The following is a 55,080-nucleotide window of genomic DNA, read 5'->3' as shown; positions in this document are numbered from 1 at the left end:
CCGGCGACACCAGATGGGTGCGGCCCTTGAAGCCTTGCCGGCCCTCGAAATTGCGGTTCGAAGTCGAGGCGCAGCGTTCATGCGGCTTCAGCCGGTCGTCGTTCATGGCCAGGCACATCGAGCAGCCCGGCTCGCGCCAATCGAAACCGGCGGCGACAAAGATCTTGTCGAGGCCTTCGGCTTCCGCCTGTTCCTTGACCAGGCCGGAGCCCGGCACGATCATCGCATCGACATGCGGGCTGACCGTCTTGCCTTCGACCACCTTGGCGACGGCGCGCAGATCCTCGATGCGGCCATTGGTGCAGGAACCGATGAAGACGCGGTCGAGCGTGATGTCGGTGATCCTGGTGCCCGGCGTCAGACCCATATAGTCGAGCGCGCGCTGCTTGGAGGTGCGCTTGTTCTCATCGGTGATGTCGTCCGGGTTCGGCACGATGCCTTGCACCGACACGACGTCCTCGGGCGAGGAGCCCCAGGAGACGATCGGCGGCAGCTTGGCCGCGTCTAGCACGATCACCTTGTCGAAATGCGCGCCCTCGTCGGACTGTAGCGTCTTCCAGTATTCGAGTGCCGCATCCCAGGCCGCGCCCTTCGGCGCGCGCGGCTTGTCCTTGACATAGGCGAAGGTCGTCTCGTCCGCGGCGATCAGGCCGGCGCGCGCGCCGCCTTCGATCGACATGTTGCAGATCGTCATGCGGCCCTCCATCGACAGCGCACGGATCGCCTCGCCGGCATATTCGATGACATAGCCGGTGCCACCGGCAGTGCCGATCTCGCCGATGATGGCCAGGATGATGTCCTTGGCGGTGACACCTTCCGGCAATTGGCCGTCGACACGCACCAGCATGTTCTTGGCCTTGCGCTGGATCAGCGTCTGCGTCGCCAGAACATGCTCGACCTCGGATGTGCCGATGCCATGCGCCAGCGCGCCGAAAGCGCCGTGCGTCGAGGTGTGGCTGTCGCCGCAGACGATGGTCATGCCGGGCAGTGTAAAGCCCTGCTCCGGACCGATGATGTGGACGATGCCCTGGCGGATATCGTTCTCGGAATAATATTCGACGCCGAAATCCTTGGCGTTCTTGGCCAGCGCCTCGACCTGGATGCGGCTTTCCTCGTTCTTGATGCCGAACTTGCGCTCGGGCGAAGTCGAGACATTGTGATCGACCACGGCCAGCGTCTTTTCCGGATGCCGGACTTTACGGCCGGTCATGCGCAGGCCTTCGAAGGCCTGCGGACTGGTCACTTCATGGACCAGGTGGCGGTCGATGTAGAGCAGGCAGGTGCCGTCTTCCTGGCGATCGACGACATGGTCGTCGAAAATCTTGTCGTAGAGGGTGCGCGGTGCGCTCATGTGCGTAAATCCGTCGATATGAGAATGGGAAAGAGCAGGTGCCGGACCTCCGGCCCGGCGAAACGACCCCGATGGGTCGGCCTAGGGTAGTCGGCTGGTCAGCGCCCCGGACACGCGCGCGGAGAAGCGCGACGGCAGGCGTTTTCTGTCCTGCAGCACGAACCCCTTGTAGGCCGGATCGCCAAAAAGCTCTTCCATGGCGTGGCTCATATCAATGTTTTGGGTTTTCGGCAATTGGAAGCTGCCTTCGCAGAACTCGGGTTCCTCGTCCTCACTTCCACACCTTCAGGGGGAGAGGAAGGGAGCCGACCTTACTTAAGCTAGCGCCTTCCTCTACCCCGTCGATCGGGGGAGAGGAAGGAAGCCAAGATCGGAGAACGCGCCGCTCAGATCACTTCAAACACAAACGTCTTCACCAGCGCATCCGGCTCGGCGATCGCATAGCAGCGGAACCACGGGCTTTCCTCGACCGGCCGCCATTTCCCAGTCTGCTCCAACTCATCGAACACCGCCTGGAAGCCGCCGCTCTCGAACACCCGGTCGCGCACGGTAAAGATCGCATGGCCGCCCTTGCGGGTGATGCGCACCAGTTCGTGCAGGCCTGTCGCCGGCGCATGGCTGATGGTGAACACGCCTGTCGAGAAGAAGGCGCGGAAAAACCCGTCCGGCCACGGCAGCGGACCGCCCAGCATTGCCTGCTTCAGTTCGCTGTAGGCATTGCGGCTGCCGGCGATCTTCAGCATATCGTCCGAGAGGTCGAGCCCCGCAATGTCGCGGTAGCCGAGCGCATTCAGCGACGGTCCCGACAGGCCGGTGCCGCAGCCGGCATCGAGCAAGGGGCCATCGCCCGCCGGCACATGGCGCGCCATCCAGGCGGTGATCAGGAAAGGCAGGAGGTAGCCGAGCGAGGCGGTCTCGCTGTCATAGGTCGCGGCCCATGCGGCATAGGCCTCTTCAAGCGCTTCCGGCGTGTCGGCCGTATAGACGGAATCCAGCGCCGCATTGGCTTTGTCGACGATCATGGGGACCTCCTCAACGGGAATGCTCGGGGATCGTAGCGCTGCCTTGGCCGAAAGACTATTCCTCGTGCTGGCGGCGCAGCCGCCGTTCCAGCGCCCTGAGCGCCAGCGACAGGCCGACGGTCAGGATGAGGTAGATGTAGGCTGTTATCGAATAGGTCTCGAAGAAGCGAAAGGAGCCGGCGGCGTAGACCTTGCCCATCTGCGTGATGTCGGCAACGCCGAGCACCGAGACCAGCGAGGAATCCTTGACCAGGGCGACGAAATCATTGCCGAGGGGCGGCAGGATGGTGCGGATCGCCTGTGGAAACACGATCAGCCGGAAGCGCTGCGCGCGGGTCAGCCCGAGCGCCTTCGCCGCTTCGATCTGGCCCTTCTCCACCGCCTGGATGCCGGCCCGGAAAACCTCCGAGATGAAAGCCGAATAGCCGATGGTCAGCGCCATGATGGCGCGCCACAACAGCGACACGTCGCGCACCAAAAGCTCGCCGAACAGGCCGGCGCTTTGCAGCGGCGCGGTCAGCGCGTTCCAGGCCGCGACGAAGGCCGGCGCGCCGGCAAAGGCGATCCAGAACAACAGCACCAGGATCGGCACGCCGCGGATGATCTCGACATAGAAGCGCGCGATCTGGCGCAGCCAGCGCGAACCCGACATTCCCATCAGCGCAATGCCGAGACCGATGGCCGACGCCAGCACGAAGGCGACCACGGTGACGAAGATGGTGACGCCGATGCCCTTGGCGACCGTGGCGAACACCTGGGCATAGAGATTGCTGGTGGCGACGAAGACGGCCACCGCGATCGCGATGGTTACGGCTACGACAAGCCACCAGGGGAAGTCGGCTTTGGAGGAAGAGGCGGGAGGCATCAAAAGGATTGCGCCAAGGCACCCCCCTCTGGCCTGCCGGCCATCTCCCCCTCAAGAGGGGAGATTGGCAGCTTCGTCGACGGCACTCTTTTTACAACTTTGGTGATTGGCGAAATCGGAAAAACCAGCCAATCTCCCCCCTTGAGGGGGAGATGCCCGGCAGGGCAGAGGGGGGCGTTCAAGCGCGAAGTCGGCGCGAAATCACTGTCCCATCTTGTAATCAAGAAACCACTTCTTGTTCAGCGCATCGAACGTCCCGTCCGCCTTCAACGCCGCAATCGCCGCATTGACCGGCTTCACCAGGTCGGAACCCTTCGGGAAGATGAAGCCGAAATCCTCGGTGCCGAGCGGGCCGCCGATCAGCTTCAGTTTGCCGTCGGAGGCGTCGACATAGCCCTTGCCGGCGGTGCCGTCGGTCAAGACGACGTCAACGTCGCCGGATTTCAGTGCCTGCACCGTGGCGCCGAAGGTCTCGAACAGCTTGATGCGCGGGTTCTGCTCATTGCCGTCGAGCACGCTGTAGACGGCGGTGTAGAAGGGCGTGGTACCGGCCTGCGCGCCGATCAGCCCATCCTTGAAGGCGCCGAAGGTCTTGGCGTCGGTGAAACGGCTTTCATCGCCGCGCACCAGCATGAACTGTTCCGAGCGCATATAGGGGTCGGAGAAATCGACCTTCTCCTTGCGGTCGTCCTTGATGGTGATGCCGGTCATGCCGATGTTGTACTGGTTGTCGGAAACCGCCTGGATCATCGCGTCCCAGGATGTGTTCTGGTACTCGACGGCGAAATTCAGCCGCTTGGCGATCTCGTTCATCGCATCATATTCCCAGCCGATCTGCTTGCCGGTCTTGGCATCGATGAACTGCAGCGGCGGGTAGGCGTTTTCGGTGACCACCACCACCTTCTTGCCGCCGAGGTCGGGCAGCACCTGCGCAAAGGCGGCAACGGGTACCAGGACGAGGGCAAGCAGGCCTGCCAGCAGCAGTTTCGATTTGGTCATGACACACTCCCCGGAAATTGACGGACCCGGGCACGGCCGGGCTTGTAGGAAAATCCGGCGCCGACTTTAGCTTTCCGCAAGCGTCATGCAAGACGGTCCGCTGCGTCAGCGCGCGCGAAAAGGGATTCCGATGCCTTCATTTCCGGGATTCAGGAATGAACGGTGTCGCGGCAGCGATCAGCTCCGCTTCACGATGCCGGCATCCGCCTTGCGCAAGCCGGAGACGAACCGCGTCAGCGTGCGGTGCAGGGATTTCAACTCGTCGGCATCCAGCGGCAGGTTGCAAAGCATCGCCGCCGGCACGCTTTTGGCCTGCTCACGCAACGCTTGTCCCTTCGCTGTCGGCTCGACCAGAACCCGGCGCTCGTCGGCCAGGTCGCGCCGGCGTGTGACCAGGCCACCGGCCTCCAGCCGCTTGAGCAGCGGCGTCAGCGTCGCCGAATCCAGCCCGAGCGCTTCGCCAAGCTCGCCGACCGTGCTTGGAGCCCGTTCCCAAAGCGCCAACATGGCCAGATATTGCGGATAGGTCAGACCAAGCGGATCGAGCAGCGGGCGGTAGAGCTTCGTCATCAGCCCGCTTGCCGAATAGAGCGCGAAGCAGAGCTGTTGGTCGAGCCGCGGAACGTGAAACGTCCCGGTGGCCTCCGCCGGGACGTCCCTGGTGCTCTTTGTCGTCTTTTCCGTCATGCCGCCTTTACCGAAAGCGCTACGTCGACATTGCCCCTGATGGCGTTGGAATAGGGGCAGATCTTGTGCGCCTCCGATACAAGCGCTTCCGCCGCCGCCTGATCAAGGCCTTTCGTTTCCGCCGCGAGCGCGACGCCGAGCTTAAAGCCTTCGCCATCGGGAAGCAGGCTGACGGTGGAGGTTACCCCGGCATCCGTCAGCGACAGCTTCTGTTTGCGCGCGACAAAGCGGATGGCGCTTTCGAAGCAGGCGGCATAGCCGATAGCGAACAGTTGCTCGGGATTGGTGGCGCCCCCCGGCCCGCCGAGTTCCTTGGGCATTGCCAGATCGACCTTGAGCAGACCGTCGCTGGTCTCGCCATGGCCGGCGCGGCCGCCGGTGACGTGAGCCTGTGTGGTGTAGAGTGCCATATCAAATCTCCAATTACTTTGTGCGCGATTATTTAACGCACAAGGTAATACGCCGTCAACAGCCGGATCCTGTGTCTGGCGCTGAAAGCGTTCACAGTCTGGTGAAACGAAAAAAGGCGGCCGAAGCCGCCTTTTTGAATGAGTTCCGAAAATCTTATTCGGCAGGGGTCGCTTCTGCGGCGGCCTTGGCTGCTGCTTCGGCCTCGGCGGCGGCCTTCTTCTCGGCGGCGTCCTGGGCGGCCTTCTCGACGGCCAGGGCCTCGGCTGCTGCCACCTTCTCGGCTTCGATGCGGGCCTTCTCGGCGTTCAGCGCATCGCGCTCCTCATCGTTCAGCTTGCGGGCGCGCACGCCGGTGTTTTCCGAAATACGGGCCGATTTGCCGCGACGATCGCGCAGGTAGTAGAGCTTGGCGCGACGCACCTTGCCGCGGCGAACGATCTCGACGCCTTCAACCATCGGCGAGTAGACCGGGAACACGCGCTCGACGCCTTCGCCGTAGGAAATCTTGCGAACCGTGAAGTTCTCCTGGAAGCCGGCGCCGGCGCGGGCGATGACGACGCCCTCATAGGCCTGAACGCGGGTGCGGGTGCCTTCGGTCACGCGGACCTGGACGCGCACGGTGTCGCCGGGCTGGAATTCGGGAAGCTTGCGCTTGGCTTCGATCTTGGCGGCCTGTTCGGCCTCGAGCTGACGGAGAATATCCATCTCAAAAGTCCACTTCTTGTTCTTCCGACAGTCAGAGCGTCCGACACTCGCCTTGCAGTTCCATTGACCGCTTGGCTATGCCTTTTGTCTCCAAGACATTTGTCTTTGAAACATCAGGCAGGGGCGACTACACCGTCATTGTTGACGGATCCGGCAGATTCTTTCTGGCCGGTACGGGCGGGCACATACAGCTATTTCGCCGCTTTGTCACGCCTTGGGCGCGCATTTTCTGCTCGCATGGCACCATCGTAATCCTGCCGTGCCGGGTTGCGCCGGTCGTTCAGGCTTTCTAAAGCCTGAAATAACACAGTTTTGAGCGGCCGCAATTCATGTCTGTCTTCGATGCCATCCTGCTGTTTCTAGCGGGCTTTCTGTCAGGCGCCGCCAATGCGGTCGCCGGTGGCGGCACCTTCATCACCTTCGGCGCCATGACGTTGGTCGGCCTGCCGCCGATTGTTGCCAACGCCACCTCCTCGGTGACGCAATTTCCAGGCTACATCACCTCGACCCTCGCCTACTCGGCCGATATCAGGCACTTCTGGCGCGGCGCGCTGCTGCTGTGCCTGATCTCGGCCGTGGGTGCACTGGCCGGCGCTCTGATCCTTTTGGCGCTCGACAATCCCTCGTTTCGCGCTCTGGTGCCGTGGCTGCTGCTAGCCGCGACGGCCCTGTTCGCCGCCGGCCCCTGGCTGAAACCAGTGCCAAAGCCCGGCCATGAAGCGGCGGTGGGCTCGCTGGCCGGCTCGCTCGCACAATTTCTCACCGCCATCTATGGCGGCTTCTTCGGCGCCGGCATGGGCGTGATGATGCTGGCGACGCTCGGCCTCACCCAGGCCGGCGACTATCACCGGCTGAACGCGTTGAAGAACATGCTGGCCATGGTCATCGCCGCTGTCGCGATCGTCGTCTTCGTCTCGGGCGGCGTCGTCGCCTGGCCGCAGGCGATCATCATGATCCCGGGCGGCGCGCTCGGCGGCTATGCCGGCGTCTGGATCGCCAAGCGCGTGCCGCAAAACGCGGTGCGCGGCTTCGTCGTCGCCGTCGGCCTGTTTTTGGCCTTCTATTATTTTGCCAAGGGCTGAGCAGCGGCAAGCAGGTCCGGACGCCTCTCGGCTGTCAGTCTTTCTGACTCCGCCCGCCGCCAGGCGGCGATCTTCTTGTGATTGCCGGAAATCAGGACCTCGGGAATGTCACCGCCTTCGAACTCCTGCGGCCGCGTATAGTGCGGATGTTCGAGCAGGCCGTTTTCAAAACTCTCTTCCTCGCCCGACATCGCGTTGCCCATGACCCCGGGCAGCAGCCGCACCACCGCGTCGAGCAGCACAAGGGCGGCCGGCTCACCACCCGAGAGAATGAAATCGCCGATCGAGACTTCCTCCAATCCCCGCGCGTCGATCACCCGCTGGTCGACGCCTTCGAAGCGGCCGCACAGGATGACGGCGCCCGGCCCAGCGGCCAGCTCGCGCACACGCGCCTGGGTCAGCGGCTTGCCGCGCGGGCTCATCAGCAGCCGGGGCCGCGCATCGCCTTCCGGCGAAGCATGGTCGATGGCTTTCGCCAGCACGTCGGCGCGCATCACCATGCCGGCGCCGCCGCCGGCGGGCGTGTCGTCGACGGTGCGGTGGCGGTCGGTGGCGAAGTCGCGGATCTGGATCGTCTCCAGCGACCACGTCCCGGCCTCGAGCGCCCGGCCGGCCAACGACAGGCCGAGCGCGCCGGGAAACATCTCGGGGTAAAGCGTCAGCACCGAAGCGGAAAAACTCACCGGTTGCCCCCGGCATCGCTCGGTCCGCGCGGCCTGCCCTTCGGATCGAAGTCTTCCTCACGCGGACCACCGCCATCCTCGTCATCGACCAGCCCGGCCGCCGCCGGATCGACGCGGACGAAACCTTCGGCGATCGACACTTGCGGTACGGCAGCCTGTGTGAACGGGATCAGCACGCCCTTGCGCCCGCCCAGCGTCACGTCGAGAATGTCGCCGCCGCCGAAATTGTGCACCGCGACCACCTTGCCAAGCACGGCACCAGTGTCGTCGCGGACTTCGAGGCCAACGAGGTCGGCATGATAGAATTCGTCTTCCTCGCCATCGTCCGGCAGCATCGAACGGTCGACGAACAGCTCCGTGCCGGCCAGCGCCTCGGCCGCATTGCGGTCGGCAATGCCCTTGAAGCGGACCACGACGACGGTGTTGGCGGGCCTGATGTCGACGATCTGGAAGGCGCGCCCGTCCCTGGCGTAGAGCGGCCCGTAATCGGCCAGCGCCAGCGGCTCGCCGGTGAAGGTCTTCACCCGCAATTCGCCCTTGATGCCATGGGCGGCGCCGATCACGGCCATCTGGACAGGGTTCTGGGGCTTGCTCATGGCGAAATATCCTTTGGCCTGCTCTAGCCCCACGCGGCTGTCATTTCAATGACGGGCTATTCACCGCTTCCTAACCCGAATATCCGAAAATGCCGCCATGCAGGAATTCCTCATCCCGGCCAAACCCGATCTCCAGGCGGCGCGCGAAAGCTGGCTGAAGATGCTAGCGCGAGAACGTCGGCTGTCGCCCGAGACGGTGGAAGCCTATGAGCGCGACACGCGTCAGTTCCTGCATTTCCTCACCGGCCATTGCGGCGGCTCGCCCGGCATTTCGGACATCGCCGATCTGCGCCCGGCGGATTTGCGCGGCTTCCTTGCCGCCCGCCGCAATGCCGGTGCCGGCGCCCGCACGCTGGGCCGGGGTCTCGCCGGCATCCGCTCGCTGCTGCGTTTCCTCGAGCGGCGCGGCCTCGCCAATGCGGCCGGTGCGGCGGCACTGCGCGCGCCGCGCCAGCCCAAATCGCTGCCCAAGCCGCTGACGGCGAGCGATGCCAAGCATATCGTTTCCATCGAAGGCCAACTGGCGGAGGAACCCTGGATCGCAGCCCGCAACGCCGCCGTGCTGACGCTGCTCTACGGCTCTGGCCTGCGCATTTCCGAGGCGCTCGGCCTGACCGGCGCCGATCTGGCGTCGGCGGCCGACACGGTGCTGCGCGTTGTCGGCAAGGGCGGCAAGACGCGCCTGGTGCCGGTGCTGCCGGTGGCGCTCAGGGCAATCGCCGAATATCGCCGGCTCTGCCCCTACCATCTCGACCCCAAGGGCCTGTTGTTTCGCGGCGCCCGCGGCGGCCCGCTCAACCCGGCCATCGTCCAGCGCGACATGGCCAAGCTGCGCTCGGCGCTCAACCTGCCCGATACCGCGACGCCGCATGCACTGCGCCATTCCTTCGCCACGCATCTGCTCGGCCGCGGCGGTGATTTGCGCACCATCCAGGAACTGCTCGGCCACGCCAGCCTGTCGACGACGCAAATCTACACCGGCGTCGACACCGCGAGGCTGCTCGAGATTTATGAGCAGGCGCATCCCAGGGCGTGAACGCCAGTAACGTTCACCATTTGGCCGAAAGCCTCCCCAACGTCGTCATCCCTGGGCGAAGCAGGAGCGAAGCTCCGTCGCGGAGACCCTGGGATGACGAAGAAATGGGCGTTTCCGCTAATCGTTGAAGCATGAGCCCCATCGACGTCAGTTGAGGGCGATAGCCAGTCCAAGACAATTTCTCAGCACAGGTTAACCGTTTTGCCGCTTTTCAGTCCTAGAAGAGGCTCATGAAACGCGTCATAGCCATCGCCGACCGTGCTGCTTCCGTGTCGCTGAAGCTGCTCGTCGCGCTCAATGTTCTGTTCTTCCTGTCGTTCCTCGCCGTGCTGCTGTTCGCGGCCGGCAAGGCGCATGCCGAAGGCCCGACCTGCACCGGTGCCGACATGCTGTCGGCCCTGCAGAAGAACGATCCGGCGACCTACCGCAAGATCGAAGCGGAAGCCGCCGCGACGCCGAACGGCAAGGGCCTGTTGTGGAAGCTGGAAAAGCCCGGCGAGAAGCCGTCCTTCCTGTTCGGCACCATGCATATGACCGACCCGCGCGTCACCACGCTGCCTCCCGAAGCGCAGAAAGCCTATGACGCCGCCGGCACCATCGTCATCGAAACCACCGACGTGCTCGACAAGCAGAAGATGATGGTAGCGATGCTCAAGGAGCCGGACCTGATGATGTTCACGGATTCGACGACGCTGGCGTCGCTACTGTCGCCCGACGATGCGGCGGCCATGAACACCGCGCTCGACGCACGCGGCATTCCGCCGGCAACGGTTGCCAAGATGAAGCCGTGGATGCTCTCGGCCATGATGGCACTGCCGGCCTGCGAGCTGGCCCGTCAGTCAGGCGGCGCCCCGGTGCTCGATGTCAGGCTGGCGGAAGGCGCGAAGGCTTCCGGCAAGCCGGTGGAAGGATTGGAGACGGCTGAAGGCCAACTGCGCGCCATGGCCTCGCTGCCGCTGGCGTTTCACATGAAGGGCCTCGTCGACACGCTGAAGCTCGGCGACAAGGTCAACGACATCAACGAAACCATGATCGTGCTCTACCAGCGTGGCGACACCGGCATGTTCTGGCCGCTGTTTCGTGCCGCGATGCCGGACCAACAGGACGACCCCGCGGGCTATGCGGCGTTCGAGGAAACCATGATCACCAGCCGCAACAAGGTGATGGTCGAGCATGCCGAACCGATCCTTGCCAAAGGCAACGTCTTCATGGCGGTCGGCGCCCTCCACCTCCCCGGCCCCGAAGGCCTGGTCGAGGATTTCCGCAAGGCCGGTTACACCGTCACGCCTGTCGGACTTTAGTGACTTCAGCTTACTTCGCCAGGATCTGGGCCAGCATCGCCGGAACGATGATCCGGTGAAACGGCATGATGATCGCGAGATAGGCGCGCCCGAGCCAATTGTGCGTCTTGACGATCGTCGTCGCGGCCACCTCTTGCCGGCCGCTGCCAAGATCCCTGACTTCGACCAGAACACGGAAATCGAGATGCCGGTCGTCGAGGCCAAGCACAACCTTGCCGGGAAACTGGCTGATGAGCGGAAATATCCCGATCCGGCCCGACGGCAACACCGCAGTTTCCAAGCCCGTCTTCAGCCGGAACGGCCTGACAGCAAGATTGCGCAGCGCCATGAGCCTGCCGACCCAGGGCGGCGTTCGCCCCAGAGCGCGTTCGGCCGCGCCGAATGCGGTTAAGGAAAGGCCTTCAGTGACCAGCACATAGCGGTCTGCGAACTGGGCTCTGGCGAGAGCATCGCAGTGATTCGGGACAAGCTGAGCTGACGGATTCGTCACGGCAAAACCCTCTGATTCGACCTTAACAGACGCAAACTTGGCGCGCTGCGTGGCGAAACGACGCCACTCCGGCTGCGGAAGGGCAGGATTGTCCTTGTTTTTGGCGTTTTCCAACCCTAGCGTGAAACCAGTTCAATGATTGCGCGTTGTATGGTGTTGATTGATATTTTTCATCCACGGAGGACACTTTTATGGCGAACACACCGAATCCAAACGACCCGTTCAATTCGTCCACCAACGCACCAAGGCCAAGTGGCGGCGGCGGTGGTAGCGGTTGGCTGATTGCCCTGGTCGTCGTTATTCTGGCGGTTGTCGCGTATTATGTTTTCGGAAGAAGTGGTGAGCACCCGGCACCCGCCGAGCCGCCGGCGGCCAGCACACCGGCCCCAGCGCCTGCACCGGCGGAACCGATGAAGCCGGCTGAACCTGCGCCCGCGCCTGCTCCGGCACCTGCAGAACCGGCGCCTGCCCCGGCACCCGCGCCCGCACCGGCTCCTGCGCCGGCACCAGCCCCTGCGCCGGCACCTGCACCGGCCCAGTGATTGGCTCGATATCAGTTACGAACGGCCCGCTGAAAAGCGGGCCGTTTTGTTTTGTAGGGGCCGCCAGAAAGGCCTTTCCAGAAACTCGCTCCGGTGAGTCAGCTGGTGTGGTTTTCGAGAACCGGAGCGCAGCGGACATTGGGTCCGTGAGCAGCGCATGACCCCGAAGATCAGTCCGATTTTTTCGGAGAGGATCATGCGCCAATCAAAAAGGGTCACAGCATCCTTTGAGCGTCCAGGAGGGACGCGCGGCGCTGTGAAAGCGGAGAAAACCTCGCCAGATGGCCGCCGGAGTAGAGTTTATGAAAGGGCCTTAGATGTGGATCGGCTTGAAGAACGTCGCCAGCGCCGCCTCCTTGATCGCCTCCGACATCGTCGGATGCGCATGGCAGGTGCGGGCGAGATCCTCCGACGAACCGCCGAACTCCATCAGCACCGCCGCCTCGTGGATCATCTCGCCGGCGCCGAAGCCGACGATATGCACGCCGAGCACGCGGTCGCTTTGCCTGTCGGCGAGGATCTTCACAAAACCGTCCGTGTGCAGCATGGCGCGCGCCCGGCCATTGGCGCTGAACGGGAACTTTCCGATCTTGTAGTCGATGCCGGCCTTCTTCAATTCTTCCTCGGTCTTGCCGACCGAGGCGATTTCCGGGCTGGTGTAGACGACGCTCGGAATGACGTCATAGTTCACGTGGCCGGCCTGGCCGGCAATGGTTTCCGCTACCGCCACGCCCTCATCCTCGGCCTTGTGCGCCAGCATCGGCCCGGCGATGACATCGCCGATGGCATAGATGCCCGGGATATTGGTCTTGAGATGGCCATCGGTCTTGACCCGGCCGCGCTCGTCGACCTCGACGCCGGCTTCCCCGAGCCCGAGGCTGTCGGCATAGGCGCGGCGGCCGGTGGCGATCAGCACGGCATCGGCCTCGATGGTCTCGGCGGCGCCGCCCTTGACCGGCTCGAAGGTGACGGTCGCACCCTTCTTGGCCTTGGCGACGCCGGTGACCTTGGCGCCGAGCTTGAACTCGAAGCCCTGTTTGCCCAGCAACCGCTGGAATTGCTTGGAGACCTCGCCGTCCATGCCGCCCAGGATGGTGTCGAGGAATTCGACCACGGTGACCTTGGCGCCGAGCCGCGCCCACACCGAGCCGAGCTCGAGCCCGATGACACCGCCGCCGACCACCACCAGATGGCCGGGAACCTTATCCAGCGACAGCGCGCCGGTCGACGACACGATCACCTTCTCGTCGATGTCGACCTTGACGCCGGGAATGCCGGCGACATCCGAGCCGGTGGCGATGACGATGTTCTTGGTCTCGATCTCCTCGACCTTGCCGTCCTCGGAGGTGACCGACACCTTGCCGGCGGCGAGCACCTTGCCGGTGCCGCGGAAACTGTCGATCTTGTTCTTCTTGAACAGGAAGGCGACGCCGTTGACGTTCGACGACACCGTCGCATCCTTGTGCGCCATCATCTTCTTCAGGTTCAATTTCGGCGCCGATATCTCGACGCCGAGCGTGTCGAAGGAGTGGCCGGCCTCGGCGAACATCTCGGAGGCATGGAGCAGCGCCTTGGACGGGATGCAGCCGATGTTCAGGCAGGTGCCGCCGAAGGTCGCGTTCTTCTCGACCACCGCAACCCTGAGCCCGAGCTGCGCCGCCTTGATGGCGCAGACATAGCCGCCGGGTCCCGATCCGATGATAACGACGTCATAAGCCATGATACTGTCCTTCTGTTTTGAGCATGATGCCGAAAAGTGTGACGCGGTTTTCGGATAACATCATGCTCGATCTGCTTGAGAGCGCTCAGCGGCCGCCGCTTACATTCAGGATCGCGCCCGTCGTATAGGACGCGGCGTCGGAGAGAAGATAGAGAACCGCGCCCGCGACTTCATCCACTGTACCGGCTCTTTTCATCGGCAGCAGATCGCGGAACCGCTCCACCCGGTCCGGCTGCCCGCCGGAGGCGTGGATGTCCGTGTCGATGATGCCCGGCCGCACCGCATTGACGCGGATGCCTTCTAGCGCCACCTCACGGGCGAACCCGACGGTGAAGGTGTCGATGGCGCCCTTGGAGGCGGCATAATCGACATATTCGCCCGGCGAGCCCAATGTCGCCGCGGCCGACGAGATGTTGACGATGGATCCGCCCGACCCGCCATGACGGGTCGACATGCGCTTCACCGCCTCGCGGGCGCAGAGGAACGAGCCGACGACATTGATGCGCATCATGCGCTCCAGCCGCGAAACATCCATCTCGTCGACGCGCGCCTTGACGTCGACGATGCCGGCATTGTTGACGAAGGCATCGAGCCGTCCATAGGCGCGGTCAACGGCCTCGAACATGGCCACGATATCGGACTCCTTGCCGACATCGCCCTTGACCGCGAAAGCCTCGCCGCCGGCGGCCTCGATCTCGGCGACCAGCGCCTTGGCGGCCTCCTGGTTCGAAGCGTAGTTGACCGCGACCCGGTAGCCGGCCTTCGATCCGAGCCGGCAGATCGCGGCGCCGATGCCGCGGCTGCCGCCGGTGACCAGCAGCACCTTTTGCGTCCCGCTCATTCCTGGCATCCCTTCAAGGCAAACACATCCCACGGCACTTTCGAAAATCCGCTGCCGCCATAGGCGCTGGATTGGCGCAACGCCGGCCCGAGGTCCGGCAGGATCAGCGTCTTCGGCGCTTCGACGCCTTCAGCCGGCAGCAGTCCGATGTTGCCCTTTTCATCCGCCGTGTAGATGACGCCGTGCCAGGGCGTGCAGGCGGCAAGCTCCTCGCCGGTGACGTCGCCCTCGGGGCATTTGTGCATCAGCGCGCCGTTCGGCCGCGATACGCCTTCATTCCACATGACGATGCCGTTAAGCACCACATTGTTGTCGAGGATCATCCGGAAGCTGTTGGTGACGGTCGCCGAGGTGCCGGTCGGCGTGAAATCGATCTCGCTGCCGCTCTGGGCGTCGCCATAGACAGCGAGTTCTATCGGGCAGGCGGCATGGGCGCCGGCAGCGGCCAGCACCATGCCGGCCGCGATCGATGCGATCGAAAGCACCTTGGAAAGGCTAAGGGAACGGGTCGTCATTCTGCCGCGCAGATCCCTTCCTCCGGCACACATTCCAACAGCCGGATCAGCACCAGACCTCAGAGATCAAGCACCAGCCGTTCCGGATCCTCCAGGCTTTCCTTGACGCGGACCAGGAACGTCACCGCTTCCTTGCCGTCGACGATGCGGTGATCGTAGCTGAGCGCCAGGTACATCATCGGCCGGATGACGATCTGGCCGCCGACCACGACAGGCCGGTCCTGGATCTTGTGCATGCCGAGAATGCCCGACTGCGGCGCGTTGAGGATCGGGGTCGACATCAGCGACCCGTAAACGCCGCCGTTCGAAATCGTAAACGTGCCGCCCTGCATGTCGGCGACCGACAGCTTTCCGTCACGCGCGGCGATACCCAGCCGGCCGATGTCCTTCTCGATCTCGGCGATCGACATCTGGTCGGCATCGCGCACCACCGGCACGACGAGGCCCTTTTCAGTGCCGACGGCGACGCCGATATGGGCATAGTTCTTGAAGATGATATCGGTGCCGTCGATCTCGGCATTGACCGAGGGGATTTCCTTCAACGCGTGCGTGACGGCCTTGGTGAAGAAGCCCATGAAGCCGAGCTTCACGCCGTGCTTCTTCTCGAACACATCCTTGTATTTGGTGCGCAGCGCCATCACCGCTGACATGTCGACCTCGTTGAAGGTGGTCAGCATGGCTGCGGTCGACTGCGCTTCCTTGAGGCGGCGCGCGATGGTCTGGCGCAGCTTGGTCATGCGCACGCGCTCCTCGCGCGATGCATCGTCGCCCGAGGACGGCGCCCGCACGGCAACCGGTGCCGGTGCTGCTTTCGGTGTCTCGGCCGGCTGCGACGGCGCGCCCTTGGAGATGGCGTCGAGCACGTCACCTTTCAGCACCTGGCCGCGCTTTCCCGAACCGGAGATCTGGTCGACCGAGAGATTGCTTTCGGCGATCAGTTTCGCCGCGGCCGGTGCCGGTGGCATGGTGCGCGGCTCGACCGGGCCGGCATCGCCGGCGATCTTGGCGGTCTCGGCCGCGGCCTGCTTGCCGGTCGATGCCGCATCCGGCGACGAGGCCTGCGACACCGCTTGCGGCTTCGTGGCGGGAGCCGCGCCGCCTGCCGAAATCGACCCCAGCAGCGCGCCGACGCCGACCGTCTCGCCTTCCTTGACGGTGATCTCACCCAGCGTGCCGGCGGCGGCGGCAGGCACCTCCACCGTCACCTTGTCGGTCTCGAGCTCGACCAGCGGTTCATCGGCGGCGATTGTATCGCCAACCTTCTTGAACCATTTGCCGACGGTCGCTTCAGTGACGGATTCGCCGAGAGTGGGAACGCGGATTTCGGTAGCCATTGTGCCTGTCCGTTTTCTTTCGGTTCTGTTGTTCGCCCAGATCTTCTCTATTCACCAAGCGCGTCTTCGAGCAAGGCGGCGAGCTGGGCGAGATGCTTCGACATCAGTCCGGTCGCCGGCGAGGCGGCGGCCGGACGGCCGGTGTAGCGCACCCGCTGATGCTTGGCGTCGATATGCGCCAGCACCCATTCCAGATACGGGTCGATGAACGACCAGGCGCCCATGTTCTTGGGCTCCTCCTGGCACCACACCATCTCGGCATTGCGGAACCGCGACAGTTCGGTGATCAGCGCCTTGGCCGGGAACGGGTAAAGCTGCTCGACGCGCAGCAGATAGATGTCGTTGATGCCGCGCTTTTCGCGCTCCTCATAGAGGTCGTAATAGACCTTGCCCGAACACAGCACGACGCGGCGGATCTTGGAATCCTTGACCAGCTTGATCGCTTGTCCGGAAAGCAGCTGCGCATCGTCCCACAGCAACCGGTGGAACGAGCTTTCGCCCGAAATTTCCGGCAGCGTCGACACCGCCCGCTTGTGGCGCAGCAGCGACTTCGGCGTCATCAGAATCAGCGGCTTGCGGAAGTCGCGCTTCAGCTGCCGGCGCAATATGTGGAAGTAGTTGGCCGGCGTGGTGCAGTTGGCGACTTGCATGTTGTCTTCGGCGCAAAGCTGCAGGAAGCGTTCGAGCCGGGCCGAGGAATGTTCCGGACCCTGGCCTTCATAGCCATGCGGCAACAGGCAGACGAGGCCCGACATTCTGAGCCACTTGCGTTCGCCTGACGAGATGAACTGGTCGAACACCACCTGGGCGCCGTTGGCGAAGTCGCCGAACTGCGCTTCCCACAAGGTCAGCGCCTTGGGCTCGGCCAGGCTATAGCCGTATTCGAAGCCCAGAACCGCCTCTTCCGACAGCATCGAGTTGATGACTTCATAGCCGGCCTGAGCCGCCGACAGATTGTTGAGCGGGATGTAGCGGGTCTCGTCGCGCTGGTCGTAGAGCACGGAATGGCGCTGCGAGAAGGTGCCGCGTTCGGAATCCTGCCCCGACAGGCGGATCGGATTGCCGTCGAGCAGGATGGCGCCGAAGGCCAGCGCCTCGGCCGTCGACCAGTCGATGCCTTCGCCGGACTCGATCGCCTGGCGGCGGTTTTCGAGGAAGCGGATGATCGTCTTGTGCGCCTCGAAGTCCTTCGGCACCTCGGTCAGCTTCCTGCCGATTTCCTTCAGTGTCTTGACCGGCACGGCGGTCTTGCCGCGCCGCTGTTCGTCCTGGTTGTCGGCAGTGCGCAGGCCCGACCAGGCGCCGTCGAGCCAGTCAGCCTTGTTGGGCTTGTAGTGCTGGCCGACTTCCCATTCGGATTCCAGATGCGCCCGCCAGTCGGCTTTCAACTGGTCGAGCTCGGCCTGGGTGAGGTGACCCTCGGCGATCAGCCGGTCGCCATAGATCTGCACCGTCGTCTTGTGGTTGCGGATGTTGCGGTACATGATCGGCTGGGTGAAGGCCGGTTCGTCGCCCTCATTGTGGCCGAAGCGGCGATAGCAGAACATATCGACCACAACAGGCTTGAAGAACTTCATGCGAAACTCGATCGCCACCTTGGTGGCGTGCACCACGGCTTCCGGGTCGTCGCCATTGACGTGGAAGATCGGTGCTTCGATCATCTTGGCGACGTCGGACGGATAGGGCGAGGAGCGCGAAAAGCGCGGGTTGGTGGTGAAACCAATCTGGTTGTTGATGATGAAATGCAGCGTGCCAGCGACGCGGTGGCCGCGCAGGCCGGACAGGCCGAGGATCTCGGCGATCACGCCCTGACCGGCGAAGGCGGCATCGCCATGCAGCAAGAGCGGCAGCACCTTGGCGCGCTCTTCCAGCGGCACGATTTCCTCGCGGCTGCGGCCGAACAGATAATCCTGCTTGGCGCGCGCCTTGCCCATCACCACCGGATCGACGATTTCCAGATGCGAGGGGTTGGCGGTCAAGGACAGATGCACCTTGTTGCCGTCGAATTCGCGGTCCGACGAGGCGCCTAGATGGTACTTGACGTCGCCCGAGCCTTCGACCTCATCGGGTGCCGCAGAGCCGCCCTTGAACTCGTGGAAGATGGCGCGGTGGGGCTTGGCCATCACCTGGGAGAGCACGTTCAGCCGGCCGCGATGCGCCATGCCGAGCACGATTTCCTTCATGCCGAGCTGGCCGCCGCGCTTGACGATCTGCTCCAGCGCCGGGATCAGCGCCTCACTGCCATCGAGGCCGAAGCGCTTGGTGCCCTTGTACTTGACGTCGATGAACTGCTCGAAGCCTTCAGCCTCGACCAGCTTCTGCAGGATCGCCTTCTTGCCGGCGGCGGTGAAGGTGATCTCCTTGTCGGCACCCTCGATGCGCGCCTGGATCCAGGCCTTTTCCTCAGGGTCGGAAATATGCATGAACTCGACGCCGAGCGTGGAGCAATAGGTGCGGGTCAGGATTTCCAGCATCTGCCGGATGCTGCCGAATTCAAGCCCCAGCACATTGTCGAGGAAGATCGGCCGGTCGTAATCGGCTTCGGTGAAGCCGTAGTTTTCCGGCGACAGCTCGTTGTAGTCCTCGAGCGGCTTGGCGATGCCGAGCGGATCGAGATTGGCGTGCAGATGGCCGCGCATGCGGTAGGCGCGGATCATCATGATGGCGCGCACCGAATCGCGCGTCGCCTGGTGCACGTCGGCGTCGGACAGGACGACGCCATTGGTGACCGCCTTGTCCTTGACCTTCTTTTCGATCGTCTTCTCGACGATGCCCCAATTGCCGTCGAGCGCCGACACCAATTCGCCATTGGCCTGCAGCGGCCAGGAGGGCTTGGCCCAGGAGGCGCCCTTGGCGTTCCTGCGCACATCGCCGGAATCGTCTTTCAGCCCGGCGAAGAACTCCTGCCATTCGGGATTGACCGAGGCTGGATCGTCCTCATAGGCGGCGTAAAGCGCGTCGATGTAATCGGCATTGCCGCCATAGAGGAAAGAGGTGAGAGAAAATTGGTCGTTGGCCTGATCTTGTCTTGCCATTTTTGTCCGCGGAGCCCGGCTCCGTCTCCTGTTTTTGGAGGGGAGTAGGGGAATAAGGGAATAGGGGAGCAGGGCTTTTTGCCGCTGCTATTTTCCCTACTGCCCTACTCCCTTACTCCCCTATTCCCTTACCCTTTGATCGCTTCGACCAAGGTCGTGCCCAGCCTTGCCGGCGACGGCGAAACTTTTATCCCGGCCGATTCCATCGCCGCGATCTTGTCTTCGGCGCCGCCCTTGCCGCCGGAGATGACCGCGCCGGCGTGGCCCATGGTGCGGCCGGCCGGCGCCGTGCGCCCGGCGATGAAGCCGGCCATCGGCTTCTTGCGGCCACGCTTGGCTTCGTCCTTGAGGAACTGCGCGGCGTCTTCCTCGGCCGAACCGCCGATCTCGCCGATCATGATGATCGACTTGGTCTCCTCGTCGGCGAGGAACATCTCGAGCATGTCGATGAACTCGGTGCCTTTGACGGGGTCGCCGCCAATGCCGACGGCGGTGGTCTGGCCGAGGCCGACATTGGTGGTCTGGAACACTGCCTCATAGGTAAGCGTTCCCGACCGCGAAACAACGCCGACCGAGCCCTTGCGGAAGATGTTTCCGGGCATGATGCCGATCTTGCATTCGTTGGGCGTCAGCACGCCCGGGCAGTTCGGGCCGATCAGCCGCGAGGTCGAACGGTCGAGCCTGGCCTTGACCCTGATCATGTCCATCACCGGTATGCCTTCGGTGATGCAGATGATCAGCGGGATCTCGGCCTCGATCGCTTCGAGGATGGCTTCGGCGGCGCCTGCCGGCGGCACATAGACGACGGACGCATTGGCACCGGTCTTTTCCTTGCCCTCGGCGACGGTGGCGAAGATCGGCAGGCTTTCGCCCTTCGCGCCGGTCCACGTCTCGCCACCCTTCTTGGGATGGATGCCGCCGACCATTTTCGTGCCGTGATAGGCCAGCGCCTGTTCGGTGTGGAACGTGCCGGTCTTGCCGGTCAGGCCCTGCACCAGCACCTTGGTGTTCTTGTCGACGAGGATGGACATGGGAGCCCTTTTCTAAAAACCGTTGATCGAGGAAAACATGGTCAGAGCCGCTTCAAGTCGGCGACGGTGAGGTCGCTCTTGGCGTTGCCGGTGTTGAGCGTCGTTGCCGGCTCGAACATCAGCACCACGGGCTCAACGGTGAGCGAGCGCGGCCGGTGTTCGACGCCGCGCGGCACGACGATGAAATCGCCCTCGCCGAGTTCGACCGGGCCGTCGCGGAAATCGATGGCAATACGCCCACGCAGCACGAGGAAGGCTTCGTCCTCATTGTCATGCGCGTGCCAATCGAAGACCTCGCCGAACTTGGCGACCTTCGCCTGGCTGTCGTTGACGTCGCCGGCGATATGCGGATCGAAGACCTTCTTGATCTTTTGATCCGCAGCCTCGACCAGGTTTATCTTATGCGGAGGCACCAGATCAGCCCTTCACCGCCGCCACGATCTTCTTGGCTGCATCGTCGAGATCGTCGGCCGACACCACGTTCAGGCCGCTGTCGTTGATGATCTTCTTGCCCAGCTCGGCATTGGTGCCTTCCAGGCGCACCACCAGCGGCACTTCCAGGCCGACTTCCTTGACCGCGGCAATGACACCCTCGGCAATGATGTCGCACTTCATGATGCCGCCGAAGATGTTGATCAGGATGCCCTTGACCGCCGGATCCCTGGTGATGATCTTGAACGCCGCCGTCACTTTTTCCTTGGACGCACCGCCGCCGACATCGAGGAAGTTGGCGGGTTCGGCGCCATAGAGCTTGATGATGTCCATCGTCGCCATGGCAAGGCCGGCGCCGTTGACCATGCAGCCGATATTGCCGTCGAGCGCGACATAGGCGAGGTCGTATTTCGACGCCTCGATTTCCTTCTCGTCCTCTTCGGTGGTGTCGCGCAGTTCGAGCACGTCGGGGTGACGGAACAGCGCGTTGTTGTCGAACGACACTTTTGCGTCGAGCACGCGCAGCCGGCCGTTCTTCATGACGATCAGCGGATTGACCTCGAGCAGGCTCATGTCCTTCTCGACGAAGGCCTTGTAGAGGATCGGGAACAGCGTATCGCCGTCCTTGGCCGCATCGCCGTCGAGCTTGAGCGCGCCGTTGAGCGCCTTCAGGTCGGCTGAAGTGACACCTTTTTCCGGGTCGATGGCGACGGTGATGATCTTTTCCGGCGTGTCATGCGCGACCGCCTCGATGTCCATGCCGCCCTCGGTCGAGACGACGAAGGCAATGCGGCCGACCGAACGGTCGACCAGGATCGACAGATAGAGCTCGCGTTCGATGTCGGCGCCGTCTTCGATATAGAGGCGGTTGACCTGCTTGCCGGCCGGGCCGGTCTGCTTGGTCACCAGAGTGTTGCCCAGCATCTCGTTGGCGTTGGCGACGACATCGGCCACCGATTTCACCAGCCGCACGCCGCCCTTGGCGTCCGGGCCGAGCTCGGTGAATTTGCCCTTGCCGCGGCCGCCGGCATGGATCTGGCTCTTCACCACATAGAGCGGGCCCGGCAGCGCCTTGGCGGCGGCTTCCGCTTCGCTCGCCTTGAACACCGGCACGCCTTCGGCCACCGGCGCGCCGAAGCTCTTCAGCAGTGCCTTGCCCTGATACTCATGGATGTTCATCTGGATGGTCTCCGGATCGACTGGGGGTTCACTTACTGGAGATTCATTTGGAGGCGAGTTGCGGCGCGATCTTGACGCAGGCCTCGGTCAGGCCCTGCACCGTCGCCACGGAGGAGTCGAACATCTTCTGCTCGCTCTTGTTGAGCTCGATCTCGATGATGCGCTCGACGCCGCCGGCGCCGATGACCACGGGAACGCCGACATAGGTATTCTTGACGCCATACTGGCCGGAGAGATACGCCGCGCAGGGCAGCACGCGCTTCTTGTCCTTGAGATAGGCTTCGGCCATCGAGATCGCCGAAGCGGCCGGCGCGTAATAGGCCGAGCCGGTCTTGAGCAGGCCGACGATCTCGGCGCCGCCGTCGCGGGTGCGCTGCACGATCTGGTCGAGCTTCTCCTTCGAGGTCCAGCCCATCTTGATGAGGTCGGGCAGCGGAATGCCCGATACCGTCGAGTAGCGGATCATCGGCACCATGGAATCGCCGTGGCCGCCGAGCACGAAGGCGGTGACGTCCTCGACCGAGACCTTGAATTCCTCGGCCAGGAAATAGCGGAAGCGCGCGCTGTCGAGCACGCCGGCCATGCCGACGACGTGGCTGTTGGGCAGGCCTGAGAATTTCTGCAGCGCCCAGACCATGGCGTCGAGCGGGTTTGTGATGCAGATGACGAAAGCCTTCGGCGCATACTTCTTCAGCCCGGCGCCGACCTGCTCCATGACCTTGAGGTTGATGCCCAAAAGGTCGTCGCGGCTCATGCCGGGCTTGCGCGGCACGCCGGCGGTGACGATGCAGACGTCGGCGCCTTCGATGCCGGCATAGTCGTTGATGCCGGTGAGCCTGGAGTCGAAGCCATCGACCGGCGACGACTGCGCGATATCGAGCCCCTTGCCCTGCGGGATACCTTCGGCAATATCGAACAGCACCACGTCGCCGAGGTCCTTGAGGCCGATCATGTGAGCGAGCGTGCCGCCGATCATGCCAGAGCCGATAAGCGCTATCTTGTTGCGTGCCATGTGAGGATGTTTTCCCTTTGTCGGTGACGACGTCTCAAATCTCTGGTGACTTGATGGTGGCGTCGAAGAAGAGGCCGGAATGCTGCGGGGAACCGCGAATTTTCGCCGCACCCAATAGCCCCGGCACGGAAAAAATTCAAACGATTATTTTGGCGTCAGTGTTTTCAATCGGTTAGATCATTTGGGATTTACGTAAACGTCAAAGTTTGTAAGCCGGCTTGGGAGGAAATAACCGACGAAGATGGAAATCGTAAGGCTGAATGCGGGTAATGACGCCCTTGTGATGCGGGTGGCCGAGGAGGTTCGAGTTGTAGACGTTGGCATGACAGAGGGGGGGCAAAGGATCGCTACCGACGCATTCCCTGGAAATTCAGGCCTGCGCCTGCTGTGCCTCTGGCGCCGGCTTCCCTTTCTGCCGCTCCGCCCAATCCTCCAGCCAGTCGCGGCTTTGCATCTCGATCAGCCGCGATGCGGTGCGCTCGAACTCGAAGACCTCCACGCCGCGCTTGGCGGCATAAAGCGCTTGCGGCGGCGCTTCGGCGCTCACCACCAGCCGCACATGATGGTCGTAGAGCGTGTCGATCAGAAGGATGAAGCGTTTGGCCTCGTTGCGCTTGCCTTCGCCGAGCACCGGGACGTGGTCGATGAAAATGGTTGAGAAGCGCCCGGCGATCGCCAGGAAATCGCGCGCGCCAAGCGGCTTTTCGCAGAGATCGGCGAAGGAGAACCGCGCCGCATCGCCTGCCGCACGCGGCACGATCACCTGCCGCCCTTTGAGGGCAATCGATGTCTCGGCGGCCGGCGCGTTGTGCGTCATGGCTTGCCAGGCCTCGTCGAGTAGCTGGTCCGCCGCCGCATCGGCCGGAGTGACATAGACCGGTGTCCGGGCGAGCTTTTCCAGCCGGTAGTCCTTGTCGGCATCGAGCGCCAGCACCTGTGTGTGCCGCTCCAGTATGCCGATGAAGGGCAGGAAAAGCTGACGGTTCAGCCCGTCGCTGTAGAGGTTTTCCGGCGCCACATTCGAGGTGGCGACCAGCACCACACCGCTGGCAAACAGCGCCGAAAACAACCTGGACAGGATCATCGCGTCGGCGATGTCGGTGACCGAGAACTCGTCGAAGCACAGCACCCAGGCTTGCTCGGCAAGGGCCTTGGCCACCGGCGGGATCGGATCGTCCTCCTTGACGTCGCCGTTCTTGCGCGCCTGCCGGTGCTTCTGGATACGGTCCTGCACGTCCGCCATGAAGTCGTTGAAGTGGACGCGGCGCTTGCGCCGCACCGGCAGCAACTCGAAGAAAATGTCCATCAGCATGGTCTTGCCGCGACCGACGCCGCCATGGATGTAAAGGCCTTTGACGGCCTCATGCGTCTCGCGCTTGCGGGCGAACAGCCAGCCCAGCGCGCTCGACTTATGCGCCAGCCGCTTGGCCGAGATCTCATCGGTCAGCCGGTCGAGCGCCGCAACGATCCGTTCCTGCGCCGGATCGCGGTCGATCGTACCGGTTTCCACCAGATGCTCGTAGCGCTGCCTGACGGTCGCATGGGTCTGGAGGCCGTCACGCAGATGCATCGGTCACGTCATTTGTTTATGCATGTCGCTGTCCCGAAATCGGGGTCACTTCTGCGCGACACGCATTCGGAGGACTAAAGCGGTCGTGTCTGAACGGATTCAGACGACCCGCTTTAGATCTTTGTTTTCCCAAAACCGCGGCCACTTTTGGGCGACATGCATTAGCCTACCTTGTAAGCGAAATCGGCTGGCCGTTGGAAGTCTGGCCGTCGAATTTCGAGCCGCCCGAGGAATAGAGCCGCGCCAGCGCACCGCCACTCTCGTCATAGAGCGTCAGCTGCTTGCCGGCGACGTTCCACGACTTGACGCCGTCCATCGGCGCCGGGCAATGCAGCGGCCCAGCGCGGAAGCCGGCGCCGAATTTGGTCTGCGGTGTCGCCACCTTGCAGCTCTGGCCCGCAACGCTGGCGTTCCAGACACCGGCGACGCTGGCGGCAGTCACGTCCGAAGCGCCGGCCGGCGCCGAACCATCCGAAGGCAGCGCGGCGACCTGCGTGTTCGCAGGAGCGGTCGGGAATTGAGACGGGTCGGTGGTGCCGGGCGATGCTGGCGGCGGCAGTTGGTTCGCCGTCACCTTGCCGGCGGGCGCGGCCTCCAGCGGTGCCGGCTGCTGGTCATCCATCGAGGAGAAACGCGAGGTCGAACAGCCGCTCGCAACGAGCGCCGCCAGCGATACGGCCACCAGACCGGTTTTCGAAAAAGTCATTCCAACCTCCGTCGGATCCGGCTGGGGGGAAGCCGTCCGCACAATCTCACCCCCACCAAGATGGAGAAGGTGGCGAAATTTCAACCCGATATGGTTAAAATACAGTTTGCAGCAAGAATTGTTGCAAATTTATCGCAATCGCGGCGGCTGACCGCTTGTCGCGCGTCGCCTGGGGATCCGGTCAAAGCAGTGCAGCGCCGACATTCGACGGTTGGACGCTTGCGCGAGCCGTCTTAGCGCCTATGTCTGGAAAACGAAACACCTGCCGGAGCCGCAAAATTGGCCGCGAGAAAGACAGCCGCCAATCGCTATTATAGCGGCCCGCCCAGCGACCATTTCGACGGCGCATTGTTCTTCAATCCCGACGGCCAGCCACCCGGCCGTTTCGCCGACCTGCTGAAATGGCAGTTGAATGGCCAGCGCTCGAAATGGCCGGCGAGCGATGCAAGCCCCTTTCCGCAGGCAAAGCCGGCGACAAGGGTCGAGGGCGCCGCGCTGGAAGTGACGATGGTTGGCCATTCCACCTTGCTGGTCCAGACGGCCAGTCTGAACATCCTTACCGATCCGGTATGGTCGTTGCGCGCCTCGCCGCTTTCCTTCGCCGGACCAAAACGCATCAATGCGCCAGGCATCGCCTTTGCCGACCTGCCGCCGATCGACCTCGTGCTGGTCAGCCACAACCACTACGACCATCTCGACCTCGCCACGTTGAAGCGGCTGAAGGCCGGCCACGACCCGCTGGTGCTCACTCCGCTCGGCAACGACGCCATCATCGAAGCCGCCGTGCCCGGCATGCGGCTGTCGGCGCATGACTGGGGCGACAGGGTCGAGATCGGCGACGGCGCCGCCGTTCATGTCGAGCCGGTGCATCACTGGTCGGCGCGTGGCGCCCGCGACCGGCGCATGGCGCTCTGGGCCGGCTTTGTCGTCGAAACGCCTGACGGCAAGCTCTATTTCGCCGGCGATACCGGCTTCCACGATGGCATCAACTACCGGCTGATGGCCGAGAAACATGGCGGTTTCCGCTTCGCCATCCTGCCGATCGGCGCCTATGAGCCGCGCTGGTTCATGGCGCCGCAGCACCAGAATCCCTGGGAAGCCGTGCAAGGCATGACGCTGTGCAACGCCGCCCATGCCGCCGGCTGTCACTGGGGCACCTTCCAGCTCACCGACGAGCCGATCGACGAGCCGGCGCGCAAATTGACCGAGGCGCTTGACGATCGAGGCATCCCACGCGAGCGCTTTCGCGCCTTGCGGCCGGGCGAGGTCTGGGATGTGCCGGAGCACATAGCGCCCTGATCCGCATCGGTTCGACGGAACCCCAGCGCTGCAACCGCGTTTTCATGTGGTTGAAATATTTGCCGGTTTGCGAGGCATTGTCATGCTCAAATGGATTATCATTCTCCTGATCGTCGCCGCGGCGGCGAGCTTGCTCGGCATGCCGGCACTGGCAGGTGCCGCGGCCACCGGTGCGCGTATCCTTATCGGCATCGTTCTGATCATCTTCCTGCTGGTGGTGCTGGGCATTTTCGCCGTCACGTAAGTCCGGCGCTTTCGCCGAGACCAAGCGGCTGCGCACTGGTAATTCCTGCCCGTTTCCGCCATATAGCGCCAAACGGACACGGAATTTTTCGGAGCAATGGCCAGCACTGCCCCTTTCGCCAAGATGAACGGCATCGGCAACGAGATCATCGTTGCCGATATGCGTGGCCGTGCCGATCGGGTGACGGCGGCGGCGGCGGTTGCGCTGAACGCCGATGCCGCGACCAGCTTCGACCAGATCATGGCGATCCATGACGCCAGGACGTCTGGCACCGCCTTTTTCATCGACATTCTGAATTCCGATGGAACCGGTGCGCAGGCCTGCGGCAATGGCATGCGCTGCGTCGTCCAGGCGCTCGCCGCCGAGACCGGCCAGAAGATCTTCACCTTCGAGACCGTGGCGGGCATCCTCAATGCGCGCGAACACGCCGACGGTTCGATCTCGGTCGACATGGGCACGCCGCGCTTCGGCTGGCAGGATATCCCGCTGGCCGAGGAATTCCGCGACACCCGCATGATCGAGCTGCAGATCGGCCCGATCGACGCCCCCGTGCTGCATTCACCCTCGGTCGTTTCGATGGGCAACCCGCACGCGATCTTCTGGGTCGACAACGACGTCTGGTCCTACGAGCTCGACCGCTTCGGTCCGCTGCTCGAGAACCACCCGATGTTCCCCGAGCGCGCCAACATAACCATCGCTCAGGTTACTTCGCCCGAAACCATGATCATCCGCACCTGGGAACGCGGCGCCGGCCTGACCAAGGCCTGCGGTTCGGCCTCCTGCGCGGCCGTGGTGGCCGCGGCTCGCACCAATCGGACCGGCCGCAGCGTCAGTCTGTTGACGCCAGGCGGCGGCACGCTGCATGTCGAATGGCGCGACGATGACCACGTGGTCCTGACCGGCGCCGCCGAATGGGAATTTTCCGGCAACTTCGACCCGTCGATCGGGACATGGGCCCGCGACACTGAAAGCGCGGCCTGATGTCCGCTCTGCCCAAGAGCCCGGTGTCCCCGGGGATCGATGTCGTCACCCTCGGCTGCCGGCTCAACACCTATGAATCGCAGGTGATGCGGCGCGAGGCTGAAAGTGCGGGCCTCGGCGCGTTGGAAGGTGGCGCCGTGATCTTCAACACCTGCGCCGTGACAGGCGAAGCCGTGCGCCAGGCCAAGCAGGCGATCCGCAAGGCGCGCCGCGACAACCCGCGAGCCCGCATCATCGTCACCGGCTGCGCTGCGCAGACCGAGCCTGAAAAATTCGCCGCCATGGACGAGGTCGATCTCGTGCTTGGCAATGAAGAGAAGCTGAACGCGAATTCCTACCGCGCGCTGCCGGATTTCGGCGTCAACGACACCGAGAAGGCGCGCGTCAACGACATTTTTTCCGTGCGCGAGACCGCGGGTCACATGGTCGACGCCATCGAGGGCCGCGCACGCGCCTTCGTCCAGGTGCAGAACGGCTGCGACCACCGCTGCACCTTCTGCATCATTCCCTACGGCCGCGGCAATTCGCGCTCGGTGCCGATGGGCGCCGTGGTCGAGCAGGTCAAGCGGCTCGCCGGCAACGGCTATGCCGAGATCGTTCTGACCGGCGTCGACATGACTTCATTCGGCGCCGACCTGCCGGGCGCGCCGAAGCTCGGCAAACTGGTGAAGACCATCCTGAAACAGGTGCCCGATGTTAAGCGCCTGCGGCTGTCGTCGATCGATTCGATCGAGGCCGACGACGATTTGCTCGACGCCATCGCCACCGAGCCCCGGTTGATGCCGCATCTGCATCTGTCGCTGCAGTCGGGCGACGACATGATCCTGAAGCGCATGAAGCGAAGGCATCTGCGCGATCAGTCGATCCGCTTCTGCGAGGATGTGCGCAAACTGCGCCCCGGTATCGTCTTTGGCGCCGACATCATCGCCGGCTTCCCGACCGAGACCGACGAAATGTTCGAGAACTCGGAGAAAATTGTCGAGGAGTGTGGCCTGACCCATCTCCACGTTTTCCCCTTCAGCCCACGCGAAGGCACGCCTGCCGCGCGCATGCCGCAGCTCCGCCGCGAGGTGGTCAAGCAGCGCGCCGCCCGGCTGCGCGCCGCCGGTGAAGTTGCCTATGTCAGGCATCTGTCGTTGCTCACCGGTACGCGTCAGTCGATCCTGATCGAGCGAGACGGCCTTGGCCGCACCGAGGGTTTTACGCTTGCCGCACTCGGCACGGGCGCACCGGGTGAGATCGTCGAGGCCGATATATCGGGCCACGATGGTACCAGGCTGATCGCGGCGCCGCTTGCCGCCCGCGCCGCCTGAGAAACGCAAAGCATGGCTGGTTTTTTCAAGAAGATATTTTCGTTCGGCAAGAAAGAGGTGGTCGACGAACGGATCGACGAGACCGCCCCGCTACCGCCGATCAAATGGGAAGCACTCGATGCGCTGAAGCCGGCGGCCGAACAGGTCGTCCCGGAGTTCTTGAAGCGCGACGAGCCGCGGCCCGAGGCAGAAACGACGCCGACGGTCGAGCCGGAGGTAATTCCTGCGCCGGAACCGGCGCCTGTCGAGGAACCGGTGCCCGCGCCGGAGCCGACCATCCCGCCAGCACCGGAGCCGACTGTTCCCTCCGAGCCGGAACCTCTGCCGGAGCCCGCGCCGAAAGAAGAACCGGCGCCCGCGCCAGAGACTCCAGAGCCGCCGGCGCCCGAGGAAGTTCCGCTCACCCCTGCGACTCCCGAACCCACGCCCGAACGGCAGCCGCAAGAAGTCCCAGCGCCGGCGCCGGCCGAACCGGAGATCGTCCCGTCACGCCCGGAAAAGCGGCCGGAGCCGGCCCCGGTCGAAGTGCCGACGCCGGCCGAGGTTCCGGCAGAAACACCAGCGCCGATCGAGGTGCCCACACCGGCGCCGTCCCCTCTTCAGCCGTCTTCAAAGGCCGGCGCCGCCCCTCATCCGCCTGCCGGCACCTTCTCCCCGTATAGCGACGGGGAGAAGGAAGAAGTTTCAGCGCCGACGCCCGAAGCACCCGCCGCCGAAATCGCACCTCCCATTCGCCAGCCTGCGCCGATCGAATCGCAGCCGGTCATTGCGGAAATTGCGCCCGAGCCGCAGCCTCTTCCACCACCCGCGCCGGAGCCGAAAGCCGCCCCCGGCAAGGTGACCGTCACCAAGAAGGTCGAGCAGAAGGCCGAGCCGCAAAAGGCGCCGGAGCCGGCACCGAGGCGCTCCTGGTTCCAGCGCATGAAGGACGGGCTTGCCCGCTCGTCCAAGGAACTGACCGGCAACATTGCCGGCGTCTTCACCAAGCGCAAGCTGGACGAAGAGACTTTGCAGGACCTGGAGGATGTGCTGATCCGCGCCGATCTCGGCATGGAGACGGCCTTGCGCGTTACCGACGCGCTGGCCGCCAGCCGCTACGGCAAGGACGTTTCCGACACCGAGGTCCGCGCCATCATGGCGGCCGAGGTGGAAAAAGTGCTGACCCATGTCGCCATGCCGCTGGAGCTCGACCTCTCGCACAAGCCGCATGTCATCCTGGTGGTTGGCGTCAACGGCACCGGCAAGACCACCACCATCGGCAAGCTCGCCGCCAAGCTGACCGATGGCGGCCTGTCGGTCATGCTCGCCGCCGGCGACACCTTTCGCGCCGCCGCGATCGAACAGCTGAAGATCTGGGGCGAGCGGACGAAATCGCCGGTCATCGCCTCCAAGCTCGGCGCCGATGCCGCCGGCCTTGCCTATGATGCATTTGAGCGGGCGAAAGAGGCCGGCTCCGACGTGCTGATCATCGACACCGCCGGCCGACTGCAGAACAAGACCGAACTGATGGCCGAGCTCGAAAAGATCGTCCGCGTGCTCGGCAAGCTCGATCCGGAAGCGCCGCACACCGTGCTGCAGACGGTCGACGCCACCACCGGCCAGAACGCGCTCAACCAGGTCGAGATCTTCCGCAATATCGCCGGCGTCAACGGCCTGGTGATGACCAAGCTGGACGGCACGGCGCGCGGCGGTATTCTGGTGGCGATCGCGGCAAAGCACAAATTGCCGGTCTATTTCATCGGCGTCGGCGAACAGGTCGACGACCTCGAACCTTTCTCGGCAAGCGAATTCGCCAGGGCGATCGCTGGAGTAGCTTAACAAGCATGTCCCAAAAAGGTGCAGACTTTTTGGATCAGATCATGCGCAAGAAAGAGATTCCATGAACCCACCCATTCTCGAACGCGATCCGTCGGACCCGCAGAAGCAGAAGAAGGAAGGCGTCAATCCGCTGCTCAAGCTGGTGCTGGAGCTGGGTCCGTTGATGGTGTTCTTCTTCGCCAATGCGCGCAGCGGATGGCTGGTGCAGAAATTCCCTGTTCTGGCCGAGTTCGGCGGGCCGATCTTCGTCGCCACCGGCCTGTTCATGGCCGCCACGGCAATCGCGCTGATCGCCTCGTGGCTGCTCACCCGCACCTTGCCGATCATGCCGATGGTGTCGGGCGTCGTCGTCTTCATTTTCGGCGCGCTGACGCTCTATCTGCAGGACGACATCTTCATCAAGATGAAGCCCACCATCGTCAACACGCTGTTCGGCGGGGTGCTGCTCGGCGGCCTGTACTTCGGCAAGTCGCTGCTTGGCTATGTCTTCGATTCAGCCTTCAGCCTCGACGCTGAAGGCTGGCGCAAGCTGACCTTCCGCTGGGGCCTGTTCTTCCTGTTCCTGGCCATCGTCAATGAGGTGGTGTGGCGCAATTTTTCCACCGACGCCTGGGTTACTTTCAAGGTCTGGGGCATCATGCCGATCACGCTTCTGTTCACCTTCAGCCAGATGCCGCTGATCCTGCGCCATTCGCTGGACGACAAGACCGGCAAAGAAGAGAAGGCCGGGAAATAGAGCCTGCAAATAAGGGGAAAGGGCCATGGAATTCGTCACCACGCGCGACCAGTTGAGGACGATCTACAAGACGCCACGGCCGACCGACGGTTCTATCCGCAAGGAGCTGAAAAAACTTGACGGCCATTGCCGCTCCTTCATCGGCAAGAGCCCATTCGTGCTGATTGGCTCGTCCGACGGTGCCGGCAATGCCGACGTGACGCCGAAGGGCGACAAACCGGGCTTTGCCACCGTTCTGGACGACACCACCATCGCCATTCCCGACCGGCCCGGCAACAACCGGCTCGACACGCTGGAAAACATCCTCGTCAATCCCCCGGTCGGGCTGCTCTTCCTCATCCCCGGCATGAACGAGACGCTGCGCGTCAACGGCGACGCCCGCATCACCGTCGACGCAAATTTGCGCGAGCGCCTCGCCGTCGACGGCAGGGAGCCGCAAAGCGTTGTCGTGGTCAGCGTCAAGGCGGCCTACATGCACTGCGCAAAAGCCTTCATGCGCTCGGATTTGTGGAAGCCGGAAACCTGGTACGACCGCGCGACGCTGCCGACGCTCGGCCAGATCATGCGCGATCAGCTGGCGGTTGCCGATTCCGCCGAGGCGACCGACCGCTGGCTCGACGAGGAATACAAGAAGACGATGTGGTAGTTTTTGCGGACGCGATTCGCGTCTGGACCGATTCCATACCTTGCTGAACATCCTTGCCATTTCCGGCAGCCTGCGCGCGGCCTCCACAAATTCGGCGCTGATCGCCGCACTGGCGCGCGAAGCGCCGTCCGGCTGCCGCGTCACCGTCCATGACGGGCTTGGCCGTTTGCCGATCTTCAATCCCGACGATGAAGGCGAGCGGACGCCGCTCGAAGCCTCCAAGCTGATCGATGCCGTCAGTCGAGCCGACGGCCTGATCGTCTCCTGTCCGGAATATGCCCATGGCGTGCCGGGCGGGCTGAAGAACGCGCTCGACTGGCTGGTCTCGCGCGATGCCGCCGTCGCCAAGCCCGCCATGCTGGTACACGCCTCGCCGCGCTCGCTGTTCGCCCGCGCCGCATTGGCCGAGATCATGCGCACCATGTCGTTCGCGCTTTACGACGATGTGCTGGAGATCGCCCTGCTCGGCAGGAAGCCGCCGGAGGTGGCGGGCATCCTGGCGGCGCCGGCGAACCGGCAGGCGATGCATGATGCACTGAATGCCTTCGCGGAGTTTATCCGCTCGCGTTGAGCGGCAGCCTCTCTTCCTTCTCCCCTTGTGGGTCTGAAGGACGGGGCGAGACCCGTTGCTCGCCCCAGGGTGGTGGCCTCGCGAAGCGAGGTCGGATGAGGGATGTTCCAGCTTGGCACCGACGGCAATCCGTCACCCACCCCTCAACCGTCTCGGCGCTGCGCGCCGATCCACCTCCCACAACAAGGGGAGAAGGAAAGATCGCGCACTACCCCTTTCGCAGCGTCTCCACATCGGTCTTCCCCACGTACCAATCGCGGGCGTTGACCTCTTCAAAAACCACCCAGACATCGTCGTTGCTCAGCCCGGTGGCGTCCATGATGGCCGCGGTGACCTTCTTGGCGATATCCGCCTTTTTGCCCGCCGGATCGGCGGCGATCACTTCCTTGACGATGCGGATGTTGACGAATGGCATTTCTTGTCCTCCCGGGGATGTTCGTGCTCACGACCCGCTTCGATGAAACCGTCGAACGGCCGCCAGTGTTCAAGTCTCAGTATGTCTTGGCGCCGTTGACCATCAGCCGCACCATGTAGAGCGACGTGGTGCCGGCGATGTAAAGGCAATTCAGCTTGTTGCCGCCGAACACGCAATTGGCGGTGACTTCCGGCACCTTGACCTTGCCGATCAGCGTGCCGTCCGGATCGTAGCAATGGATGCCGTCGGCGGCACTGGTCCAGATGCGGCCGTCCTCGTCGAGCCTGAAGCCGTCGAACAGGCCGGCGGTGCAGTCGGCGAAGACTTTTTCGCCGGAGACTTTCTTGCCGCCCTTGCCGACATTGAACACCCGCATATGCGCCGGATTCTGCGCGCCATGCGTGCGGCCGGTATCGACGACATAAAGCTTGCTCTCGTCCAGCGAGAAGGCGAGGCCGTTAGGCCTGACCATGTCGGTGATGACGGCTTCGACCTCGCCGGTGCCGGGATCGACCCGGTAGACGTGGCAGGCGCCGATTTCGCTCTCAGCCCTGTCGCCCTCATAATCCGTATCGATGCCGTAGCTTGGATCGGTGAACCAGATGGAACCGTCGGATTTCACCACCGCGTCGTTGGGCGAATTCAGCCGCTTGCCTTTCCATTTGGCCGCGATCGTGGTGACCGAGCCGTCGAACTCGGTGCGGCTGACGCGGCGGCCCGAATGCTCGCAGGTGATCAGCCGGCCCTGCCGGTCGACGGTGTTGCCGTTCGAGTTGCCGGACGGCTGCCGGAAGACGCTGACACTGCCGTCGGTTTCGTCATAACGCAGCATGCGATTGTTGGGGATGTCGGACCAGACGACATAGCGGCCGGCGGCGAACCAGGCCGGCCCCTCAGCCCATTGGCATCCGGTGAACAGCTTCTCCACCTGCGCGTTGCCGTTGAACAGGCGCGCGAAGCGCGGATCGAGAATTTCATAATAGTCTGCGGCCGCCATGCTTTCCTCCCGGCATCAATGACAGGGATCAAGCCAGCCGGAGGGACAGAAGGCAATGTGGGTACGCACAGTGTCCCACAAAAGATCGCTTGCCGGCTCTGCGCATGACGTTAGCGCCGCATTAACCGGCTATGCGTCCAGCGCAATGGTGCATTGCAACATCTTCTTTTTGCAATGCACCATTACTATGTCATGCTTCGTATCGATCAAGGGAGGAAGAAACCGCCGCCGAAATGCGGCGCCAAAAGGAACCTTGCTATGATCCTCGACAGTCTCATGACTCGCGCTCGCAACAGCATTGCCAAGCGCAAGCACTACAACCGCCTTGTCGCCGAAATCGACAGCTTTTCCAGCCGCGATCTGGCCGACATGCGCGCCGACCGCTCGGAAATGCTCTACCAGATCCACAGGCAGATCTACGGCTGATCTCAAGCCCGATAAGACGCGCCGCCAAGGTGCGTTGAGATTCAGGTCAGGCCGAGTCGAAAACGGTGGTTTCCGAGAACCGGAGCGGAGCGTACTTTTGGTACGCGAGCACCGGAAGCGCAGGAAGCCGCTGTTTGCAGGCCGGCATCACCTGAATATCAATGCGCCGCCAGTGCCTTGTCGATCTGCGGCAACAGCAACGCCTGCACCGTCTCGGGCGTCAGCGGGCCGACATGTTTGTAGGCGATCTTGCCGTCCTTGCCGATGACGAAGGTTTCCGGCACGCCGTAGACGCCCCAGTCGATCGCCGCGCGGCCCGCTTCGTCGACCCCTATCGCCTGGAACGGATTGCCGAGATCGCCGAGGAACCGGCGTGCGTTTTCGGGCCGGTCCTTGTAGTTCAGCGCTGCCATGGTGAAACGCTTATCCTGCGACAACGCCAGAAGCACCGGGTGCTCTTCGCGGCATGGCGCGCACCACGACGCGAAGACGTTGACCAATGTGACCTTGCCGGCGAAGGTTTTCGAATCGAGCCCCGGCAGGTTTGAGCCCTCCAGCGCCGGCAGGCTGGTTTGCGGCGCAGGCAGGCCGATCAGGGCCGACGGCACTTCCGAAGCATCGCGCCCCGACAGCAGCTGCGACAGGAACAGTCCGGCCAGGCCGAGGAAGATCAGCAGCGGCAGAAGCACGAACAGGCGACGACTGGGCGGCGGCGTTTCCGTTTCGGTGCTCATGGCTTGGCGACCTTGTCGGAGCGACGCCTCACGCCGGACGCCTCCAGTTCGGCAAGCTCACGCTTGCGCGCCCGCTGGTCGAGCAGGATCCAGCCGATCAATCCGGCCAGCACCACGGCAGTGATGCCATAGGCGGCGGTCACGTAGAGTGCATGCGCACTCATGCGGCAGGTCCCGCTGAAGTGGGGCCTTCCAAGCCGATCATGTCGCCCAGTCTAGACATGCTTTTCCTTAGCCTCGCTCCGTCGGCTTCGCAATCGGTCGCCGAGCCGCAGTCATACGCTGCGTCAATCCGTGCCATGGCGCAGCGCCAGCGCCGCCGAGACCGGACCCAGCACGCCAAGAAACAGGGTCAGCGCGGCAAGAATGAGGAAGGGCTGCAGAAACGGGTCGGGATTGGCAGTCGCCCCATAGCTTGCCGAAACGCCGAAGATCAGCACCGGGATGGTCAGTGGCAGCACCAGCACCGAGATCAGCAGCCCGCCACGCGGCAGCGCCACCGCCACCGCCGCACCGGCGGCGCCGATGAACGTGATGGCCGGCGTGCCGACCAGCAGCGTCAGCGCCGTGGCGCCGATGCCGAGCGGCTCCATGTTCATGAACAGGCCGAGCAAGGGAGCCGCAATGACCAGCGGCAGCACGCTGCCCGCCCAATGCGCCAGGCATTTCACCAGCACCGTCAAGGCCAGCATGTGGCGATCGTTGCCGAGCACCAGGAGATCGAGCGAACCGTCCTCGCGATCGGCCTGGAACAACCGGTCGAGCCCGAGCAGGCAGGACAACAGCGCGCCGATCCACAGGATGGCCGGTCCGATGCGGGCCAGCAGCTTCAGGTCCGGCCCGACCCCGAACGGGATGGTGACGATGACGGCGAGGAAGAAGATGACCCCGGTCAGCGCTCCGCCGCCGGCACGAATGTTGAGGCGGATGTCGCGCAGGAAGAGCGCTAGCATGGTTTGAGATGCTTTCGCCCAGACACCATCAACCGGCTTCCCCCATCCTCAACTCCATCCCCTCGATCCCGAGCGGCAGATGCGTCGCCGCGACAATCATCCCGCCATCCGCGCAATGCCTCGCCATCAACCCCCCAAACCGCGCCTCCGCCGCCTTGTCCAACCCAGCCGTCGGCTCATCCAGCAGCCACAATGGCCGGTGGCTGACCAGCAGTTTCGCGATCGCCGCGCGGCGCCGCTGCCCGGTCGATAGATAGCCGAACGGCAGGTGGCCGATGCCGCCGAGCCCGACCGTTTCCAGCGCCTCTTCGACGCCGAACTGTCCGTCGCCATGGAAGTCTCGCCAAAAGCGCAAATTCTCCGCCACGCTGAGCGCCGGCTTCATTGCGTTCTGGTGGCCGAGATAGTGACAGGCCGAGGCAACAGACCGAAACGCTTCGCCCCCGTCTTCAACCTTCATGATGCCCTCAATCCTCACGCTGCCTTCCGCCGCCGGCAGCAGCCCGGCGATGATCCGCAGCAAGGTCGACTTGCCCGATCCGTTCGGCCCGGTGACGATAAGCGCCTGACACTCCTCCAAGGCAAAGCCGATGCCGGAAAACACCGCGTCGCCGCCTCGCTCGCCGCCCAGATTTTCGGCGATCAGCCGCATTCCTCGCCTGCCCTGAAACCATGTGTCGCGGCCGCTGCCGCATCGCACAAAATTGCTTTCCAACTGTCTAGAACTATTCCAGAAAATTCTCTATATGCGGTGCATCCGTGCCAGCGGTCGGCACGGGAACAGAATTAGCGCCGAACCAGCGCACGCGCCGCCTTGAACGGCTCGGGTTGCTTGGGAACGGACAGCGGAAATGGCCGTACCCGCACCTTTGCGCGTGATTGCATGCCATCGGCGTCCGTTCCCTTTCAGGCTGAACAGACAAGGATCGCACGTGTCAAAATCCCTCGACAGTTTCAATTGCCGCCGCACGCTGACCGCAGGCGGCGCTGAATATGCCTATTTCGATCTCATCGAGGCCGAAAAGAACGGCCTTACCGGCATCTCGCAACTGCCCTATTCGATGAAGGTGCTGCTGGAAAACCTGCTGCGCAACGAAGACGGCCGCTCCGTCACCAAGGAATCGATCCAGGCGGTGGCCGGCTGGCTGACCGACAAGGGCACCGCCGGCGTCGAGATCGCCTATCGCCCGGCCCGCGTGCTGATGCAGGATTTCACCGGCGTTCCGGCCGTGGTCGACCTTGCCGCAATGCGCGACGCCATGGCTTCGCTCGGCGGCGATCCGCAGAAGATCAATCCGCTGGTGCCGGTCGACCTCGTCATCGACCATTCCGTCATCGTCGACGAATTCGGCACGCCGATGGCCTTCGCCCGCAATGTCGAGCTGGAATATGAGCGCAACGAGGAGCGCTACAAATTCCTGAAATGGGGCCAGCAGGCGTTCCGCAACTTCCGCGTCGTGCCGCCTGGCACCGGCATCTGCCATCAGGTCAACCTCGAATATCTCGGCCAGGTGGTGTGGACCAACACCGAGGACGGCGAAACCACAGCCTATCCCGACACCTGCGTCGGCACCGATTCGCACACCACCATGATCAACGGCCTGGGCGTGCTCGGCTGGGGCGTCGGTGGCATCGAGGCCGAGGCGGCCATGCTCGGCCAGCCGGTCTCCATGCTGCTGCCGGAAGTCATCGGCTTCCGCCTCACCGGCAAGCTGAAAGAGGGCGTCACCGCCACCGACCTCGTGCTCACCGTCACCCAGATGCTGCGCAAGAAGGGGGTCGTCGGCAAGTTCGTCGAGTTCTTCGGCCCGGGCCTCTCCAACATGACGCTGGCCGACCGCGCCACCATCGGCAACATGGCCCCCGAATATGGCGCCACCTGCGGCTTCTTCCCAGTCGACTCGGAAACCATCCGCTATCTCACAATGTCCGGCCGCAGCGAGGACCGCATCGCGCTGGTCGAGGCCTATGCCAAGGCGCAGGGCCTGTGGCGTGAAACCGGCTCGGCCGACCCTGTCTTCACTGATCTGCTCGAGCTCGAACTTGGTTCCGTCGTGCCGTCGATGGCCGGCCCCAAGCGGCCTGAAGGCCGCGTCGCCCTGGAAGGCATTCCGGAAGGCTTCGCCAAGGCGATGGAGACCGAATACAAGAAGGCGGCCGAAATCTCCAAGCGCTATGCCGTCGAAGGCACCGACCATGATCTCGGTCACGGCGATGTCGTCATTGCCGCCATCACCTCCTGCACCAACACCTCGAACCCGAGCGTGCTGATCGGCGCCGGTCTTTTGGCCCGCAATGCCAACCGGCTCGGTTTGAAGCAGAAGCCGTGGGTGAAGACCTCGCTGGCTCCCGGCAGCCAGGTGGTCGCCGAATATCTGGAGAAATCCGGCCTGCAGAAGGAGCTCGACCAGATCGGCTTCAACCTGGTCGGCTTCGGCTGCACCACCTGCATCGGCAATTCCGGCCCGCTGCCGGCGCCGATCTCCAAAACCATCAACGACAAGGGCCTGATCGCTGCCGCGGTCCTGTCCGGCAATCGCAACTTCGAAGGCCGTGTCTCGCCCGACGTGCAGGCCAACTATCTGGCCTCGCCGCCGCTGGTCGTCGCGCATGCGCTGGCCGGAACTGTCACCAAGGACCTCACGACAGAGCCGCTCGGCGAGGACAAGAACGGCGAGCCGGTCTACCTCAAGGACATCTGGCCAAGCTCGGCCGAGATCCAGGAGTTCATCGAAAAGAACGTCACCCGCGAGCTGTTCGCCCGCAAATATGCCGACGTCTTCAAGGGCGACGAGTACTGGCAGAACGTCAAGGCGCCGGAAGGCCAGACCTATGCCTGGGACGACAACTCGACCTATGTGCAGAACCCGCCCTATTTCGCCGGCATGACATCAGGTTTCGGCAAGATCGGCGACATCAAGGGCGCCCGCGTGCTCGGCCTGTTCGGCGACAAGATCACCACCGACCACATTTCGCCGGCCGGATCGATCAAGGCAGCGTCGCCGGCCGGCAAATACCTCACCGACCACGGCGTCGGCGTCGCCGACTTCAACCAGTACGGCACGCGGCGCGGCAATCACGAGGTGATGATGCGCGGCACCTTCGCCAACATCCGCATCCGCAACCACATGCTGGGCGAGAACGGCCGCGAGGGCGGCTACACCATCCACTACCCGTCGAAGGAAGAAGAATCGATCTACGACGCGGCGATGGAGTACAAAAGGGAAGGCGTGCCGCTGGTCGTCTTCGCCGGCGTCGAATACGGCAACGGCTCGTCGCGCGACTGGGCGGCCAAGGGAACCAATCTGCTCGGTGTCCGCGCGGTCATCGCCCAGTCTTTCGAGCGCATCCATCGCTCGAACCTGGTCGGCATGGGCGTCATCCCCTTCGTCTTCGAGGAAGGCACCTCATGGGCATCGCTCAACCTCAAGGGAGACGAGCTGGTCGAGATCGACGGACTGAGCACCATCAAGCCGCGCCAGACGATGATCGCCAAAATCACCTATGGCGACGGCACGGTGAAGAACGTGCCGATCATCTGCCGCATCGATACGCTGGATGAGCTCGACTACTTCAAGAACGGCGGCATCCTGCAATACGTGCTGCGCGATCTGGCAGCTTAGTAAGGGAATAAGGCAGTAAGGGAATAGGGAATAGAGCACCCTACTGCCCTACTGCCCTACTGCCCTACTGCCCTACTGCCCTACTGCCCTACTGCCCTACTGCCCTACTGCCCTACTGCCCTACCTTCGGCGCCCCAAACCGCGCCGCGGCGGCCAACAACACACCCAGCATCAGCCCGTTGAGGATGTGCCAGAGGAAGTGCGTGCCGAGCGGGAAGCCGCCGCAGACCAGCGGGTCGATCATCCGGCAGACGACGGACACCACGAAGATCGCCGACCCGGCCAGATTGTACCAGCCGGCGCGATTGCCGCTGGCGGCCACCAGCGCGCCGAAGAAGGCGAGCGCCAGGAACGGCGGCAGATAGCCCGTCGTGCCGTTCGACGCCTGGCGCAACCAGTCCGGCACGGCAACGGTTATCGCCCCGGCAATCACATAGAAGGCGATGAAGATGGCGATGGCTTTGCCCCATCGCATGCCGAGGAAGCGACGCAGATTGAACAGCGTGTAGGCCAGCGTGAAGCCGGCGATCGGCAGCACGTCGGCCCAGACCGTGCCCTTGGTGGCAAAAGTATGGAAGATCGTCGAGCCGATGCCGATCGCCACCACCCACCAGGCCAGCACCTCGGCGAAGGCGCCGGTGCCCAGCCTTCGCACCTCGCGCACGCCCCACAGGCCGGCGGCGATGAAGGCGAAGTTGGTCAGGGCGTTGACCGGTTCGGACCAGAATTCCGGGCCGGTCCGCTCGCAATAGAGGTCGACCGGCGCCAAAAACGTTTGCCACATCGCGATTGCCGCCCGAATCGGTTTCTATCCTGAAGCGCAGATCCTTCCTATTGCGCGGTTGCGGTCGGCTGCAACGGCAAAATTTCACCGCAACGTGACTTCCCGTTGACTTCCGGTTCTGCCACATATTTCAGCAATCAAGATAAAGCCGGCATCACCGGCGGGAATCGGAATGGCCATGGCCTCGCGAAAATCATTGTGGCTGGCAGCTCTTGCGCTGGCCTTCTCGGCGTCTGCCGGCGCCGGGCATGCCGGCGAATCCGATCGCGCCCAGACCGACCGGGTCCAGATCGAAAAGCCATTGGGCGTGGTCGAGCTGTTCACCAGCCAGGGCTGCAGTTCCTGCCCGCCGGCCGATACTCTGTTCTCCGAACTTGCCGCCAAGGAAGACATCGTCGCGCTCGCCTATCACGTCGACTACTGGGACTATCTCGGCTGGCAGGACACGCTCGGCCGCAAGGAGAACACCGAGCGGCAATACGACTATATGCGCGCCTTCGGCAGCCGCTCCGTCTATACGCCGCAGGCCGTCATCAATGGCCGCGTCCATGTCAACGGCGCCAACCGCGGCGAGGTCGATGGTGCGCTCGCCCGCATGGCCAAGAGCGGCGAAGGCATGCGCGTCGCCGTCAAGGTCAGCCGCACCAGCGATCGCGTGATGATCGACGCCGGCGATGCCGGCAACGGCCCCAGCGACGCCCATGTCGTCATCGTCTATTTCGACCCGCCGCAGACGGTCAAAGTCGGCGAGGGCGAAAATACCGGCCGCAAGATGACCTACTGGAACGCCGTCACCGGCATCCAGACCGCCGGCATGTGGCATGGCAAGGCACAGCGCTACGAACTGCCGATGAGCGAGATTGCCAAAAAGGGCGGCTGCGCCGTGCTGCTGCAGTCGGTCGGCAAGGACGGCATGCCCGGTCCCATTCTCGGCGCCGCATTCATCCACAAGCCTTGAGAGCGCTCAAACCCCTGCCGCGGTAGCGCGAAGGCTCACCTATCACCAGCCAATAAAAAACCGACGTCAGCTTGCTTCTGACGCCGGTCATTTAGGTTTTGGGATCGTCGCTCCCGGTTCTTCCGAAGAAGAGCCGAGGTTGGTTCGATCCGACGCAGACCCGTGGGCGGGGGGCTTGGGGTTTACGAGCCGGTGCCGGACCGAACCGTCTCAGGCAACGCCGGTAAATTCGTCGGACATTGGGGCATGAGCGCGGATAAAAAAAGGCAGAAATGTGGCGGAACATCACCAATTCCAACACGGCGTTTCATAAAAGTGACTGGACGTGACGGAAACGGCGCGGCGCGGGGCTCGGTTCGCCGGGCCTTGCAATTCAGTCGCGAACACGCCAACTTTGGTTGGCAAAGATTCATTTTGAAGGATCGAGGCATGACCGATGACAGTGGCGGGACGGGGGATGGGGACGCATCCGCAATAATCCCGCTGCACGAGGCGCGACGCGAACGTCTCGATCAGCCGGTGCGGTTCGATCGACGCGAGCTGGACCAGATCCTCAGGCTCTACGGACGCATGGTCGCCGCCAATGAATGGCGCGACTACGCCATCGATCATCTCGCCGACCGCGCTGTCTTTTCCGTCTTCCGCCGCACCAGCGAAGTGCCGCTGTTCCAGATCGTCAAGGATCCGAAACTGGCCCGCAAGCAGGGCGCCTTTGCCGTCATCGCCGCCGGCGGCCGCATCTTGAAACGCGGCCAGGAACTCGGCCGCGTGCTCGGTGTGTTCGACAGCAAGTTGAAGCTGGTCGAAGCCTGAGCAGGGAATTAGAGCAGGGGAATTGAAGAAATGGAGAATTGATGAGTTGAGAAAAGGCCTCGGCGTCATCTGTTGCCGCCGCTTCTTTTTATTCTTCAGTTCTTCAATTCCGCAATTCGTCAGTTCCTTCTTCAGTCCCCTCTAAGGCGAAACTTCCGCTCCGGCAGCGATTCGGGATCGGGCGGCGCCGATGCCCCGCCATTCAGCGACAGCTGCATGAACACCGTGTCCAGCCAGCGCCCGTGCTTGTAGCCGGAGCCTTCCAGGCGGCCCGAATGGCGAAAGCCGAGCTTTTCGTGCAGCCGCACCGAGGCGCTGTCGGGACGGCCATCGCCGATCACCGCGATGATCTGGCGAAAGCCCGCCGTCGTCACCGCCTCGATCAGGCTTTGCATCAGCTTGAGCCCGACGCCCTGGCCCTTGGCCTCGGGCGCGACATAGACCGAGTCCTCGACAATGAAGCGATAGGCCGGGCGTGGCCGGAAGGCACCGGCATAGGCGTAGCCGAGAACCGCGCCGTCCTTCTCCGCCACAAGGTAGGGAAAGCCGCCGGCCATCAGGCTGTCGAATCGAACACCCATCTCCGCGCGGCTCGGCGGCTCCAGCTCATAGCTCGCCGTGCCTTGGGCGACCGCGTCGGCGTAGATATCCGTGATGCTGTCGAGGTCGGCCGCTGTCGCCGGTCGAATCGTAATAGTGCTCATAATTTATGCGTGCCATTTCTCTGCTCGCGATAACAGCAAAGCCCGGCACAAAAGAAAAGGGCGGCCGTTGGGCCGCCCTTTTGGAACTCGATGGTCCAGCATGCTGAACTAGCGACGGTCGCCCATGAACTGCAACAGGAACATGAACAGGTTGATGAAGTCGAGATAGAGCGTCAGCGCGCCCATGATCGCCTTGCGGCCGGCGACGTCCGAACTGTCGCCCTCGAAATACATCTCCTTGATCTTCTGCGTGTCATAGGCGGTGAGGCCCGCGAAGACCAGCACGCCGATCGCCGACACGGCAAACGACAGCGCCGACGACTGCAGGAAGATGTTGATCACCGACGCGATGATGATGCCGAACACGCCCATGATCAGGAACGAGCCCATTGCCGTCAGGTCGCGCTTGGTGGTGTAGCCGAACAGCGACAGCGCACCGAAGGCGGCGGCCGTGGCGAAGAAGGTCTGTGAAATGCTGGCCGTGGTGTAGACCAGGAAGATCGAAGACAGCGACAGGCCGACGAGACCGGCATAGACCCAGAACGTCGTCTGCGCCGCCGAAACGCTCATCGACTGGACGCGGAACGACAGGAACAGCACGGCGGCCAGCGGCGCCAGCATCACCACCCAGCGCAGCGGCGAGCCGAAGATCGCGTAGCCGAAGGACGTCAGCATCTCGCCGCTCGGCAGCGTCGCGACAGCCGAAGCCGGATCGGTGGTGGTGGCCAGCATGATCGTGCCGACAGCGGCAAGACCGGTGATGAGGAGGCCAAGCCCCATCAGATTGTAAACCTTGATCATGTAGGCGCGCAGGCCCTGATCGATGTCGGCACCGACGCCGACGCCGGGCACGGCGCGCGTCTGGTAGTTGCGAATGGGATCAGCCATTGTAGTCCTCTATTGCTTCTGCCCCGTCCGGTGTCAGGTCCTTCCGGACCCAGGCGCCGCTGGCAGGGCTCCAGCATGCCTGTGGCGAAATATGATGGTTATTCGCGTCAAGAACAAGACCGTAACCGGATGTAACGGTTCGTGAGAGGGCGAAGCGCCGATTCCTCGGCTTTTCGGACGGCTTTCTTACCAAGATTTAATCCAGGGTGCCCGTTCCGGGCCTGTCGTCACAGGTTGCGCAGCACCGGTGCTGCCTTGTGGCCGAGCACCCGCCAGGTGCCGGCGAGACCAATGCCGACCGTGATCACCAGCGAAAACAGAATGGTTGCCACCGCCACCTCCGGCATGAAATGCGACGGCAGAGTCATGATGCGCGCGACGACGAACCAGGCGGCTGCGCTGCCCGCCGCCAGCGCGAAAATGGCGGTGGCCAGCCCGATCAGCATATATTCGAGCGAGAAGGCCGATATCAGCGTCGTGCGTGTCGCGCCCAGCGTCTTCAACACCACCGCATCATGGATGCGCGCCCGGTTGCCGGCTGCAAGCGCGCCGGCCAGCACCAGCACCGAAGCGATCAGCGCCACGCCAGCGGCCGCCCGGATCGCCGTGCCGAGCTGCCCGACCAGCCGGTTGACGATGTCGAGCGCGTCCTTGACCCGCACCGTCGTCACCGCCGGGAAGGCGCGGGTGACGGCGTTGAGGATGCGGGCGTCGTCGGCCGTCGATGCACTCTTTTCGGTCAGCGTCGCCATCCAGCCATGCGGGGCGCCCGCGAATGTGTTGGGCGAGAAGACCATGACGAAATTGATACCCATCGTCTCCCATTCGACTTGGCGGAAACTGGCGATCCTGGCCGTGACGTTGCGGCCCAGCACATTGACGGTGATGGTGTCGCCGAGCTTCAGCCCGATCTCCTTGCCTTCTTGCGCCGAAAACGAAACCAGCGGTTCGCCGCTGTAATTTTCGGGCCACCAACTGCCCTCGGTCAGCGTCGCGTTCTCCGGCTGCCTGGTGTCATAGGTCAGGCCGCGATCCCCCCTCAGCACCCAGGCGCCTTCCGCCGGCACCTTCACCTTGTCGACATCGACACCGTTCAGCGCCATCACCCGGCCGCGCAGCATCGGCACCTTGGCCAGCACGCCCTGCGGCGCCTCCTTGCCGATCAGCGCTGAGAAGGACGCGACATCGGCGCTCTGGATGTCGACGAAGAAGAAGTTCGGCGCTCGTTCCGGCAGGCTGCCCGAGATCTGTCGCCTGAGATTGCCGTCGATCAGCGCCAGCGTCACCAGCAGCGTCAGCCCGAGCCCCAGGGACAGCACCACCGATGGCGTCAGGGCGCCTGGCCGATGGATGTTGCCGATGGCGAGCCTGAGCGCCACGAAGCGCACGCGCGGGCTTTTCCTGGCCGCCCATTGCACCAGTGCGCCGACCGCGCGCAGCACCAGGAAGGCGAAGACGGTAGCGCCGACAAAGATCGAGGCGATGCGCTGGTCGCCCGAGAACAGAATGGCCAGCGCCGCAAGCAGCAGCGCGATGCCTATGGCCGCCGCGACATAGGCGGGGCGCGGCAAGCCGCGGCCTTCCAGCCCCATTTCGCGAAACAGCGCGGTTGCCGGCACGTCGCGGGCGCGGCCGAGCGGCAGCAGCGCGAAAGCCAACGTCACCAGCAGGCCGAACAGCGCCGCCATGCCGAGCGCGCCGGGATAGAAGCCGCCTTCGGCCGGCACCGGAATGACGGATTGCAAGGCCGCGCTCGCCGCGAAGGGCATTAGTGCGCCGAGCACAAGGCCCAGCACAATACCCAATCCGGCTATGATCAGGATCTGCACGAGATAGACGGCAAAGACGAAGCCGCCCGAAGCGCCCAGGCTCTTGAAGGTGGCGATGACGCCGCGCTTGCCGTCGAGATAGGCGCGCACCGCATTGGCGACGCCGACGCCGCCGACCACCAGCGCCGTCAGCCCGACCAGGGTCAGGAACTGCGAGAAGCGTTCGATGTTGGACGACAGCGCGGGCGCCGCGTTGCTGCGCGTGCGGATCGACCAGCCGGCTTCCGGAAAATCCGTGGCGGCCTGATCCTGGATGGCCTTGAGCCTCGCCTCGTCGGCGTCCGCCGGCAGCCGGATTTTGTAGGCATTCTCGACCAGGCTGCCCGGCTGGATCAGTCCAGTGGCCGCCAACCCTTCGGTCGAGATCATCAGCCTCGGCGCGAAGCCGAAACCGTCGGACACGGCATCCGGTTCGGCGACCAGCTTGGCGCGCAGTTCGAAAGTAGCATTGCCGAGCTTCAGCCGGTCGCCAAGCTTGACGTGCAACCGCTCGAACAGAAGATCGGGCGCTGCCGCACCGAAGACGCCGAACTCTTCGCCGAACAGTTCCTGTTTCGACAGCGCCGGCTCGGTCTCCAGCGTGCCATAGAGCGGATAGACATGGTCGACCGCCTTGGCCTCGACCAGCGCCTGGTCGGATCCGTCGGCCAGACGCGCCATCGAACGCATGCTGGCGGTCCGCGAAACCGTGCCGAGCCCGTCAAGGAAGCTGTGCTCCGCCTGACTGGCGTCACGCTGGTTGATCTGGAAGCGAAGATCGCCGCCAAGCAGCGTCTGGCCCTGATTGGCGACACCGGCGGTGATCGAACACGCCACCGAGTTGACGCCGCCGATGGCCGCGACGCCGAGCGCAATGCAGGCGAGGAAGATCAGGAAACCGGACAGGCCGCCGCGCATCTCGCGCAGCGAAAAGCGGACAGCGAGCCTCAACGTCCGGGACAGCGGCATCAGGCCGTCACCTTGACCGGCGCCGGTACCTCGATCCGGCCCGAGCGCATCGAAACCTGGCGCGAACAGCGTGCCGCGAGCGCCGGATCATGCGTGACCAGCACCAGCGTCATGCCGCGCTCGGCCGCCTTCGCAAACAAGAGGTCAGCGACCTGCCGCCCGGTCGCCTGGTCCAGATTGCCGGTCGGCTCGTCGGCGATCAGGATGCGCGGCGACGGCGCCAATGCGCGGGCGATCGCCACGCGCTGCTGCTCGCCGCCCGACAATTCGCCGGGATAGTGGGTGACGCGGTCGCTGAGGCCAACCGCCGCCAGCTCGCGCGCCGCCACCGCGAACGGATCGGCATGGCCCGCCAGTTCCAGCGGCACCGCGACATTTTCGAGCGCCGTCATGTTGGGAATGAGATGGAAGGACTGGAACACGATGCCAATGTTTCGGCCACGAAACGATGCAATCTGGTCCTCGCTTTTGCCGTTCAGCAGCTCGCCGGCGATTCGGACCGTACCCGAATCGACCCTTTCCAGGCCTGCCAGGACCATCAGCAAGGTCGACTTGCCGGAACCCGAAGGTCCGATGATGCCGGTCGCCTCGCCGGTCGCCACGTCGAGGCTCACCCCCTTCAGCACATGGACCGATGAAGCGCCCTCGCCAAGGGTCAGGGACACATCTTTCAGCGCGATGACGGCTTCTGTCAAAATGAAATCGTCCTATATCGGGGAATGAAGGCTCTGCTTGCCGGAAGCCGTCGACTGAAGAATTTCTAGCTCATATGGGGCCTGCCGCATGTCTTTCAAACGCAGTATTGCCGTAGGCTTCGTGGTTTTCCTCGCCATTTGCGGCGTCATGTCGTCGGCGCGTGCCGAGCCGTTCAAGATCGTCGGCTTCGGTGACAGCCTGATGGCGGGCTATGGCCTTGGACCCGACCAGGGCTTTACCGACAGGCTGCAGGCAGCGCTTGGCGCCAAAGGCCACGACGTGACCGTCGCCAATGCCGGCGTCTCCGGCGACACGACGAGCGGCGGCCTGGCGCGGCTTGACTGGTCGGTGCCGGACGGCACGCAGCTGGTCATCCTCGAACTCGGCGCCAACGACATGCTGCGCGGCGTCTCGCCCGACATCACCAAAAAGAACCTCGACGAGATGCTGAGCAAGCTGAAGCAGCGCAAGATTGCCGTGCTTCTGGCCGGCATGCGCGCCGCACCCAATCTCGGTCCCGACTACCAGAGCGCCTTCGACGCCATTTTCCCGGACCTGGCGAAGAAATACGACGTCGCGCTCTACCCGTTCTTTCTCGATGGCGTCGCCGGCCAGCCCGGCATGCAGCTCGAGGACGGCCTGCATCCGAGCGCACGAGGCGTCGACCAAATGGTCGAACGCATCCTGCCCACGGTCGAGAAGGTGATCGCGGCAGTGCCGGGCGATTCCTAGCGGGTTGGAACTGTTTCCGCCCGGCGAGCTTTTAACAGGGACTGTGGCCAACAAACCTCTTGCTCCGTTTGACTATCGATGATTCGCTATGGGTGACAGTTCGATTCGAGGAAGGGAGGCTCTTCATGCCGCGTCTTTTCACCGCCCTCGAAATTCCGCGTGACGCTGCCCTTTCGCTGTCCCTGCTGCGGGGCGGCTTGCCGGGAGCCCGCTGGATCGACGTCGAAAACTACCATCTGACGCTGCGCTTCATCGGCGATGTTCCCGGCCATGTCGCCGACGAGATCGCCAACGCGCTCGACCGCGTCCACCGCCCTTCTTTCTCGCTGGCGCTGACCGGCGTCGGCGCTTTCGGCCAGAAGAAGCCGCATGCGGTGTGGGCGGGCGCTTCCGCCTCGCCCGATCTGGCCGCCCTTCAAGGTGAGATCGACCGCATCTGCCAGCGGCTCGGCATCCCGGCCGACCCGCGCAAATTCATGCCGCATGTGACGCTGGCGCGCTTGCGCAATTCGACCCCGCTGGACGTTGCCCAATATCTGTCGGCGCGCGGCAATTTCTCGACGCTGCCGTTCCGCATCGGCCGTTTCGTTTTGATGTCGTCGCGCGATTCGGTCGGCGGCGGACCCTACATCGTCGAGGAAGCCTGGCCGCTGTCAGGCACGGACGCCCGCGCCTCCAGCCTTGTCGCCAGCGCCTCCGACGCCTCGCGGATCATGCGATAGGCGGAAGCGAAGGCTTCTGCCTCGTCATGATAAGGATCCGGCACGTCGCGTGCCTTTCCCTGCGCGAACTCCAGGAACAGATGGATGCGGTCCTGCACGGCCGCCGGCGCCAGCGCCTTCAGGTCGGCGACATTCGACCGGTCCATGCCGAGGATCAGGTCGAAGCGGTGGAGGTCCTGCGGCGTGACCTTGCGCGCCCTCTGCCCGGAAATGTCGACGCCGTGCCGCATGGCGACCGCGATCGCGCGTCGATCGGGGGCAGAGCCGGCCTCCCAGTCACTGGTTCCCGCCGAATCGAGCAGGATATCCCGGGCCGGCCCGCGCTCGGCCCAAACGGCGCGGAAGACACCTTCCGCCAGCGGCGACCGGCAGATGTTGCCGAGGCAGACGAAGAGAATGGAATTTATAGGCTTCGCGCTCATCGATCCGTCGCTATGGTGAGGGTCGTTTTCGAATAGCACAGGATAGGGACATGGCGAGAGAGAAACTGGGCAGGCAAGCCGCTGAAGCCGCATTGACGGGCCTCGACGGCTGGGCGCTGGCGGAAGACGGCGCCTCCATCAAGCGCACATTCACCTTCGCGAATTTCTCCGAGGCTTTCGCCTTCATGACCCGCGTCGCGCTTGCCGCCGAGGCGATGGATCATCATCCCGACTGGTCGAATGTCTACAAAACCGTTGACGTGACGCTGAACACCCACGACGCCGGCGGCGTCACTGCGCTCGATATCGATCTGGCCACGAAAATGAACCGTTTTGCCGGCGCCTGAGGCCTGGTATCGCCTCGGCAGGCCCAAATCGGCATCGGCATCTTGTAGCGGGGGTCGGGTTTCACCACATTTTCCCCCGCGGGGCAGGCGCCGGATGCGCATGAGCCCCGCAAGGAGAGACTGATGGCGCAACAATCCGGTTTTGATTTCTTCGGCTTTGGCGGCAAGCCGTCAGACGAGAGCGAAGTGCGCGAGAAATTCTGGCGCACAGCCAAGAAGGCCGCGCGGCAGATCCCCTTCATGGAAGAGGTCGTGGCCGCCTATTATTGCGCCATGGACAAGAACACGCCGCTGCGCGCCAAGGGCATTCTGCTGGCCGCGCTCGGTTATTTCGTGCTGCCGGTGGATGTCATCCCCGACTTCGTCTTCGGGCTTGGCTTCACCGACGACATCGCTGTGCTCACCGCCGCGATCACCGCCGTCAGTGCCCACATCACCACTGCGCACCGGCAGGCCGCCAGGGACGCCATGGCCGACAAGGGCTGAACACGCGCGCGGAACGCCGTTGAAGCCGGCTTTCGGCGACAGCGTAAAAAGTCAAACTCTTGCCGCTTTCGTGGCCTCCAAGTCGCCAAAGGGATGTCGCGCCACCCGCTCGCAGGGCGGCGGCGCGGGTATGGTGGCGGTTTCCTCGGGGTGAGGGTCCTTTTCTCTTCGGAAATTCACCGTTTGGTAACCCAGATTAAATCAAAATGAAGCGACGGGCAGGACGCCGAGCCGGCCTGCCTCCGCACCATTTGGAATACGGGAAAAGCGATGCGCGGATTGATTGCGATAGTTTCGAGTCTGGCCCTGGTGGCCGTGGCAGCGCCGGCACTGGCGCAGTCGGCGACCAAGATCGGCCAGCACAATGCCTGGGGCACCTACAGCTACCAGGCATCGGGCGGCAAGGTCTGCTATGTCCTGACCGTGCCGACCGACAAGCAGCCGCCCACGCTCGACCATGGCGATATGTTCTTCTTCGTCAGCCAGCGGCCCGGCCAGCAAGTGTCCTACGAGCCGCAATTCATTGCCGGCTACAATTTCCAGGAAGGCTCCAAGGCCACCGTGACCATCGACAAGAAGACGTTTTCGATGTTCACCCGCGGCAAATCGGCCTGGGTGGAGAATGCCGCCGAGGAGCCGGTACTGATCGCCGCCATGAAGACCGGCACCGACATGAAGGTGACGGCGAAGTCCGGCCGCGGCAATCCCACCTCCTATGTCTTCTCTCTGAAGGGCATTTCGGCGGCGCTGACATCGATCGCCAAGTGTAAATAGGCAAAGCTACTTTTTTTGAGGGAAAGGCCGGGCCGCGAAGCCCGGCCTTTTTTTCTTTCATACTTGCCCCGGCCCGGCCTCCGCCCGGCGGCGCCGAATCGCCTCGGCGATGAAGACACGCGATAGCGCGTGATAGAGCGGCTCGTGCGAGATCATGCGCGCCGTGCCGTAGCCCAGCATCGAGGCCAGCATCAGCGCGATGACATTGTCGTGATTGCCGGTCATCTCCAGGATGATGACGAAGGCCGTCATCGGCGCTTGCACCACACCGGCGAAATAGCCGGCCATGCCGAGCAGTGCCGCCACCCCAGTGCTCGCGCCAAAGAGGAGGCCGAGCGAACTGCCGATGCCGGCGCCGACAGCCAGCGAGGGCGCGAAGATACCGCCCGGAATGCCCGAGATCATCGACAGCAATCCCGCCAGGAACTTTTCGGCGAAGAAGAACCACGGCAGCGGCGTGCCTTCGACGGCGCCCCGCGCCTGCACGTAACCGGTGCCGAAGGTCAGCCCGCCCGAGGCGATGCCGATCACCGCCACCGCAAGCCCGCAGATTGCGGCCACGATCAGGGCGCGCCGCAAAGGCTGCCCAGTGTTCCAGCGCCGGATCCGCCGCGTCGCCTTCAACGCCAGCAGCGAGAACAGCGCGCCGAACCCGCCGCCGATGATGCCGCAGGCAAGCACCAGCGGCCATTCGGCAGCAAACGAGATGGTGTCCCTGGCGACGCCGAAATAGGTGTAGTTGCCGAGCAGGCCGAGCGAAGCGAGACCGGCCAGGATCACCGCCGTCAGCACCAGCCCGTTGGTTCGCGCCTCATAGGTGCGGCCCATCTCCTCGATGGCGAAGACGATGCCGGCCAGCGGCGTGTTGAAGGCGGCGGCAATCCCGGCGGCCGACCCGGCCAGGATCAGACCCCGGGCCTGCACCATGCCGCCCCAGCGTGCCGCCTGCAGCATCAGCGACGCGCCGACCTGCACGGTCGGACCCTCGCGGCCGATCGAGGCGCCGCAGAACAGGCCGACGATGGTGAGCATGATTTTGCCGGCTACCAGTTTGAGGGACAGGATGTGGCTGCGGTCCTCGTCGTCACGCAGATGGCGGGCGGCGATCGCCTGCGGAATGCCGCTGCCTTGCGAACCGGGAAAGAAGGTTTGGGCAAGCCAGGCGCACAGCACGAAACCCAACGGCGTAATGGCAAGCGGCAGATAGAAACGCCAGCCGCCTGCATCTCCTGTCATCAGTTGAAACAGTTCCTGCGCCCTGTCGGCCAGCACCGCGAACAGCACGCTGATCACACCGATGCCAAGCGCCCCCGCCCAGAACACCAGGCGCGGCTGCCAGACCCGCCGTGAGCCCCACATCGCGCGCGAACGCCGCAGCATGGGATATTTTCGCGATGTGCCGGCCATGTCTGTCCTCGAGCGGGGAATGTTTCGGCCTAACACAGCTGGGCAGTCTATTAAACTAGCGCCGGAAAAACCTGTCGTTGGCGCTCGCCTGAGTGCCAGGCGGAAGCATCGCTTCGGTGAAAGGTCGACCCCCACTCCGTCGAGCTTCGCTCGCCACCTCTCCCCCGATCGACGGGATAGAGGAAAGGCGCGAATTTGCCAGCCTTGGCTCCCTTCCTCTCCCTCCGGAGTGGGGAGAGGTGGCGCTGCGAAGCAGCGACGGAGTGGGGGAAGCCATCAGCCAAACGCGCTGCCGCCGCAAGACAGGCATTATCGGGAGAGAAATGCCCGCCATGACGAGGGGCGGTGCCGACGTCGTTCCAAGGCGATCGTAGATCTTAAAGCTAGCTGAGCATGACTCTGCCCTCAACCTGTGCTATGCGCCGCGCTTCCTTTCCGGCACGATGCGTGAAATCGGCCGCAAACCGCTTATATCAGTGCAACCATGACCCTTTCATTCGATCTCACCACTGACAGCGCCCGCGACGCGTTGCGTGCCCGCTCGGCACAGCCCGAAAAGCAGTCGCTGATCGGCCTGACGCGGATCGAACTCGCCGAGACTCTGGTTGCATCAGGCGCTGTGCCCGAGCGCCAGGCGAAAATGCGCGCCCAGCAGCTGTGGCACTGGATGTATGTGCGCGGCGTCTCCGATTTCGCCGGCATGTTCAACATCTCCAAGGATCTGCGTGCTGAGCTCGACAAGCATTTCACCGTCGCCAGGCCCGAGATCGTCGAGGAGCAGATTTCCGCCGACGGCACGCGAAAGTGGCTGTTCCGCTTTCCGCCGCGCGGCGCCGGCCGGCCCGTCGAGATTGAGACTGTCTATATTCCCGAAGAGGGTCGCGGCACGCTGTGCATCTCCTCGCAGGTGGGCTGCACGCTGACCTGCTCGTTCTGCCACACCGGCACGCAGAAGCTGGTGCGCAATCTGACGGCCGAGGAGATCCTCGCCCAGCTGCTAACCGCCCGCGACCGGCTCGGCGATTTCCCTGACCGCGACACGCCCGACGGCGCCATCGTGCCGGCCGAAGGCCGCAAAGTGTCCAACATCGTCATGATGGGCATGGGCGAGCCGCTTTACAATTTCGAAGCGGTGAAGAAGGCGCTGCTGATCGCTTCCGATGGTGACGGCCTGTCCCTGTCGAAGCGGCGCATCACGCTGTCGACCTCCGGCGTCGTGCCGGAAATCTTCCGCACCGGCGAGGAAATCGGCGTCATGCTGGCAATCTCGCTGCATGCCACCAATGACGATCTGCGCGACTTGCTTGTCCCGATCAACAAGAAGTATCCGCTGAAGGAACTGATCGCCGCCTGCCGCGCCTATCCCGGCCTGTCGAACGCCAAGCGCATCACCTTCGAATATGTGATGCTGAAGGACGTCAACGATTCCATCGAGGACGCCAAGGGACTGATCAAGCTGCTCAAGGGCATTCCGGCCAAGATCAACCTGATCCCGTTCAACCCGTGGCCGGGCACCAATTACCAGTGCTCGGACTGGGAGACGATCGAGAAATTCGCCGACTACATCAACAATGCCGGCTATGCCTCGCCGATCCGCACGCCGCGCGGCCGCGACATCCTCGCCGCCTGCGGCCAGCTCAAATCCGACTCCGAGCGCATGCGCAAGGTCGACCGGCTGGCTCTGGAAGCGATGATGATAGCGGGGCACGGCGAGGCGTGAACCGCCCCTTCGCCTGGCTAAGACGCCTCGCCATCATGGCAGTCGGCTATGTCGCCGCCGTGCTGACCTCGATCCTGGTGCCGGTGCTGCTGATCGCTCTTCTGGAAGGCATCGAAGACGGCAACTGGTCGATCATTTTCGCCTTCGACTGGCTTGGCTCGTTCCCGCTCGCCGTGTTGACCGTAATGATCGGCGCGCTGTTGATCGTCGGCCCGGCGCTCTTTGTCGCCGAACGGTTCTCACTTCGAGGATGGTTCTACTTCGCCGCCACTGGTGCGATCACGTCCATTGCCTTTGGCGTATCCATGCCGCGCTCGGCCAGCAGCTTTGTCTTCAATCCGGGCTTTCTGGGTTTTCTCGCCACCGCCGGCATCGCCGCCGGTTGGATCTACTGGCTTCTGGCTGGACGCAGGTCCGGCACGGGCCGGAATCTGGGCCGGGATTGATGGCGCGTCTCGTCGGCTACCTCATCCGTTTCACCGTCATCCTGTTCGGCTATGCCGTCGCCTCGCTGGCGGCGAGCGCCTTCCTCAACATCCTGTTCCTGGCATCGCTCGGCTACACGCCGGAGCATGCACATCCGACGGCGACGGCTTCCCTGTATTTCTCAATTCCCTTCGCCGCCCTGTTCGTCGCCTATTTCGCCCTGATGCCGGCCTCTGTCGTCATCCTGCTTGCCGAAATCCTGGGCCGGCGCGACTGGCTGTTCTATGCGCTGGCGGGCGCGGTGGTTGCCGGTGTTTTCCTCGGGCTTGCCGACCACAGCGGTGACACCGCCTTCGCCGTCAGGGACACCAGCGCCATCATGGCCGTGATCGGCAGCGGCATGGTCGGTGGTATCTTTTACTGGCTCAGCGCCGGGCGCTGGGCCGCAAGCTGGTGGCAAGGCGAACCAGGATCAAAAGAGGATGGCCGGACAGGATGACGGCGCCTACTTCGCCTGCGCCGT

General features: G+C 63.7%; 57 protein-coding genes and 1 pseudogene (2 of these 58 only partly in view). 23 read left to right on the top strand and 35 right to left on the bottom strand.

From position 1 onward, the window contains the following. From leuC to rplS, 7 genes are all read right to left on the bottom strand, one after another. Positions 1 to 1,351, bottom strand: the 5' portion of a protein-coding gene (gene leuC / locus A9K65_RS05225; RefSeq protein ID WP_013528868.1) for a 3-isopropylmalate dehydratase large subunit. The gene continues 59 nt to the left of window position 1, outside the view; 1,351 of the gene's 1,410 nt are visible here — the first part of the coding sequence; its start codon is at positions 1,349 to 1,351; its stop codon lies off the left edge, out of view. 386 nt (positions 1,352 to 1,737) lie between these two features. Next, a complete protein-coding gene (locus A9K65_RS05215; protein WP_064992609.1) occupies positions 1,738 to 2,373 on the bottom strand; it encodes a class I SAM-dependent methyltransferase in 636 nt (211 codons plus the stop codon). A gap of 55 nt (positions 2,374 to 2,428) precedes the next feature. Beyond that, positions 2,429 to 3,238: an amino acid ABC transporter permease gene (locus tag A9K65_RS05210; protein ID WP_064992610.1), complete on the bottom strand. Its 810-nt coding sequence runs from the start codon at positions 3,236 to 3,238 to the stop codon at positions 2,429 to 2,431. A gap of 201 nt (positions 3,239 to 3,439) precedes the next feature. Further along, positions 3,440 to 4,237: a transporter substrate-binding domain-containing protein gene (locus A9K65_RS05200; RefSeq protein WP_064992611.1), complete on the bottom strand. Its 798-nt coding sequence runs from the start codon at positions 4,235 to 4,237 to the stop codon at positions 3,440 to 3,442. Between the two features lie 177 nt (positions 4,238 to 4,414). Beyond that, positions 4,415 to 4,924 (bottom strand): MarR family transcriptional regulator, encoded by a 510-nt coding sequence (locus A9K65_RS05195; RefSeq protein WP_024504983.1) that lies wholly within the window; start codon positions 4,922 to 4,924, stop codon positions 4,415 to 4,417. Beyond that, positions 4,921 to 5,334 carry an organic hydroperoxide resistance protein gene (locus A9K65_RS05190; RefSeq protein ID WP_013528862.1) on the bottom strand — a complete coding sequence of 138 codons (414 nt, stop codon included), beginning with the start codon at positions 5,332 to 5,334 and terminating at the stop codon, positions 4,921 to 4,923. Before A9K65_RS05190 ends, A9K65_RS05195 begins: the two co-directional genes overlap by 4 nt. A gap of 154 nt (positions 5,335 to 5,488) precedes the next feature. After that, positions 5,489 to 6,040, bottom strand: a complete 552-nt coding sequence (gene rplS / locus A9K65_RS05185; RefSeq protein ID WP_013528861.1) for a 50S ribosomal protein L19 — start codon at positions 6,038 to 6,040, stop codon at positions 5,489 to 5,491. 329 nt (positions 6,041 to 6,369) lie between these two features. On the opposite strand from rplS, the gene A9K65_RS05175 reads away from it, so the two are divergent. Continuing rightward, positions 6,370 to 7,122 carry a sulfite exporter TauE/SafE family protein gene (locus A9K65_RS05175; RefSeq protein ID WP_027163293.1) on the top strand — a complete coding sequence of 251 codons (753 nt, stop codon included), beginning with the start codon at positions 6,370 to 6,372 and terminating at the stop codon, positions 7,120 to 7,122. Here the strand turns inward: A9K65_RS05175 and trmD are convergent. Then, positions 7,104 to 7,805, bottom strand: coding sequence for a tRNA (guanosine(37)-N1)-methyltransferase TrmD (gene trmD / locus A9K65_RS05170; RefSeq protein WP_064992612.1), 702 nt, complete (start codon positions 7,803 to 7,805; stop codon positions 7,104 to 7,106). The two genes, A9K65_RS05175 and trmD, sit on opposite strands and share 19 nt — an antisense overlap. Further along, on the bottom strand, positions 7,802 to 8,401 hold the full coding sequence (rimM, locus tag A9K65_RS05165) for a ribosome maturation factor RimM (RefSeq protein WP_024504980.1): 600 nt from the start codon (positions 8,399 to 8,401) through the stop codon (positions 7,802 to 7,804). Before rimM ends, trmD begins: the two co-directional genes overlap by 4 nt. Before the next feature lie 97 nt (positions 8,402 to 8,498). On the opposite strand from rimM, the gene A9K65_RS05160 reads away from it, so the two are divergent. Continuing rightward, complete coding sequence (locus A9K65_RS05160; protein ID WP_064992613.1) at positions 8,499 to 9,437, top strand: tyrosine recombinase XerC; 939 nt, start codon at positions 8,499 to 8,501, stop codon at positions 9,435 to 9,437. A gap of 230 nt (positions 9,438 to 9,667) precedes the next feature. Beyond that, positions 9,668 to 10,738 (top strand): TraB/GumN family protein, encoded by a 1,071-nt coding sequence (locus A9K65_RS05155; protein ID WP_064992614.1) that lies wholly within the window; start codon positions 9,668 to 9,670, stop codon positions 10,736 to 10,738. A gap of 10 nt (positions 10,739 to 10,748) precedes the next feature. Here A9K65_RS05155 and A9K65_RS05150 read toward each other — a convergent pair whose 3' ends face one another. The 12 genes and pseudogenes from A9K65_RS05150 to A9K65_RS05090 all read right to left on the bottom strand — a co-directional run bounded on the left by A9K65_RS05150 (position 10,749) and on the right by A9K65_RS05090 (position 25,145). Continuing rightward, positions 10,749 to 11,228 carry a DUF2867 domain-containing protein gene (locus tag A9K65_RS05150; RefSeq protein WP_064993003.1) on the bottom strand — a complete coding sequence of 160 codons (480 nt, stop codon included), beginning with the start codon at positions 11,226 to 11,228 and terminating at the stop codon, positions 10,749 to 10,751. Positions 11,229 to 12,083: 855 nt separating this feature from the next. Next, a pseudogene (lpdA, locus tag A9K65_RS05140) lies at positions 12,084 to 13,499 on the bottom strand (dihydrolipoyl dehydrogenase); the annotation flags it as partial. Positions 13,500 to 13,575: 76 nt separating this feature from the next. Beyond that, the gene (locus A9K65_RS05135; RefSeq protein ID WP_064992616.1) at positions 13,576 to 14,331 is read right to left on the bottom strand and encodes an SDR family oxidoreductase; all 756 of its coding nucleotides are present in this window, start codon (positions 14,329 to 14,331) and stop codon (positions 13,576 to 13,578) included. Beyond that, positions 14,328 to 14,846, bottom strand: coding sequence for a hypothetical protein (locus tag A9K65_RS05130; RefSeq protein WP_064992617.1), 519 nt, complete (start codon positions 14,844 to 14,846; stop codon positions 14,328 to 14,330). The genes A9K65_RS05135 and A9K65_RS05130 overlap by 4 nt, the downstream gene beginning before the upstream one ends. 59 nt (positions 14,847 to 14,905) lie before the next feature. Then, on the bottom strand, positions 14,906 to 16,180 hold the full coding sequence (odhB, locus tag A9K65_RS05125; protein WP_013528851.1) for a 2-oxoglutarate dehydrogenase complex dihydrolipoyllysine-residue succinyltransferase: 1,275 nt from the start codon (positions 16,178 to 16,180) through the stop codon (positions 14,906 to 14,908). Between the two features lie 47 nt (positions 16,181 to 16,227). Continuing rightward, the gene (locus tag A9K65_RS05120) at positions 16,228 to 19,215 is read right to left on the bottom strand and encodes a 2-oxoglutarate dehydrogenase E1 component (protein WP_027163286.1); all 2,988 of its coding nucleotides are present in this window, start codon (positions 19,213 to 19,215) and stop codon (positions 16,228 to 16,230) included. 128 nt (positions 19,216 to 19,343) lie between these two features. Then, positions 19,344 to 20,246: a succinate--CoA ligase subunit alpha gene (sucD, locus tag A9K65_RS05115; protein WP_013528849.1), complete on the bottom strand. Its 903-nt coding sequence runs from the start codon at positions 20,244 to 20,246 to the stop codon at positions 19,344 to 19,346. A 41-nt stretch (positions 20,247 to 20,287) separates the two neighbouring features. Then, on the bottom strand, positions 20,288 to 20,659 hold the full coding sequence (locus A9K65_RS05110) for a cupin domain-containing protein (RefSeq protein WP_013528848.1): 372 nt from the start codon (positions 20,657 to 20,659) through the stop codon (positions 20,288 to 20,290). Positions 20,660 to 20,663: 4 nt separating this feature from the next. Further along, a complete protein-coding gene (gene sucC, locus A9K65_RS05105) occupies positions 20,664 to 21,857 on the bottom strand; it encodes an ADP-forming succinate--CoA ligase subunit beta (RefSeq protein ID WP_064992618.1) in 1,194 nt (397 codons plus the stop codon). Positions 21,858 to 21,900: 43 nt separating this feature from the next. Continuing rightward, positions 21,901 to 22,869 (bottom strand): malate dehydrogenase, encoded by a 969-nt coding sequence (mdh, locus tag A9K65_RS05100; protein WP_013528846.1) that lies wholly within the window; start codon positions 22,867 to 22,869, stop codon positions 21,901 to 21,903. Positions 22,870 to 23,239: 370 nt separating this feature from the next. Further along, positions 23,240 to 24,439: a cell division protein ZapE gene (gene zapE, locus A9K65_RS05095; RefSeq protein ID WP_064992619.1), complete on the bottom strand. Its 1,200-nt coding sequence runs from the start codon at positions 24,437 to 24,439 to the stop codon at positions 23,240 to 23,242. Between the two features lie 166 nt (positions 24,440 to 24,605). Next, positions 24,606 to 25,145, bottom strand: a complete 540-nt coding sequence (locus A9K65_RS05090) for a protease inhibitor Inh/omp19 family protein (protein WP_013528844.1) — start codon at positions 25,143 to 25,145, stop codon at positions 24,606 to 24,608. A 279-nt stretch (positions 25,146 to 25,424) separates the two neighbouring features. Here A9K65_RS05090 and A9K65_RS05085 point away from each other — a divergent pair, with 279 nt between their 5' ends. From A9K65_RS05085 to A9K65_RS05050, 8 genes are all read left to right on the top strand, one after another. Further along, positions 25,425 to 26,444, top strand: a complete 1,020-nt coding sequence (locus A9K65_RS05085) for an MBL fold metallo-hydrolase (protein WP_064992620.1) — start codon at positions 25,425 to 25,427, stop codon at positions 26,442 to 26,444. Positions 26,445 to 26,526: 82 nt separating this feature from the next. Then, entirely contained in the window at positions 26,527 to 26,688 is a 162-nt protein-coding gene (locus A9K65_RS05080) for a DUF1328 family protein (RefSeq protein ID WP_013528842.1), read from the top strand. A 96-nt stretch (positions 26,689 to 26,784) separates the two neighbouring features. After that, positions 26,785 to 27,669, top strand: coding sequence for a diaminopimelate epimerase (gene dapF / locus A9K65_RS05075; protein ID WP_013528841.1), 885 nt, complete (start codon positions 26,785 to 26,787; stop codon positions 27,667 to 27,669). Next, positions 27,669 to 28,982, top strand: a complete 1,314-nt coding sequence (mtaB, locus tag A9K65_RS05070; protein WP_064992621.1) for a tRNA (N(6)-L-threonylcarbamoyladenosine(37)-C(2))-methylthiotransferase MtaB — start codon at positions 27,669 to 27,671, stop codon at positions 28,980 to 28,982. Before dapF ends, mtaB begins: the two co-directional genes overlap by 1 nt. A gap of 12 nt (positions 28,983 to 28,994) precedes the next feature. Then, positions 28,995 to 30,800: a signal recognition particle-docking protein FtsY gene (gene ftsY, locus A9K65_RS05065; RefSeq protein WP_064992622.1), complete on the top strand. Its 1,806-nt coding sequence runs from the start codon at positions 28,995 to 28,997 to the stop codon at positions 30,798 to 30,800. Between the two features lie 61 nt (positions 30,801 to 30,861). Further along, positions 30,862 to 31,536 carry a septation protein A gene (locus tag A9K65_RS05060; protein ID WP_013528838.1) on the top strand — a complete coding sequence of 225 codons (675 nt, stop codon included), beginning with the start codon at positions 30,862 to 30,864 and terminating at the stop codon, positions 31,534 to 31,536. A gap of 25 nt (positions 31,537 to 31,561) precedes the next feature. Continuing rightward, positions 31,562 to 32,182: a pyridoxamine 5'-phosphate oxidase family protein gene (locus tag A9K65_RS05055; RefSeq protein ID WP_013528837.1), complete on the top strand. Its 621-nt coding sequence runs from the start codon at positions 31,562 to 31,564 to the stop codon at positions 32,180 to 32,182. 40 nt (positions 32,183 to 32,222) lie between these two features. Continuing rightward, entirely contained in the window at positions 32,223 to 32,753 is a 531-nt protein-coding gene (locus tag A9K65_RS05050; protein ID WP_024504967.1) for an NADPH-dependent FMN reductase, read from the top strand. A 208-nt stretch (positions 32,754 to 32,961) separates the two neighbouring features. Here A9K65_RS05050 and A9K65_RS05045 read toward each other — a convergent pair whose 3' ends face one another. Then, on the bottom strand, positions 32,962 to 33,168 hold the full coding sequence (locus A9K65_RS05045; protein ID WP_013528835.1) for a 4-oxalocrotonate tautomerase family protein: 207 nt from the start codon (positions 33,166 to 33,168) through the stop codon (positions 32,962 to 32,964). A 76-nt stretch (positions 33,169 to 33,244) separates the two neighbouring features. Continuing rightward, positions 33,245 to 34,165, bottom strand: coding sequence for an SMP-30/gluconolactonase/LRE family protein (locus tag A9K65_RS05040; RefSeq protein ID WP_064992623.1), 921 nt, complete (start codon positions 34,163 to 34,165; stop codon positions 33,245 to 33,247). A gap of 276 nt (positions 34,166 to 34,441) precedes the next feature. Between A9K65_RS05040 and A9K65_RS05035 the strand changes: the two genes are divergently transcribed. Next, positions 34,442 to 34,591, top strand: coding sequence for a hypothetical protein (locus tag A9K65_RS05035; protein WP_198327684.1), 150 nt, complete (start codon positions 34,442 to 34,444; stop codon positions 34,589 to 34,591). Positions 34,592 to 34,749: 158 nt separating this feature from the next. Here the strand turns inward: A9K65_RS05035 and A9K65_RS05030 are convergent, their stop codons facing one another. From A9K65_RS05030 to ccmA, 4 genes are all read right to left on the bottom strand, one after another. Further along, entirely contained in the window at positions 34,750 to 35,325 is a 576-nt protein-coding gene (locus A9K65_RS05030; protein WP_063169543.1) for a DsbE family thiol:disulfide interchange protein, read from the bottom strand. Beyond that, positions 35,322 to 35,489 (bottom strand): heme exporter protein CcmD, encoded by a 168-nt coding sequence (ccmD, locus tag A9K65_RS05025; protein WP_013528831.1) that lies wholly within the window; start codon positions 35,487 to 35,489, stop codon positions 35,322 to 35,324. Before ccmD ends, A9K65_RS05030 begins: the two co-directional genes overlap by 4 nt. Positions 35,490 to 35,612: 123 nt before the next feature. Continuing rightward, positions 35,613 to 36,278 (bottom strand): heme exporter protein CcmB, encoded by a 666-nt coding sequence (ccmB, locus tag A9K65_RS05020; RefSeq protein WP_024504965.1) that lies wholly within the window; start codon positions 36,276 to 36,278, stop codon positions 35,613 to 35,615. Positions 36,279 to 36,306: 28 nt separating this feature from the next. After that, on the bottom strand, positions 36,307 to 36,930 hold the full coding sequence (gene ccmA / locus A9K65_RS05015) for a heme ABC exporter ATP-binding protein CcmA (protein ID WP_064992625.1): 624 nt from the start codon (positions 36,928 to 36,930) through the stop codon (positions 36,307 to 36,309). A 280-nt stretch (positions 36,931 to 37,210) separates the two neighbouring features. Between ccmA and acnA the strand changes: the two genes are divergently transcribed. After that, positions 37,211 to 39,901: an aconitate hydratase AcnA gene (gene acnA / locus A9K65_RS05010; RefSeq protein WP_013528828.1), complete on the top strand. Its 2,691-nt coding sequence runs from the start codon at positions 37,211 to 37,213 to the stop codon at positions 39,899 to 39,901. A 112-nt stretch (positions 39,902 to 40,013) separates the two neighbouring features. On the opposite strand, the gene A9K65_RS05005 is transcribed toward acnA, so the two are convergent. Next, a complete protein-coding gene (locus A9K65_RS05005; protein WP_064992626.1) occupies positions 40,014 to 40,685 on the bottom strand; it encodes a ceramidase domain-containing protein in 672 nt (223 codons plus the stop codon). 172 nt (positions 40,686 to 40,857) lie between these two features. Between A9K65_RS05005 and A9K65_RS05000 the strand changes: the two genes are divergently transcribed. Beyond that, entirely contained in the window at positions 40,858 to 41,643 is a 786-nt protein-coding gene (locus tag A9K65_RS05000) for a thioredoxin family protein (protein WP_013528826.1), read from the top strand. A gap of 429 nt (positions 41,644 to 42,072) precedes the next feature. Further along, positions 42,073 to 42,456: a DUF2794 domain-containing protein gene (locus A9K65_RS04995; RefSeq protein ID WP_013528825.1), complete on the top strand. Its 384-nt coding sequence runs from the start codon at positions 42,073 to 42,075 to the stop codon at positions 42,454 to 42,456. A gap of 131 nt (positions 42,457 to 42,587) precedes the next feature. Here the strand turns inward: A9K65_RS04995 and A9K65_RS04990 are convergent, their stop codons facing one another. The 4 genes from A9K65_RS04990 to A9K65_RS04975 form a co-directional block, all read right to left on the bottom strand. After that, positions 42,588 to 43,160 (bottom strand): GNAT family N-acetyltransferase, encoded by a 573-nt coding sequence (locus A9K65_RS04990; RefSeq protein WP_064992627.1) that lies wholly within the window; start codon positions 43,158 to 43,160, stop codon positions 42,588 to 42,590. 108 nt (positions 43,161 to 43,268) lie between these two features. Beyond that, positions 43,269 to 44,048 carry a Bax inhibitor-1/YccA family protein gene (locus tag A9K65_RS04985; protein WP_013528823.1) on the bottom strand — a complete coding sequence of 260 codons (780 nt, stop codon included), beginning with the start codon at positions 44,046 to 44,048 and terminating at the stop codon, positions 43,269 to 43,271. 227 nt (positions 44,049 to 44,275) lie between these two features. After that, entirely contained in the window at positions 44,276 to 46,825 is a 2,550-nt protein-coding gene (locus A9K65_RS04980) for an ABC transporter permease (RefSeq protein ID WP_064992628.1), read from the bottom strand. After that, entirely contained in the window at positions 46,825 to 47,520 is a 696-nt protein-coding gene (locus tag A9K65_RS04975; protein ID WP_064992629.1) for an ABC transporter ATP-binding protein, read from the bottom strand. The genes A9K65_RS04980 and A9K65_RS04975 overlap by 1 nt, the downstream gene beginning before the upstream one ends. Before the next feature lie 88 nt (positions 47,521 to 47,608). Between A9K65_RS04975 and A9K65_RS04970 the strand changes: the two genes are divergently transcribed. Both A9K65_RS04970 and thpR read left to right on the top strand, forming a co-directional pair. Further along, the gene (locus A9K65_RS04970; RefSeq protein ID WP_064992630.1) at positions 47,609 to 48,253 is read left to right on the top strand and encodes an arylesterase; all 645 of its coding nucleotides are present in this window, start codon (positions 47,609 to 47,611) and stop codon (positions 48,251 to 48,253) included. A gap of 125 nt (positions 48,254 to 48,378) precedes the next feature. Continuing rightward, positions 48,379 to 48,975 (top strand): RNA 2',3'-cyclic phosphodiesterase, encoded by a 597-nt coding sequence (gene thpR / locus A9K65_RS04965; RefSeq protein ID WP_013528819.1) that lies wholly within the window; start codon positions 48,379 to 48,381, stop codon positions 48,973 to 48,975. Here thpR and A9K65_RS04960 read toward each other — a convergent pair. After that, on the bottom strand, positions 48,879 to 49,397 hold the full coding sequence (locus tag A9K65_RS04960) for a low molecular weight protein-tyrosine-phosphatase (RefSeq protein WP_084015491.1): 519 nt from the start codon (positions 49,395 to 49,397) through the stop codon (positions 48,879 to 48,881). The genes thpR and A9K65_RS04960 overlap by 97 nt on opposite strands. A gap of 50 nt (positions 49,398 to 49,447) precedes the next feature. Between A9K65_RS04960 and A9K65_RS04955 the strand changes: the two genes are divergently transcribed. The 3 genes from A9K65_RS04955 (at position 49,448) to A9K65_RS04945 (ending at position 51,004) form a co-directional block, all read left to right on the top strand. Continuing rightward, positions 49,448 to 49,744: a 4a-hydroxytetrahydrobiopterin dehydratase gene (locus A9K65_RS04955; RefSeq protein ID WP_063169551.1), complete on the top strand. Its 297-nt coding sequence runs from the start codon at positions 49,448 to 49,450 to the stop codon at positions 49,742 to 49,744. Positions 49,745 to 49,867: 123 nt separating this feature from the next. Then, on the top strand, positions 49,868 to 50,230 hold the full coding sequence (locus A9K65_RS04950; protein WP_027162884.1) for a YkvA family protein: 363 nt from the start codon (positions 49,868 to 49,870) through the stop codon (positions 50,228 to 50,230). 270 nt (positions 50,231 to 50,500) lie between these two features. Further along, positions 50,501 to 51,004: an invasion associated locus B family protein gene (locus A9K65_RS04945; RefSeq protein WP_013528815.1), complete on the top strand. Its 504-nt coding sequence runs from the start codon at positions 50,501 to 50,503 to the stop codon at positions 51,002 to 51,004. Between the two features lie 57 nt (positions 51,005 to 51,061). Here A9K65_RS04945 and A9K65_RS04940 read toward each other — a convergent pair whose 3' ends face one another. Beyond that, entirely contained in the window at positions 51,062 to 52,411 is a 1,350-nt protein-coding gene (locus A9K65_RS04940; RefSeq protein WP_064992632.1) for a chloride channel protein, read from the bottom strand. Between the two features lie 484 nt (positions 52,412 to 52,895). Between A9K65_RS04940 and rlmN the strand changes: the two genes are divergently transcribed. From rlmN to A9K65_RS04925, 3 genes are read left to right on the top strand one after another with little or no spacing between them, the layout of a single operon-like run. Next, on the top strand, positions 52,896 to 54,131 hold the full coding sequence (gene rlmN / locus A9K65_RS04935; RefSeq protein ID WP_027162882.1) for a 23S rRNA (adenine(2503)-C(2))-methyltransferase RlmN: 1,236 nt from the start codon (positions 52,896 to 52,898) through the stop codon (positions 54,129 to 54,131). Between the two features lie 59 nt (positions 54,132 to 54,190). Next, on the top strand, positions 54,191 to 54,577 hold the full coding sequence (locus tag A9K65_RS04930) for a hypothetical protein (RefSeq protein WP_244506876.1): 387 nt from the start codon (positions 54,191 to 54,193) through the stop codon (positions 54,575 to 54,577). Beyond that, positions 54,577 to 55,056, top strand: coding sequence for a hypothetical protein (locus A9K65_RS04925; protein ID WP_063173380.1), 480 nt, complete (start codon positions 54,577 to 54,579; stop codon positions 55,054 to 55,056). The genes A9K65_RS04930 and A9K65_RS04925 overlap by 1 nt, the downstream gene beginning before the upstream one ends. Positions 55,057 to 55,062: 6 nt before the next feature. On the opposite strand, the gene A9K65_RS04920 is transcribed toward A9K65_RS04925, so the two are convergent. Beyond that, on the bottom strand, positions 55,063 to 55,080 hold the final stretch of the coding sequence (locus A9K65_RS04920; RefSeq protein WP_013528810.1) for a LysE family translocator. The gene runs 624 nt beyond the window's last position; only the last 18 of its 642 coding nucleotides appear in the window; its start codon lies off the right edge, out of view; the stop codon is at positions 55,063 to 55,065.

The sequence above is a fragment of the Mesorhizobium sp. WSM1497 genome (genome assembly GCF_001672455.2).
GTDB classification, from domain to species: Bacteria; Pseudomonadota; Alphaproteobacteria; order Rhizobiales; family Rhizobiaceae; genus Mesorhizobium; species Mesorhizobium ciceri.
The sequence above is the reverse complement of the archived record's forward strand: the minus strand, read 5'-3'. Positions and strand labels throughout refer to the sequence as shown.

What these genes read in the sequence shown, in the direction of transcription:
- A9K65_RS05215 (WP_064992609.1), bottom strand. Translation starts at nt 2,373, where the DNA reads ATGATCGTCGACAAAGCCAATGCGGCGCTGGATTCCGTCTATACGGCC.
- A9K65_RS05210 (WP_064992610.1), bottom strand. Translation starts at nt 3,238, where the DNA reads ATGCCTCCCGCCTCTTCCTCCAAAGCCGACTTCCCCTGGTGGCTTGTC.
- A9K65_RS05200 (WP_064992611.1), bottom strand. Translation starts at nt 4,237, where the DNA reads ATGACCAAATCGAAACTGCTGCTGGCAGGCCTGCTTGCCCTCGTCCTG.
- A9K65_RS05195 (WP_024504983.1), bottom strand. Translation starts at nt 4,924, where the DNA reads ATGACGGAAAAGACGACAAAGAGCACCAGGGACGTCCCGGCGGAGGCC.
- A9K65_RS05190 (WP_013528862.1), bottom strand. Translation starts at nt 5,334, where the DNA reads ATGGCACTCTACACCACACAGGCTCACGTCACCGGCGGCCGCGCCGGC.
- rplS (WP_013528861.1), bottom strand. Translation starts at nt 6,040, where the DNA reads ATGGATATTCTCCGTCAGCTCGAGGCCGAACAGGCCGCCAAGATCGAA.
- A9K65_RS05175 (WP_027163293.1), top strand. Translation starts at nt 6,370, where the DNA reads ATGTCTGTCTTCGATGCCATCCTGCTGTTTCTAGCGGGCTTTCTGTCA.
- rimM (WP_024504980.1), bottom strand. Translation starts at nt 8,401, where the DNA reads ATGAGCAAGCCCCAGAACCCTGTCCAGATGGCCGTGATCGGCGCCGCC.
- A9K65_RS05160 (WP_064992613.1), top strand. Translation starts at nt 8,499, where the DNA reads ATGCAGGAATTCCTCATCCCGGCCAAACCCGATCTCCAGGCGGCGCGC.
- A9K65_RS05155 (WP_064992614.1), top strand. Translation starts at nt 9,668, where the DNA reads ATGAAACGCGTCATAGCCATCGCCGACCGTGCTGCTTCCGTGTCGCTG.
- A9K65_RS05135 (WP_064992616.1), bottom strand. Translation starts at nt 14,331, where the DNA reads ATGAGCGGGACGCAAAAGGTGCTGCTGGTCACCGGCGGCAGCCGCGGC.
- A9K65_RS05130 (WP_064992617.1), bottom strand. Translation starts at nt 14,846, where the DNA reads ATGACGACCCGTTCCCTTAGCCTTTCCAAGGTGCTTTCGATCGCATCG.
- odhB (WP_013528851.1), bottom strand. Translation starts at nt 16,180, where the DNA reads ATGGCTACCGAAATCCGCGTTCCCACTCTCGGCGAATCCGTCACTGAA.
- A9K65_RS05120 (WP_027163286.1), bottom strand. Translation starts at nt 19,215, where the DNA reads ATGGCAAGACAAGATCAGGCCAACGACCAATTTTCTCTCACCTCTTTC.
- sucD (WP_013528849.1), bottom strand. Translation starts at nt 20,246, where the DNA reads ATGTCCATCCTCGTCGACAAGAACACCAAGGTGCTGGTGCAGGGCCTG.
- sucC (WP_064992618.1), bottom strand. Translation starts at nt 21,857, where the DNA reads ATGAACATCCATGAGTATCAGGGCAAGGCACTGCTGAAGAGCTTCGGC.
- mdh (WP_013528846.1), bottom strand. Translation starts at nt 22,869, where the DNA reads ATGGCACGCAACAAGATAGCGCTTATCGGCTCTGGCATGATCGGCGGC.
- zapE (WP_064992619.1), bottom strand. Translation starts at nt 24,439, where the DNA reads ATGCATCTGCGTGACGGCCTCCAGACCCATGCGACCGTCAGGCAGCGC.
- A9K65_RS05090 (WP_013528844.1), bottom strand. Translation starts at nt 25,145, where the DNA reads ATGACTTTTTCGAAAACCGGTCTGGTGGCCGTATCGCTGGCGGCGCTC.
- A9K65_RS05080 (WP_013528842.1), top strand. Translation starts at nt 26,527, where the DNA reads ATGCTCAAATGGATTATCATTCTCCTGATCGTCGCCGCGGCGGCGAGC.
- dapF (WP_013528841.1), top strand. Translation starts at nt 26,785, where the DNA reads ATGGCCAGCACTGCCCCTTTCGCCAAGATGAACGGCATCGGCAACGAG.
- mtaB (WP_064992621.1), top strand. Translation starts at nt 27,669, where the DNA reads ATGTCCGCTCTGCCCAAGAGCCCGGTGTCCCCGGGGATCGATGTCGTC.
- ftsY (WP_064992622.1), top strand. Translation starts at nt 28,995, where the DNA reads ATGGCTGGTTTTTTCAAGAAGATATTTTCGTTCGGCAAGAAAGAGGTG.
- A9K65_RS05060 (WP_013528838.1), top strand. Translation starts at nt 30,862, where the DNA reads ATGAACCCACCCATTCTCGAACGCGATCCGTCGGACCCGCAGAAGCAG.
- A9K65_RS05055 (WP_013528837.1), top strand. Translation starts at nt 31,562, where the DNA reads ATGGAATTCGTCACCACGCGCGACCAGTTGAGGACGATCTACAAGACG.
- A9K65_RS05045 (WP_013528835.1), bottom strand. Translation starts at nt 33,168, where the DNA reads ATGCCATTCGTCAACATCCGCATCGTCAAGGAAGTGATCGCCGCCGAT.
- A9K65_RS05040 (WP_064992623.1), bottom strand. Translation starts at nt 34,165, where the DNA reads ATGGCGGCCGCAGACTATTATGAAATTCTCGATCCGCGCTTCGCGCGC.
- A9K65_RS05035 (WP_198327684.1), top strand. Translation starts at nt 34,442, where the DNA reads ATGACTCGCGCTCGCAACAGCATTGCCAAGCGCAAGCACTACAACCGC.
- A9K65_RS05030 (WP_063169543.1), bottom strand. Translation starts at nt 35,325, where the DNA reads ATGAGCACCGAAACGGAAACGCCGCCGCCCAGTCGTCGCCTGTTCGTG.
- ccmD (WP_013528831.1), bottom strand. Translation starts at nt 35,489, where the DNA reads ATGAGTGCGCATGCACTCTACGTGACCGCCGCCTATGGCATCACTGCC.
- ccmB (WP_024504965.1), bottom strand. Translation starts at nt 36,278, where the DNA reads ATGCTAGCGCTCTTCCTGCGCGACATCCGCCTCAACATTCGTGCCGGC.
- ccmA (WP_064992625.1), bottom strand. Translation starts at nt 36,930, where the DNA reads ATGCGGCTGATCGCCGAAAATCTGGGCGGCGAGCGAGGCGGCGACGCG.
- A9K65_RS05005 (WP_064992626.1), bottom strand. Translation starts at nt 40,685, where the DNA reads ATGTGGCAAACGTTTTTGGCGCCGGTCGACCTCTATTGCGAGCGGACC.
- A9K65_RS05000 (WP_013528826.1), top strand. Translation starts at nt 40,858, where the DNA reads ATGGCCATGGCCTCGCGAAAATCATTGTGGCTGGCAGCTCTTGCGCTG.
- A9K65_RS04995 (WP_013528825.1), top strand. Translation starts at nt 42,073, where the DNA reads ATGACCGATGACAGTGGCGGGACGGGGGATGGGGACGCATCCGCAATA.
- A9K65_RS04990 (WP_064992627.1), bottom strand. Translation starts at nt 43,160, where the DNA reads ATGAGCACTATTACGATTCGACCGGCGACAGCGGCCGACCTCGACAGC.
- A9K65_RS04985 (WP_013528823.1), bottom strand. Translation starts at nt 44,048, where the DNA reads ATGGCTGATCCCATTCGCAACTACCAGACGCGCGCCGTGCCCGGCGTC.
- A9K65_RS04980 (WP_064992628.1), bottom strand. Translation starts at nt 46,825, where the DNA reads ATGCCGCTGTCCCGGACGTTGAGGCTCGCTGTCCGCTTTTCGCTGCGC.
- A9K65_RS04970 (WP_064992630.1), top strand. Translation starts at nt 47,609, where the DNA reads ATGTCTTTCAAACGCAGTATTGCCGTAGGCTTCGTGGTTTTCCTCGCC.
- thpR (WP_013528819.1), top strand. Translation starts at nt 48,379, where the DNA reads ATGCCGCGTCTTTTCACCGCCCTCGAAATTCCGCGTGACGCTGCCCTT.
- A9K65_RS04960 (WP_084015491.1), bottom strand. Translation starts at nt 49,397, where the DNA reads ATGAGCGCGAAGCCTATAAATTCCATTCTCTTCGTCTGCCTCGGCAAC.
- A9K65_RS04955 (WP_063169551.1), top strand. Translation starts at nt 49,448, where the DNA reads ATGGCGAGAGAGAAACTGGGCAGGCAAGCCGCTGAAGCCGCATTGACG.
- A9K65_RS04950 (WP_027162884.1), top strand. Translation starts at nt 49,868, where the DNA reads ATGGCGCAACAATCCGGTTTTGATTTCTTCGGCTTTGGCGGCAAGCCG.
- A9K65_RS04945 (WP_013528815.1), top strand. Translation starts at nt 50,501, where the DNA reads ATGCGCGGATTGATTGCGATAGTTTCGAGTCTGGCCCTGGTGGCCGTG.
- A9K65_RS04940 (WP_064992632.1), bottom strand. Translation starts at nt 52,411, where the DNA reads ATGGCCGGCACATCGCGAAAATATCCCATGCTGCGGCGTTCGCGCGCG.
- rlmN (WP_027162882.1), top strand. Translation starts at nt 52,896, where the DNA reads ATGACCCTTTCATTCGATCTCACCACTGACAGCGCCCGCGACGCGTTG.
- A9K65_RS04925 (WP_063173380.1), top strand. Translation starts at nt 54,577, where the DNA reads ATGGCGCGTCTCGTCGGCTACCTCATCCGTTTCACCGTCATCCTGTTC.